The sequence below is a fragment of the Streptomyces ficellus genome (assembly GCF_009739905.1).
Classification (GTDB): domain Bacteria; phylum Actinomycetota; class Actinomycetes; order Streptomycetales; family Streptomycetaceae; genus Streptomyces; species Streptomyces ficellus_A.
Genome location: NZ_CP034279.1, coordinates 5,283,161 through 5,340,831, shown reverse-complemented (window position 1 = coordinate 5,340,831; position 57,671 = coordinate 5,283,161). Strand labels below are relative to the sequence as shown.

Genomic DNA, 57,671 nt, shown 5'->3' with positions numbered 1-57,671 from the left:
TCCTCGCCTTCCTCGCCGCCAAGGAAGCCTGGGGTTACGCCCGGGATCTGGTACCGGTCGCCGTCGAGACCCTTCTGGCCCTGCACCGGACCGGTGAGGCCGGGGCGCTGGCGGAACGCCACGCCGCCGAGACCGGCACCCGCGACGCGCCCGGCGCCGTCGCCGAACAGCACCTGTGCCGGGGCCTCCTGCTGGGCGCGGAGGACGCGGACGGGGCGAGGGACGCCTTCGACCGGGCGGCGGAGGCATGGCGGCGCATGGGCCGCCCCTACCACGCCGCCCTCGCCGAGGAACGCGCCGCCGGTACTCGTACCGACCCTGAGGACGTCGCCGCCCGGCTGGCCGCGCCGCTCGCCGCGTTCGACGCGCTGGGCGCCACGTCGGATGCCGCGCGCTGCCACAGCCTGCTGCGCCGACTCGGCCGGGAACACCCCAATCCGCACGGCCGCGCCGGCTACGGCGACCGGCTCTCCCCCCGCGAGCGGCAGATCCGCGACCTGCTCGCCTCCGGCGCCAGGAACAAGGACATCGCCGCCGCCCTGTTCCTCTCCCCGCGCACCGTCGAGAACCATGTCGCCCGGGTCCTGGCCAAACTCCACACCACCCGCGCCGACCTCGCGCGCCTGCCCGACTGAACCCGCCACGGCACCTGCGGGGGCCGCCTTACGGCGTGGGGGCCCCGCCGAGACGGAGTTCCTGACCCTCCGCGGCGGTGAGGACGCTGTCCAGGAGACCGGGCAAGAGGGCGTCCAGATCGTCCCGGCGCAGGGCGTTGAGCTTGGCGGTGCCCCGGTAGATCTGCTGGTTGACGCCGTTCTCGCGCAGCACCCGGAAGTGGTGCGTGGTCGTGGACTTGGTCACCGGGAGATCGAAGGTGGAACAGCTCAGCTCCCCCTGCTCCCGGGCCATGTCGCGCACGATCCGCAGCCGCACGGCGTCCGACAGGTCACCAGACGAGGCCGCCCAGCGGGTCGCGGAACTACTCGGAGAAGGACCCCGTCTGACGTGAGGCGGCGACCAGCGCAGCAGCCTTTCTGAAACGATCAGTCAGGGCCCCTTTGATGCCCCTGAGCGAACGCCCGGGAGCGGCCCGGACCCCGCGCCGGGTGTGAGGCGGGCGAACTCCCACGGGTCGTGCGCGCTGAAGACGGTGACCTCGTCCGCGTGGTCGCGGCGGAGGGCGCGCAGCCGGTCGCGGGTGGCGACGCGCGCCGCGGCCTCGGTCTGCGCCCCTTGCTGGACCGGGTCGAAAACGGGGTGGGAGAGGGGCGGGGTGTGCTCGATCTCGCCGTGGTACATGTACGCGTCGCCCGCGTGCAGCAGCCACCGCCCGTCGCCGTCCCGTACCGCGACGCCCGCGTGCCCCGCCGAGTGGCCGGGCAACGGCACCAGCAGCAGGTCGCACCCGAGCCCCGCCGGGCGGGCTACGCCGCGGAAGCCGAACCACTCCGCGTCCGGGTCCACGGCGGCGGGGGTGAGCACGGGAGAGTGCGCCCGGTGGGCCGGCATGAAACGGTCGAGGCTGTGCCGGTGGTGCGGCGCCGCAGCATCGGTGACGGCCCGGTACTCGTCGGGATGGACGTGCACGCGCGCGTGCGGGAAGTCCGGCAGCCCGCCCGTGTGGTCCCGGTGCAGGTGGGTCAGCACGATGTGCCGTACGTCCCGCGGCGCGTACCCGAGGCGTACGACCTGGCGCAGCGCGCTCTCCTCCGGGTCCAGCAGGGGCTGGGCGTAGGCCACCCAGTCGGCCCCCAGCGACCGGTCGGAGTGCCGTACGTCGGCGGTGCCGAGCCCGGTGTCGACCAGGACCAGCCCGTCCGCGTCCGTCTCGATGAGCAGGCAGTGGCAGACGGCTGCCGGTTCGTGGTGCGCGGCGCCTGCCGCCCGCTCGTCGCCGAGCGGCGGAATCTCGCGCAGCGAACCGCAGTTGAGGTGATGGATACGCACACGTCTCCTCGGATACGCGGGGGTGAACCGTTTCCCGACGGACGGTAGGAGGGCCCTTCGTGACTCACCAAACGGTTGGACACGCACACACACGCACACCTGCGCAGGCGGCAGGGCGGGGCGGCCCGCTGGGAGACTGCCCGGCCGACGCCCTCGTCCCACCGGGCGACGAACCGTGGTGTCCCGTCGACATCACCCTCGCCGCGCTGGGCGGCCGGTGGACGCCGCTGGTGGTCCGCGAGTTCCTGCGCCGCGGCGAGGCCACGTACTCCGAACTGTCCGCCGCCCTGCCCTCCCTTTCGGACAAGGTCCTCTCGGACCGCTTGGCCCACCTGACCCGGGCGGGCGTCGTCGAGCGCCACCGCACCCCCGGCTGGCCTCCCCGCGTCCGCTACGTCCTCACCGTCCAGGGCCGTGCCCTGGAGCCGGTGGTGCGCAGTATGTGGGAGTGGGGCACGGCGCGGCGGGGGCATGGTCTAGAAAAGGATCATGGACACGGTGATGAGTGACGGGGAGCGGATCCACTGCGTGGTGCGGGATCCGGGCGGGACGGCCGATCAGACCGGTGCGGCCGGTGTGACCGGTGTGACCGGTGTGACCGTGGTGGTGCTGCACGGGGCGGGGAACGGCAGTGCCGGGCTCCTGGTGCCGGTGCTGGACGAATTCGCCGCACGGGGCTGCCGGGTGGTGGCGCCGGACTTCTCCGGGCACGGGCGCAGCAGCGGTGATCCGGACGGGCTGAGCCTGGAGCGGCGCTTCGTCCAGGCCCGTGCGGTGATCGACCGGATCGTGCCGGACGGCGACGACCTGGTGCTGGTGGGCTTCAGCATGAGTGGCCAGACCGTCGCCGACCTGGTCGGGCACTACGGCGGGCGGGTGCGGGCGATCGGGCTGTGCGCGCCGGCCGTGTATGCGCGGGAGGCGTGGCGGGTTCCGTTCGGGCACGGCTTCACCGAGATCATCCGGCGGGAGGGCGGCTGGCGCGACACGACGGCCCTGGACACGCTGCGCGGGTACGAGGGTACGGCGGTGCTGGCCGTGCCCGGCACCGACGACGTGATCCCGCCGGACGTCACCGGGGCCGTCGAGGACGCGCTCACCGCCCGGTCCCGCTACCGGCGGCTGGACGTGCCGGGGGCGGGGCACCGGCTGGGGGTCTGGTTCGTGACGGCGGCCGAGGACCGGCGCCGGTTCGCCGACGCGGTGCTGGCCCCGCCGGGGACGCCGGCCTGGGTGGAGAAGGCGCTGCCCGGCGGCGAGCGGGTGGTGTCCGAGCGGTGGCTGACCGGGGGCTGGACGTCGCAGATGCGGCTGCTGCGGACGGAAGGGCCCGCACTGGAAGCGGGACCGGGGCCCGGACGGGAAGCGGGACCCGTACCGGGGCGAGAAGTGGGACCGGGGCCCGGACGGGAAGCGGGACCGGGGCCCGGCGGTGGCCGGGACGTCGTCCTGCGGTCGTTCGTCAAGCCATTCTACCGGAGGCACGCGCCGGGGCTGCTGGCCCGGGAGGCGGACGTCCTCGCCCTGCTGGCCGGGACCGGGATCCCGGCACCGGAGTGCCTGGCCGTCGACGCCACCGGCGAGTTCTGCGACGCGCCCTCGCTGCTGATGACCCGGCTGCCCGGCGCCGTACGGGTCGACGAGGCGGGCCTGGACGCCCGTGCCGGACTGCTGGCGCGGCAGCTGGTGCGCATCCACGCCGTGAGCGTCACCGAGGGCACGCGCCCGCGCCCCTACCAGGCGTGGACGTCGCCGGAGCGGGTCAGGGTGCCCGCGGGCACCTCCCGGCCGCGGGTGTGGGCGCGGGCGGTGGAGGTGATCGGCCGGGAGGCACCGGCGTACGAAGGGGTCTTCCTGCACCGGGACTTCCACCCGGGCAACGTCCTGTTCTCGGGCGCCGGGGCGGACCTGCGGCTCAGCGGTGTCGTCGACTGGGTGGAGACCTCCTGGGGGCCGGCCGACCTCGACGTGGCGCACTGCTCGACGGCGCTGGCCCTGCTCCACGGGGTGGAACACGGGCTCGCGTTCGCCGGGCGGTACGCCGCGCACGGCGGTGTGCTGTCCCGGGACCCGGAGGCCCGGCTGTACTGGCGGCTCCTGGACGCCCTGGCGTTCGCCCCGGACGCGGAGAAGGTCGCACGTCCCTGGCGCGAGCTGGGCCGCACGGACCTGACACCCCAGCTGCTGGCGGCACGTCTGGAGACGTACGTGGCCGAGCTGCTGGAGGGGGCCGGGGGGTGACCGCGCCGACCCGGGCGGCGCCCGACCGCCCCGGTCGGCTCCGTGCCCGCCGGCCGCCGTGGCGGGGCGGCGGGCACGGGGCGGGGCGGTCGCCCGCCGTGCCGTCGGCGACCGCTAGGTCGTGTCCGTGAAGTCTCGCCTGGCCCGTGGCCCCCGCCCTCCGGGCGGACGCCGATACTTTCCGGACACTCCCTAGCCGTCAGCGGCTGCTGTGGATCAGCGCCCGGACCATCCGGCACGTGATCTCCGACGGCGGGTGGATACCGATGCGCTCCGCCGTGCTCCGTATCGTCTCGTTGTCCGCCTTGGACGGGTGGTACACGCCCGAGTCGAGCAGGGCGATGGCCAGCCGCATGGCCTTCAGGCGGCGGTTGTGCGTCACGTACCACTCGCGGGGCCGGCCCGCCGGAAGTGGCTTCTTCTGCAACGGTTCGAAGGGTTCGAGGGGCAGTGTGGAGAGTGCGGCAACGGCCATCGGCGACCTCCTGGTACGCGGTGTGGGGACCCTCCCCCGGGCCCTCACCAACTCCTTCGATTTTACTGCCCCCCACTGACAATCGGCCCTGGCCAGCACCGCTTTGCGCGAGGGCGGGGGTACGGTGACGGGCATGGAGATCTGGATCAATCCCGCGTGTTCCAAGTGCCGTGGCGCACTGCGGCTGCTCGATGAGGAGGGCGCGGACTACACCGTCCGCCGCTACCTGGAGGACGTGCCGTCCGCGGACGAGATCCGGGACGTACTGAACCGTCTCGGGCTCGAACCGTGGGACATCACCCGCACCCAGGAGCCCGCCGCCAAGGAGCTCGGGCTGAAGGACTGGCCGCGCGAGGCCGGTTCGCGCGAGCGGTGGATCGCGGCCCTCTCGGAGCACCCGAAGCTCATCCAGCGCCCCATCATCACCGCCGACGACGGCACGGCGGTCGTGGGCCGGACGGACGACGCGGTGCGGGACGCTCTCAGCCGGTCGTGACACAAGAAGTCGGCTGAGGCGTTGGGGAGTTGAGTAAATTCCCGGGGCTACTCGTACGTAGGGGTACACACGGAACCGATCCGGCCGTCACTCCCCCGAACGGCCGGGGACAGGGAGCCCCTACGTGTCACGCAAGAAAACGCTCAGCGGGAAGAAGAAGCTCGCCCTGCTCATCGGCGCGGCCGCCATGGTCGGCGGTACGGCGATCGTGATGACCGGGACGAGCCAGGCGTCGGTGGCCTGCGACGGCTTCGCCACGGCGCTGGGCAACAACGAGAAGTTCATCGCCGGCCAGCGGGCCAACCCGGACGCCCAGTCGGAGGCCCGGATCGCGAACCGTCAGGCGGTCATCGAGCAGATCAAGCGCCAGCAGGAGGCCGCCGGGTGCGAGGTGGGCCAGGGCGGCGCCGAGGCGGGTGCCCAAGGTGGTGCCCAGGCCGGCGACCAGGCGGCCGGGAACGCGGGCGCGGGCCAGGACGCCGGCCAGGGCGCCGGGCAGGACAACGGCCAGGGCCAGGGCAACGCGCAGGGTCAGAACAATGGTCAGGGACAGGGAGCCGGACAGGGCAACGCTGATGGCGCGGGTAATGGTCAGGGCCAGGGCAACGGCAATGGCGCTGGTAATGGCGATGACCAGCAGGGCGGCGGGGCGGCCGGTGAGGTCGTCTGCGCCGGCTCGACCGTGACCCTCTCCGGCGAGGGCGGCGCCCCGGCCGCCTCCAGCAACCAGTTCCCGGTGGGAACGCAGCTCAAGGTGACCAACCTCGACAACAACAAGTCCACGACCGTCGAGGTCACCTCCACCTCCGGAAGCTGCGCCCTGCTCAACAACGCGGCGTTCGAGCAGGTCCGCGAGCCCGGCAAGTTCCTGATCCGCAAGGCCCGTATCGAGCGCGTCGGCTGACGGGCGCGGACGGACACCCAGGACAGGGGGCGCGGTTCAGTCGGCGAGCCGCGCCCCCGCCCACGCCTGCACCCCCGCCGACGCTTCCCCTCGCGCCCCTGCCCCCGCCTCCACCGACGCTTCCGCCTCCGCTTCCGCTTCCGCTTCCGCTTCCGCCAGGATCTCCGTCAGGCGCAGCCCGAACCGTGCGTCACAGGCGTGCGCCTCCCCGCCGCGTACCGCGCCGAGCAGGGCGTCGACGGCCCTCGTGAACGAACCGACCGCGTCCCCCCACGCCGGCATCACGGCCCGCCCGTGGTCGCCGAACAGCGTGACGCCCGCATCGGAGGCGCGTACCGGGGCGCTCAGGCTCAGCGTCAGGGTGCTGGCCGCGCCCGAGGCGTGCCGCAGCACCAGGTGCCGGGCGTCTCCGGGGCCCGTGACCGCCGAGGCGATCCGGGTCACGTCCCCGAGCACGGGCAGCAGTACCGACAGCACGTGCGGGCCCACGTCCCACAGGCCGCCCTTCTCCCGGCGCCAGGGCGACGCGGCGTACGCGCTCGTCGAACCGGGCGAGAACAACGCGCCCAGCCAGTGCGCCTGGGCGTGGTACCAGCCGCCGAGCACCGCCTGTTCCTCGACCCACGGGGCGGTGTCGGCGGCGAACCGGAGCGTGCAGAAGACCACGGACGCGACCCCCGCCTTGTCCGCGGCCTCGGCCACCTCCCGGGCGCCCGCCACGCTCGTCGCGACCGGCTTGTCGAGCAGCAGGTGGCAGCCCGCCGCCGCGGCCCGTGCGGCGAGCGGGGCCTGCACGTCCGGCGGCAGGGCGAACGCGACCGCGTCGCTCGCCGCCAGCAGCGCGTCGACGTCGTCGTACGCCCGCGTGCCGTGGGCGGCGGCGAGGGCGGCGGCCGCCTCGGGGCGCCTGCCCCACACCCCGCTGAAGGTGACGCCCGGGTGCGCGGCGAGCGCCGGGGCGTGGGTGCGGTCGGCCCAGGGACCGGTGCCGAGGAGTCCGATGCGGGGCTTGCTGTCCGTGCGGGGCTTGCTGTCCGTGCGGGGCTTGCTGTCCGTGCGGGGCGTGCGGGGCGTGCTGTCCATGCCCGCCAGTCTGCCCGCTGTACGAAGATCACACCGCACGAGTGTCGTGTGTCGCGTCCGTCACAATAGGCACCCGAGTAACACGGGGTTCACAAACGGGCAACGGACGGGAAATGCCCCATTGCCATGCTGCGCGGCATACCGCTGCACCCGCACAGGATGAGGCCCCCGTGACCACCATCAAGGCTGAGTACATCTGGATCGACGGCACCGAGCCGACCGCCAAGCTCCGCTCGAAGACGAAGATCCTGGTCGGCGCGGCCGCCACCGGGGTTGCCGACCTTCCCATCTGGGGCTTCGACGGGTCCAGCACCAACCAGGCCGAGGGCCACGCCTCCGACCGCGTGCTCAAGCCGGTCTACGTCTGCCCCGACCCGATCCGCGGTGGCGACGACATCCTCGTCCTGTGCGAGGTCCTGAACACGGACATGACGCCGCACGTGTCCAACACGCGCGCCGCGCTGGCCGAGGTCTCGGAGCGGTTCGCCGCGCAGGAGCCGATCTTCGGCATCGAGCAGGAGTACACCTTCTTCAAGGGCGCCCGTCCGCTCGGCTTCCCCGAGGGCGGCTTCCCGGCCGCGCAGGGCGGCTACTACTGCGGTGTCGGCTCCGACGAGATCTTCGGCCGTGACGTGGTCGAGGCGCACCTGGAGAACTGCCTCAAGGCCGGCCTCGGCATCTCGGGCATCAACGCCGAGGTCATGCCCGGCCAGTGGGAGTTCCAGGTCGGCCCGCTGGCGCCGCTGGAGGTCTCGGACCAGCTGTGGATCGCCCGCTGGCTGCTCTACCGCACGGCCGAGGACTTCGACATCTCCGCCACCCTCGACCCCAAGCCGGTCAAGGGCGACTGGAACGGCGCCGGCGCGCACACCAACTTCTCCACCAAGGCGATGCGCGAGGGCTACGACGCGATCATCACCGCCTGCGAGTCGCTGGGCGAGGGCTCCAAGCCGATGGACCACGTGAAGAACTACGGCGCCGGCATCGACGACCGTCTGACGGGTCTGCACGAGACCGCGCCCTGGAACGAGTACAGCTACGGCGTCTCGGACCGCGGTGCCTCGGTCCGCATCCCGTGGCAGGTCGAGAAGGACGGCAAGGGCTACATCGAGGACCGCCGCCCCAACGCCAACGTCGACCCGTACACGGTGACCCGCCTGCTGGTGGACACCTGCTGCGCCGCTCTGGAGAAGGCCGGCCAGGTCTGACCGCACGGCCGCACGACCGCCGCACGTCCGATCGCGCGGCCGCACACCACTGCACGTCCGGCAGGGCGCTCACCGTTCGCGGTGGGCGCCCTGCCGCGTGTCCGCCGGGGGCCGGTCGCCGGACGGCCCGTTGTCAGTGGTGTCTGCGAGGGTGGATCCATGCTCGCGATCAGGGTGAAGACGGAGAAGTACGGCGACGAGTGCGCCCGCGTCACGGCGGAGCGGCTCGGGGAGCTCGTGCGGCGCATCGGCACGGACGGGGACCGCTTCCTGGTCGTCGAGCGGATACCGGACGTGCCGGACGTGTTCGTCCAGGTGTGGCACGAGGACGGGGGCGGCTACCAGCTGGAGCACCGGGACGGGGCGCCCGAGCGGCACTTCACGGTGGAGTGCGCCGACGCCGGGCGGGTCGCCGAGGTCATGGTGCGGTGGGCCCGGCAGGAGAGCGGCTGGGACACCGGACTGGCCTGGCGGGCCCTGGAGTTGCCGGTGCCCGAGCCGGTGCCGGACCTGCCTCCGGAGGTCCGTACGGAGGTGGAGGAGTACGTCCGGGGGCTGCTCGTGTGCGGGTACGACTCGCGGGCGCGGCTCGCCGAGGCGGCCGAGGAGTGGCTGGTCAGCGGTGAGGACCGGCCCGTGTCGCCGGCGCAGGCGCGGCAGCTCGTGGACCGGCTGTGGCGGGAGCGGCTGGAGGAGCAGGCCGGGTGGGAGGGGACGACGGACCCGGAGCGCATATCGCGGGCGTTCGCGGCGCTCGACGCGCGCGGCATCGTGGCCCGGGAGCACTTCACCTGCTGCCGCACCTGCGGGACGGCGGAGATCGGCGCGGAGGCGGACGACGACGCGCGCGGGTTCGTCTACTTCCACAGCCAGTGCACGCAGGGCGCCGCGGCCGGGCAGGGGTTGTTCCTGTTGTACGGCGGGTTCGACGGCTCCGCCGGGACGACGGCCGCGGTCGGGCGCGAGGTCGTCGCGGCGCTCGGGGACGAGGGGCTGACGGTGGACTGGGACGGTTCCCCGGAGCGGGCCGTCGTCGTGACCGGTCTGGACTGGCGCAAGCGGCTGCCATGAGGCGGAGCGCGGGAGGGGCGGGAGCGGGCGGGATGTTACGGGGAAGGCGGGGTACGCCGGGGTGGCATCTGGTTGAATGGGGGCATGGCCAGCCTTCAGGACACCGCGACGGGTCGCAGCGACCTCCAGCCGTTCTGGCCGTCCCGTCAGCACCACGACTTCGACCGGGTGTGTTGCCGCGCGATGAACGCGCCGGCCCTCTAAAGCCTTTCGGCAGACCTGGTTCTCCCTGTCGGATCCGACAGGCCTTCGGCCGCCGCGCACGACGTACCTGCCGTCCGTCCCTTCGCGCGAAAGAGCTGACCTCCCATGGCGAACAGCCGTCCCCTCTCCGTCCTTTCCTCCGCTCCCGTGTCTCCCGTCTCGCCCGTGTCGTCCTCCGCCACGTCCTCCTCGGCCGTGTCGCCCTCGTCCCACGCGACGGGGTCCGCCCCGGCCCGGCACCACCTCCGGGCCGTCGGCGCCCTCGACGAGGCGGCCGTCCGTCTTCCGGGTGGCGTCGACGTCGCCGAGTTCCTGCCGCCCGGGGCGACCTGGGTGCCCGCGCCGCCGCACACCGTCCCGTCGCTGCCGGGGCAGCCGCCGATGATCGGGTACCTGGTGCTGGTACCGGCGGAGCAGCAGCCCGTACCCGGACCGGCCGCCGCAGCGGACGGCGCCCCGGACGGCGGGCCGGTCACCATCGACGGTGCCCGGCGCGTCGCCCGGGTCGACGGGAGGGAACTGGACCTGACGTACCTGGAGTTCGAGCTGCTGACGCACCTGGTGGCCCACCCCCACCGGGTGCACACCCGCGACCACCTGGTGACGACCGTGTGGGGGTACGGCCACGTGGGCGACGGGCGGACCGTCGACGTCCATGTCGCCCGGCTGCGGCGCAAGCTGGGCGCCGAGCACCGCCGCACGATCCGGACCGTGCGGCGGGTCGGCTACACCTACGCGCCCTGACGGCTAGGGAGTGTCCGGAAAGTATCGGCGTCCGCCCGGAGGGCGGGGGCCGTGGCGTCCGGTGCGTGCTGTCGCAAGGCGGAGGAGGGAGACATGGCGGAGCCATGGCGACCGACGACAACGCGGCGACAGTGCGTGCAGGGCGTCACGGGCCAGGCGAGACTTGACGGACACGACCTACGGCGTGTTGGCACGGGTCCGGGTCCGGGCCCGTACCCGTGCCCGCAGGCCCAGGGCCGCGTCGACGACCAGGAACGCCAGCAGGCTGAGGCCGAGCATGGGCACGAACCAGCCCACCAGCGCGGTCGCGGCGGCCAGCGGCAGGAGCGTGGTGACGGGCAGCTTGCGCCAGGCGCCGCGCGGCACGGGCCGGCCGGCGCTCAGCTTCCGCTCCTTCGTCGGCCGGCGCAGCCACCACATCCGGTAGCCCCAGACGACGAGGAGGATCAGGGCGACCATGAGGGCGGCGAGCGCGAGCTGGTTGGCGAGCCCGAAGAGGACGCCCATGTGGCCGTCGATGCCGTAGCGGGTCAGCTTGGCGAGTACGGGGTAGTCCGCGAACCGGAGTTCGTCGATGACGGTTCCGTCGGCGGGGTCGACCGCGACCGAGTCCAGGTGCACCGGGAACTGGGTGTCGGTCTCCTTGACGACGTACCCGTTGCCCTCGGTGGGGAGGGTCACGGCGATCTTGCCGCTCACCCCGGCGTCGTGGGCGGCCTGGACCGCCCGGTCGATACCGACGTCCGGGCCCTGGGCGGCGGGTGCGGTGCCGTGGCCGGAGCCGTGGCCCTCGTGCCCGGTGTCCCCGCCGGCCGCGGCACCGTCGAGGGTGGCGGACACGGCCGGGGTGGAGCCGCCGAGCTGCGTCTGCACGGCGTCGATGTTCTCGCCCGCGTACCGGGACCAGGTCAGACCGGTGGCGGAGAGGATGACGAGTCCCGTCACCGCCCACAGGCCGACCGAACCGTGCCAGGAGAGGGTGCGGCGGCGGGACTTGGGGCCGCGCTCGGGGAGGACGAGGGCGCGCTTGGCGGTGCGCCGGCGGCCGATCCAGAGTGCCAGGCCGCCGAGGGCGACGACCCACATCCAGCTCGCGGCCATCTCGCTGTAGTTGCGGCCGGTCTCGCCGAGCTGGAGGTCGGCGTGGAACTCGGAGATCCAGGCGCGCAGCGGGAGGGCGCCCGAGCTGCCGTAGCTGGGCAGGTCCCCGCGTACCTCGGCGGTGTACGGGTCGACGAAGACGGCGAGCGACTTGCCCTCCTCGACCGACGGGTCGGTCATGAGGACGCGGGTGGTGGCGCCGTCCTCCGGGGAGGGCCAGACGGCGGTCACGGTGCCGTCCGGGTGGGCCTCGCGGGCCGCGGCCACCTGCTCGGCCAGCGGGAGGACCCGCTCGCCGACCGGGACCCGCAGCTCGTGGCTGTAGACGATCTTCTCCGCCTGGAACGAGAGGGCGTACAGCAGCCCGCTGATGGCGGCGATCAGGAGGAGCGGGGCTATCAGGAGACCCGCGTAGAAGTGGATGCGCAGGAGGAGGGGGCGCAGGGCGCCCCAGGTCGATTTCGTCCCGCCGGCGGCGGGGGCGGATTCGGCGGCTTCGGTGCCGGGTTCGGTGCTGGGTTCGGCGGCGGGGTCCGCCGGTACGGCCGTCGTACGGTCGTCAATGGCCATGACTGTCCTAGGAGTCGGCGCTGATGCGTGTCTGAAGGGGCGGCCCCCAGGTCAGACGCGTGTCGCTCCGGGGACCGTGGCGTGGGGTACGAGGACCGCGGGCGGGCCGCGCCGCGACAGGGTGTGCGCGAGGACGACGCCGTGGTGGCGCCGGACGGCGGGGGTCCGCGGCCGCGGCGGACGCGGGGCTTCCGGGAGGCGTACGACGGCGAGCAGCAGCCGCAGCGGCGTGAAGGAGAGCACGCGCACCGCGCGGGCGAGACGGAAGAAGGCCACCTCTCCGCGGGCCAGCCACAGCGCGCAGACGGCGGCGGCGAGCAGGTGGACGGCGATCATGCCGGCGGAGGCACCGCCGGCGGCCCCCGCGAGGAGGTCGCCCGCCACGCTGGAGCCGTCCGGTGCGGCGAGCCCGTGCGGCACGGTGAGGCCGTGCGGTCCCACGGGTACGCCCGGTCCCCCGTGTCCGCCCGACGCGGAGGTCGCCGCGTGCGCCATGCCGTGTGACATGTCGGGCGACATGGCGTGCGTCATGCCGTGTGACCTGTCGTGCGCCGTGCCGGGCTGCACGCCCGGCATCAAGCCCGGGGCCGCTCCGGCCAGGGGCGCACCGCCGTGCGGTCCGGCGCCGCTCATGAAGGTCAGGTGCAGGACGCCCTGGACGGCGACGAGTCCCGTGCCGATGAAGGCGGTACCGCGTCGGCGGCCCGCGGCGAGCCAGGCCAGGCAGCCGGTGACGCCGAACGCGACGAGCAGCGAGCCGGGCGGGACACCGTGGTCAGACATGGACGAATGCCCCACAGCGGCCAATGCCACGCATACCGCCGCAAAGAGAGCGGCACGCAGCGCGCGCATCGGCGACCGGGCATCTGTCATGGTCCGCACATGCTGCCATCCCGGCGGCGGGTACGGGAATCCGCGCGTTCTCCTGGCAGCAGAACTCACACACGATCGCACCCCGGAGGAGGCAGGGTTGGATCATGAGACTTCTGGTGCTGGGCGGAACGGAATTCGCCGGACGGGCCGTGGTGACGGCGGCCCTGGACCGCGGCTGGGAGGTGACGGTCTTCCACCGGGGCAGGCACGCGCCGCCCGCCGGCGTGGTGTCCCTGCTGGGCGACCGCACCGCGCCGGACGGGCTCGCGGCGCTCGGCGGGGGCCGGTGGGACGTGGTCGTGGACACCTGGTCGTCGGACCCGGCGGCGGTGCGGGACGCCGCGCGTCTGCTCGCCGGGAGGGCCGGCCGTTACGTGTACGTCTCCAGCCGCAGCGTCTACGCGTGGCCGCCGACGCCGGGGCTGCCCGAGTACGGCAGCCGGCTGGTGGAGGCGTCGCCGGACGCCACCGGCGTGCCGTACGCGGAGGCCAAGCGGGGCGGGGAGCTGGCGGCGCTCGCGGAGTTCGGCGAGGAGCGGGTGCTGCTGGGGCGCGCCGGGCTGATCATCGGGCCGTGGGAGAACATCGGCCGGCTGCCCTGGTGGCTGACCCGGATCGCCCGCGGCGGGCCCGTACTCGCTCCCGGACCCCGGGACCTGCCCCTGCAGTACATCGACGTCCGCGACATGGCCGGATGGCTGCTCGACGCGGCGGAGGCGGGGCTGTCGGGGCCGTACAACCTGGTGAGCCCGCCCGGACACACGACCATGGGCGAGCTGCTCGACGCCTGTGTGCGCGCCACCGGCGCGGACGCCCGACTGCGGTGGACGGACCCGGAGGTGGTCCTGGGCGCGGGCATCGAGCCCTGGTCGGGCCTGCCGATCTGGGTGCCGCGCGGTGAGCTGCACGACGCGGTGCACGGCGGTGACGTGTCCAGGGCCCTGGCGGCGGGGCTGCGGTGCCGCCCGGTGGCGGAGACGGTCGCGGACACCTGGGCGTGGCTGCGGGAACTGGGCGGCGCGGCGCCGCAGCGGGCGGACCGGCCCACGGTGGGGATCACCCCGGAGCAGGAGGCGAAGGCGCTGGCGCTCGGAGGGTGAGCCGGGGCGAGGCGTAGCGGTTCGCCCGCTTTGGGGACGTAGATTTCTACGAATTGGCGCGCGTGCTGAACAGGTCCTGATGGGCGCCCGTATGGAATGGCGCGGTTCACCCCGCCCAGGATTGGAGTTCCATGCGACGCACACGAAAACGCTCGACACTGGCCAACCGGGCGATCGCCGCCTCGGCTGCCCTGATACTGGGCGGCGGCGGGTTGATCGCGGCCAACGTCTACGCCTCCGCCGGCGAGGGATGGTCGGGCTGGTCAGGTTCGGCGCCCCAGCAGAAGCCGTTGAACGCCGGGCAGCAGATGTCGACCATCGACTGTCCCGAAGTCGCCAACGGCCTTCCCGAGAGCGTGCCCCGGCAGGCGCGCGCCGAGGTCGACCGGGAACTGGCGAATATGGACACCCAGATCACCGAGGCTTACCAGCGGTTCGCCGAGGAGAAGGAAAAGATCCAACAGGACCCCTCTTTTGCCCAGAATGCCATTCTGAATCCACTGAAAGACAAACGGGGTGCGGCGATCCAGCGGATTGTGATCGCCATTGACCGCATTGCGCAGAAGCCGACCGGCCTGGAGAACATGGCTCCGTGCGAACTGCGCGCGGACGACGCCACTCAGGTGAAGGACCAGAACGGCGACGGCCAGAACGGCGGCGACCAGAACGACGGCCAGGGCGGGAACGACCAGAACGGCGACAACCAGAACGGGGGCGACCAGAACGGCGACGGTCAGAACGACGGCCAGAACCAGGGCCAGGGCGATCAGGGACAGGGTCAAGGCCAGGGTCAGGCCGGCAACGGTCCGGTCGCCGGCGACTTCGTCGACATCCAGAGCGTCCAGCCCAACGTGCAGAACCCGCAGCAGCGTCGCGGTGCCTCGCGCGGCGTGTTCTCGACCGACTGCGGTGTGAACGAGAACGGCAAGTTCAACCCGGACAACGTCATCGTGGCGCCCGGCGTCAGCAACGGCGCCCACCACATGCACGACTACGTGGGCAACCAGGCCAACGACGCCTTCGCCAGCGACGACGACCTCGCCAACGGGCAGACGACCTGCCAGAACCAGGGGGACAAGTCCACCTACTTCTGGCCGGTGCTGCGCCTCCAGAACGGCCAGAACGAGAACGACGCCAACGCGGACGGCGGCGGCAACGACCAGAACGTCGGCGAGATCCTGACCCCCACCGAGGTCACCATGGACTTCGTCGGCAGCCCGGTCTCCAAGGTGACCGCGATGCCCAAGTTCCTGCGGATCATCACCGGCGACGCCAAGGCGTTCACCAACGGTGACGCCAACGCCAACGCGTCCTGGAGCTGCACCGGGTTCGAGGACCGGCAGCTGAAGGACAAGTACCCGATCTGCCCCCAGGGCAGTCAGGTCGTCCGGTCGTTCAAGTTCCAGAGCTGCTGGGACGGCCAGAACACCGACAGCGCCAACCACCGCACCCACGTCGCCTTCGCGGACGACAACGGCAACTGCCCGGGCGGCTTCCAGGCCATTCCGCAGCTCCAGCAGCGGATCGTCTACGACGTCCCGCAGGGCACGGTGTTCGCCGTCGACTCGTTCCCCGAGCAGCTGCACAAGCCCATCACCGACCACGGAGACTTCATCAACGTCTTCGACGACGGTCTGATGCAGCAGCTGGTGAACTGCATCAACGGCGGCCGCCGATGCGCGTGACCGGGCACTGACACACCGGTCGTCGAGACGGCGGCACGGACGGAGGAGGGGCCGGACGACCACCTGGTGGTCCGGCCCCCTTCGTGTCCGTGCCGTCAGTTCCCGTGGTGCTCGGAGTGGCCGCCCGAGCCCTTCTCGCTGCCCCCGCTGCCCCCGCCGTGTTCCCCGTCGCCGTCGCCGCCTCCCGAGTGGTGCGACGTGCCGGTCTCCACCGCGCCGCCGAGCCGGTCGCGCAGGGCGCCGACCACCTTCTCCTCCCCCACGGCCACCCATTTGCGGCCGACCAGGTAGGAGCCGCCGTAGTCGTTGGCCTCGTTGATCCACTCGCGCTGTCCACGGTCCGTGGAGAAGGTGGCCAGCACGTACTTGCCGTCCTTCGTCGCGCAATTGGCCTGGCGGATCTCCTCCGCGTCCGTCTGTATGTTCGGCTTGCACGCGACCTTCGCCGCCAGCTCCTCCAGGGTGCCGGTCGCCGTCTTCGGCGCGGCGTCGGGCTCGTCCCCTCCCGCGTCGCACGCCGCCGTCACGGGCAGAGCCAGGGCCACCAGGGCGGCCGTCACCAACGCCAAACGAGTTCGCTCCGTACGCATCTGGCCATCGTGCCGGTTCGCACCCCTGTTGCGGGAGGGGACGCCGAGTAACGTGCGACACGTCCGCACCTGATGATCTGTCAGTACGTGGAGGAGCGCACCGTGGCCGACCTGTCGAGACGAACGCTGCTGGGGAGCGCCGGCGCGATCGGCGCGGGCGCCGCCCTCGCCGCGGCGGCGCAGCCGCCCGCCCCCGCGCAGGAGAACCGCATGGGCGCGGCCCGCGACGCGCTCGCACGGCTGCTGCCCGGTCACGCGGACCAGTTCCGCCTCCGTCACCTCCCCGCGGCGAGCGGCCCGGAGCGGTTCCGCGTCACGGGCGCCGCGGGCCGCGTCGAGGTCGCCGCCACCGGCCCCGGCACGGCGCTGACGGGCGTCCACTGGTACCTGAAGTACGTGTGCGGGGCGCACGTCTCCTGGGCGGGCAGCCAGCTGGACCTCCCCGGCCGGCTCCCCGCGCCCCGCGAGCCGCTCGCCCGCGAGGCCACCGTCCCGCACCGGTTCGCGCTCAACGACACGCACGACGGGTACACCGCCCCGTACGCGGACTGGGCGCGCTGGGAGCGGCTGATCGACGTCCTGGCCCTGCACGGCTGCAACGAGGTGCTGGTCACCACCGGGCAGGAGGCCGTCTACCACCGCCTCCTGATGGACTTCGGGTACACCGACGAGGAGGCCCGGGCCTGGCTGCCCGCGCCCTCCCACCAGCCCTGGTGGCTGCTGCAGAACATGAGCGGGTACGGCGGTCCGCTCAGCCCCGGGCTGCTCGAGCGCCGGGCCGCACTCGGCCGCCGCATCGCCGACCGGCTGCGCGCGCTGGGCATGCGGCCCGTGCTGCCCGGCTGGTTCGGCACCGTCCCCGACGGCTTCGCCGACCGCAACCCGGGCGCCCGCACCGTCCCGCAGGGCGTCTGGGCGGGCCTGAAGCGCCCCGACTGGCTGGACCCGCGCACGGGGACGTTCGCCCGCGCCGCCGAGTCCTTCTACCGCCACCAGGGCGACCTCTTCGGGGACGTACGGCACTTCAAGATGGACCTGCTGCACGAGGGCGGCTCGGCCGGCGACGTGCCGGTGCCGGAGGCCGCCCGCGCGGTGGAGGCCGCCCTGCGCGGGGAACGCCCGGGTGCCACCTGGGTCGTCCTCGGCTGGCAGGCCAACCCGCGCCGCGACCTGCTCGACGCCCTCGACAAGACGCGGCTCCTCGTCGTGGACGGGCTGTCCGACCTGGAGACCGTCACCGACCGCGAGCGGGACTGGGGCGGCGCCCCGTACGCCTTCGGCACCATCCCCAACTTCGGCGGCCGCACCACCATCGGCGCCAAGACCCACCTGTGGACCGAGCGCTTCACCGCCTGGCGCGACAAGCCCGGCTCGGCGCTCGTCGGCACGGCCTACATGCCGGAGGCCGCCGAACGGGACCCGGCCGCGCTGGAACTGTTCTCCGAGCTGGCCTGGCGCCGCGAACCGGTCGACCGGACCCGCTGGTTCGAGGAGTACGCCGACCTGCGCTACGGCGGCCGGGACGCACGCGCGCGTGCGGCGTTCGCGGTGCTGCGCGACACGGCCTACCGGATCTCCAGCCGCGACGGCCGCCCCCACGACTCCGTGTTCGCCGCCCGGCCGAGCCTCACCGCCCATTCGGGCGCCTACTACGCCACGCACACCCCCGCCTTCGACCCGGCGGACTTCGACGGGGCGTTCGCCGCCCTGCTGGGCGTACGGGAGCCGCTGCGCCGCTCCGACGCGTACCGGCACGACCTGACCGACCTCGGCCGGCAGGTGCTCGCCAACCGCTCCTGGCACCTGATCGGGCAGCTGAGAGCCGCGTACACCGCCAAGGACCTGGACACCTTCCGCGCGCTGTCCCGGCTGTGGCTGAGGCTGATGCGGCTGAGCGACGACATGGCGGGGTCGCACCACGCCTTCCTCCTCGGCCCGTGGCTGGCGGACGCCCGCCGCGAGGGCCTGGAGCGCACGGCACGGGTGCTGATCACCACCTGGGCCGACCGGCCCACCGCGGACGCGGGGCACCTGGCCAACTACGCCAACCGCGACTGGTCCGGCCTGATCGCCGACTTCCACCTCCCCCACTGGCAGGCCTACCTGGACGAGCTGGAGGACGCACTCGCGCAGGGCCGCGCCGCCAGGGCCTTCGACTGGTACGCGATCGAGGAGCCCTGGACGCGCGGGACGAAGACCTATCCCCTCCGCCCGCACCACGACCCGTACCGTACCGCCACGCGCGTGTACGAGACGCTCGCCCGCGCCCCCTTCCAGGGCGCCGTCACGGTCGCCGGCACCCCCGCGGCGTTCACGCCGGGCGCCGACGCCGAGGTCACCGCCACCTTCCGCAACGTCAACGGCCTGCGGGCCACCGGCCCCGTCGGCTTCACGCTCACGGGTTTCGGCGACCAGCCGCCGCTGGGCCTGCCGTCCGTCCCGGCGGCCGGCACCGGCACCGTCTCCTGGGGCGTCACGGCCCCCGCCGGCCCCCTCACCGCCCCCCTCGAAGCCCTCCCCTACGAGCTGCGCGCCACCTACGGCCCCCAGGGCGAGGCCCCCGTCACCACCGTCCACCGGGGCGAGCAGTACCGGGCGGGCCCCCTGGGCGGGCGGTGGCGTACGTACGCCAACAACGGAGCCGTCTTCGGCCGGCTCGAGGGCCGGTACGCGATCAACGGCGGTGGCCAGGACCTGTGGAAGGCCGTCGCCGAGTTCGGCACCCTCTACCAGGAGGACGTCTTCGGGGACGGCGCCGTCCTGACCGCGGGCGTGGACGCGCAGGAGGCGACGGGCGGCTGGGCGCGCGCCGGGATCGTGGTGCGCGACGCGCTGGCGGTGCCCGGCGCGCCCGGTTTCCTGAACCTGGCGGTGACCCCGGCCAACGGTGTGGTCCTGTCGTACGACTCGACCGGGGACGGCACCCTGGACACCTACCGGCGGATCGCCGGCGTCAGGGCGCCGGTCCTGCTGCGCCTGTCCCGCGCGGGGGACGGTGTCACCGGGTCCTGTTCCCAGGACGGCGGGGCCACCTGGCGTACGGTCGCCACGGTCCGGGTCCCGGGCGCGGCGGCCGTGCAGGACGCGGGGCTGTTCATGACCGCCATGAACGGGGGCGGCGGGGCGCGCGGGACGGCGGTCTTCGGCTCGCTGAGCGGCTGGGGGGACACCGGCGGCAGGTGACCATCGCCGGATTCGCTCGTTCTGCTGAACGTGAGCACCCAGGAACTCGCCACCCCGGCCCCCGTCGACGTCGACCAGGCGGAGGCGGCGCTCGTCGAGCACTACGCGCGGCTCGTGCGGATCGCCTATCTGGTGCTGCCGCCCGCCCTCGGCCGCAACCGCCGTGTGCTGACCGCGCACTCCGTCGTACAGCGCTCGCTGCCGCGCCGCCGCGCGGCGGGTGACGACGGCGGGATGCCGGGGCAGCGGCGGCCGGAGGACGCGGTCGACCCCGGGTACGCGTATGTGCGCGTCCGGGTGCTGCGCCAGGCCCTGGACGCGGGGCTTCCGCTGAAGCGGACGGCGTGGCCCAAGCGGGCGCAGCTGCCTCCGCTGCTGCCCCAGGTGTGGGGGCTCCGGCTGTTCCCGCGCGCGGGTGGCGCCGACGAACTGGGGCTCGACCAGCGTCTGTCGGCGCTGTCGGGGCCCGGCCGCGCGGCCTGTGTGCTGCGCGGTCTGGAGCGGCAGGGTGACGCAGAGGTGCGCCGGGTGCTGGCGGCGGCCGGGGTGGCGGACCCGAAGGCGGCGCTGGCCGAGGCGGACGGGGTGGAGGCGCTCTACGGGTTGCTGGAGTCGCCCGAGTTCGACCCGTGTGCGTTGCAGGCCCGCCCCACGGACCTGATGCGGCGCCGCCGGCACGGCAGGGCGGCGCTGGCGGCGCTCGCGGCCGCCGTGGTGTGCGGGGCGCTGCTCGGACTGCCGGGCGACGGCTGGGGCCCGGACGGGGCGGCCGCTCCGGCGTACGCGCGCAATCCGGTGGCGGAGGCGGCGCTGGACCCGGGCAATCTGCGGCGGGTGGCGCCGGCGGCGTGGCAGCGTTCGGCGCGTACGGACTTCTCGGTGTGGCCCGCGCGGGGCGGTCTCGTGGGCGACCGGGAGCTGCTGCGGCGGGCGCTGGCGGTGTGGGCGCGGCCGGGTGCCGCGGTGCGGGCGTCGGCGACGCCGGGCACGCCTCCGGGGCCGCCGATGGGTCCGCCGCAGCTGCTGTTCGCCGGGGAGGTGGACCAGGCGCGGGTGGTGCTGTTCCACGACGGCCTGCGGGCGGTGCGGTACGCGGAGCCGAAGGACGGTACGGAAGGGGCGGCGCTGGACTTCGCGCGGACGGACGGCGCGGACTCGGCGTCGGCGGCCGCCCTGGTCGTGGGGCGTACGCACGCCAATGTGCGGTACCTGACGGCACCTTGGGTACGGGAGGTGTCGGCGCGTGACCTGGTGGACCCGTCCGCCGGGAGCCGTCCGGTCGGGCGGGACGCGCACGGGGTGACGGTTCCGCTGCTGAGCCCGGTGGCGCCGAGCTCGTGCACGGCGTGGGACGTGCTGGAGGTGCGGGACGGTACGGCGACGCGGACGCTGACGGACCTCGGTGAGCTGGCCCCGGCCCGGCTGACGTCGGGCCCGCCGGCGGCGCCGGTGGACCTGGCGGCCGCGGGGGCCGGGGCGCGTGCCCAGTGGGCGGGGACGGCCTGCCAGTTGTCCCTGGTGCGGTCCAAGGGCGTCCGGGCGGTGAACTCCTGGCGGTTCGCCGAGCAGGAGCTGCCGGGCGCGGCGGGTACGGCGGCGTGGCTGTGCACGCGTGCGGACACCTGGCGCGGCACCGGGAGCACCGTGCTCGGGCAGTTCCACGCGCCGTCCGCGAAGACGGGCGCGGTCGTGGCGAAGGCGGAGGAGTCGCCGGCGTGCGGGGTGCGGGAGCCGCGGGTGCTGGCGGGTGCGCTGTGGCAGGCGCCGGGCGGCCGGTGGTTCATGCTGGCGGCGGGTGGCCCGGGCGTCGCGTCGGTCGCCGTGTCCGGCGGGGCGACGGGCGGTGGCGACGGCCGGCTGCTGGCGGTGGAGCTGCCGGGCAAGCCGTCCCAGCAGGTCGAGCTGACCGGCCGGCTGGAGGACGGTACGAGGATCTCGTCGCTGCGCTGAGCGTCCGGCGCCGGATATCCGGTGCACGACCCTGGTGCCGGTCACGTACCCGTCAGTACATTGACGCCATGTCTAATACGCGCGTGACGGGGGCGGCGGCGCCGGAACGGATCGAGCTGAAGGCCCGGAAGGTCTCCTTCGACTGGGAGGAGACCCCGCTCCACTGGGTTCCCGGTGATCCCTTCACCACCCACACCATCAATGTGCTGCACCTGCTGCTCCCCGCCGGGGAGCGCTGGTTCGTCCATGTGTACCGGCAGGCGCTGCCGTACGTCCGGGACGACCGGCTGCGCGAGGACGTCATCGGGTTCATCGGCCAGGAGGCGGTGCACTCGCAGGCGCACGACGACGTCCTGCCGCACCTGAAGCGGCTGGGGCTCGACCCGACCCCGTACACCGCGCAGGTCGACTGGCTCTTCGAGAAACTCCTCGGCGACCGGACGCTGCCGCCCGGCCGGGCCCGGCGGTGGTGGCTGATGGAGCGGGTCGCGCTGATCGCGGCGATCGAGCACTACACGGCGTTCCTGGGCGACTGGGTGCTGGGCGCCGAGGAGCTGGACCGGCGCGGTGCCGACCCGGTGATGCTGGACCTGCTGCGCTGGCACGGAGCGGAGGAGGTCGAGCACCGGTCGGTCGCCTTCGACCTGTTCACGCACCTCGACGGCGGCTACCGGCGGCGGGTGCGGACCTGGGCGACGGCGTTCTCGGCGCTGGTGTTCCTGTGGCAGCGCGGGGCCCGGTTCTTCATGGAGAACGACCCGTCGCTGCCGGGCGGCAAGGCGTCGGTGAGGGACTTCGTCGTCCGCGGCCGGCAGGGGGTCCTGCCGTCGACGCCGGACATGCTGCGGTCGATCCCCCGCTACCTGAGCCGGTCCTACCACCCCTCCCAGGAGGGCGACACGGAACGGGCGGTGGCCTACCTGGCCTCGTCCCCGGCAGCGGGCGGGGGGCACTGAGCCGTGCCACGCGCGCGTAGTGTCGTCCTCGCCGCCACGGCGGCCCTGCTGGTGAAGCGTGCGGTGCGCCGCCGCGTCCAGGCCGCCCCGCTGTGGCCGCTGCCCGCCCTGGAGGAGCCGATATCCGGCCGGGGGCGGCGTGCGCCGACCGTCGTCCGCCGGGTCGTCGTCACCGCACGCACCAGCCCCGCCGAGGGTGTCGTCCTCCTGCGGCTGGAGGGCACGCGCCTGCCCCCGTGGGAGCCGGGCGCTCACCTGGACCTGGTACTGCCGTCGGGGCTGGTCCGCACGTACTCGCTGTGCGGCGACCCGGCGGAGGCCGGCGTGTACACCGTCGCCGCGCGGCTCGTCGCGGACGGGCGCGGCGGCTCGCGGGAGGTGCACGAACGGCTCCGTACGGGCACGGAGATCGAGATCCGCGGACCGCGCAACCGCTTCCCGCTGGTGGACGCCCCCGCGTACGTCTTCGTCGCGGGCGGCATCGGGATCACGCCCCTGCTGCCCATGCTGCGGGCGGTACGGGCGGCGGGCGCCCGGTGGCGGCTGCTGTACTGCGGGCGCAGCCGGGCGACGATGCCGTTCCTGGACGAACTGGAGGGCGCCGGGGACGTCACCGTGGCGCCCGAGGACGAGGCGGGCCTGCCGGACCTCGCCCTCCTCGACGGCCTACCGCCGGAGACGGCCGTCTACGTCTGCGGCCCCGACGGCCTGATGGACGCGGTGGCCCAACGCCTCCCGCAGGGCCGGCCCTTGCACCTCGAACGCTTCACCCCGGCCACGCCGGCCCCCGGTGACGCCTTCGAGGCGGAACTGCGCCGCTCCGGCCGCACGGTCACGGTGGCCGCCGGCCAGTCGCTCCTCGCGGCCGTCCGCGCGGAGCTGCCCCACGTCCCGTACTCCTGCGAACAGGGCTTCTGCGGCACCTGCCGCCAGCCCGTCCTCGCGGGCGAGGTCGACCACCGCGACGAGCTGCTGACGGAGGAGGAACGGCGGGACTCGATGCTCCTGTGCGTGTCCCGCTGCCGGGGCGGGCGGCTGGTGCTGGATCTGTAGGCGGGCGTTCCCCACACGTCCTACGGCAGCAGCAGCCAGTCCGCGGCCAGGGCGGTGAGGAGGCCGGAGGCGAGGAGCCAGGTGGCCAGGCGGGTGCGGCCGTTGCGGCTGAGTTCGATGACGACGCCGCAGAGGATCATGGCCAGTCCGTAGACGCCGACGACGAGGACGGACGTGCGGCTGGCCAGCCGGAGCACCAGGACGACCGCCATCGTGACCAGGAGGACGGAAGCCGCGGCGACGCGTAAGCGGCGGGCCTGACGTGGGGTGACGCCCGTGCTCGGGGCCGGGGTCTCGGGGTCGGGGATGCTCATGCGCGGCAGCGTAGCGAACTGTGTATCGGCCACTGTTCGAAGGGCTGTCGGTGGCGGCCGTTAGGCTGTTCGCATGACGACCGGGGCGCGGCGCAGGATGGGCGTCGAGGAGCGCAGGCAGCAGTTGATCGGGGTGGCGCTGGAGCTGTTCAGCCGCCGCTCCCCCGACGACGTGTCGATCGACGAGATCGCCGCCGCCGCCGGCATCTCCCGGCCGCTGGTCTACCACTACTTCCCCGGCAAGCAGAGCCTGTACGAGGCGGCGCTGCGGCGGGCGGCGGACGAGCTGGCCGCCCGGTTCGTGGAGCCGCGCCAAGGTCCGCTGGGGGCGCGGCTGCTGCGGGTGATGCGGCGGTTCTTCGACTTCGTGGACGAGCACGGGCCGGGGTTCTCGGCGCTGATGCGCGGCGGTCCGGCGGTCGGGCCCACGACGAACGCGATGATCGACGAGGTGCGGCAGGCGGCGTACGAGCAGATCCTGGCCCATCTCGGTGTCGGCGACCCGCCCGCGCGCCTGGAGCTGGTCGTCCGCTCCTGGGTGTCGCTCGCCGAGTCGACGGCGCTGCTGTGGCTGGACGGCCGCCGGATACCGCGCGCGGAGCTGGAGTTGCAGCTGGTGCACGACTTCGCCGCGCTGGCGGCGGTGAGTGCGGCGTACGACGGCGAGATGGCGTCGCTGCTGCTGCACATGCTGGGCGACGAGCCGGCCGACGGGCCGTTCGGCGACCTGGTCGACCGGCTCGGGGCGCTGTTGCCGAAGGTGCCGGCCGGGGCGGCTCAGCCCGCCCGGTAGGAGGGGTCGAGGTCGTGCACCTCGGCCGACACGTGCAGCACCCGGCCCTCGGCGGGGGCGACGAACCGCGGGACGAGCGCGACGACGGCCTCCGTCAGCCGTGCCCTGACCTCCTCGGCGCGCCCGGCGAGCAGGTCGATGTCGACGTGGACCATGGCGTCGTCGGCCGTGCCGTCGCCGACCACGGTGTCCTCCACGCGGCGGGTGCGGGTCTTGCAGGCGGCGAGCCGGGCGCCGGCCGTCTCGACGACCAGGGGGTGCAGGGCCAGCGCGAAGCCCCGGCGGTCGAAGTCCTCGTCGAGGGAGGCGGAGTAGTCGACGGTGATCTGCGGCATGGGTATCGCTCCTGGTGGTACGGCTGTCGCGGCCACCATAGAGCGGGGCGCCACGGTCCGGCACAGGTGTCCGGACCGTGGCGCCCCGCCCGTCGTTCCTACCGCTGGGTGAACACCGCCACCGTGCGGGCCGGGACCGTGAAGGTGCCGGTGGCCGTCTCGTACGCCGACGTCTTCACCGTGGCGTCGGAGCCGTGCGCCTGGACCGGGTGCAGGGTGTGGCCGGTGCCCGCGAGGGCGGGGACGGTCTGCGCCTGCCGTTCGGGCGTGGCGTTGAAGACGACGACCAGGTCACCCAGGCGCATGGTGATCACGCCGGGGGTCTCGTCCTCGCCCGAGAGGGGGAAGGAGAGCGCGGACTGCACGGCGTCCGCCGTGGTCAGGCTGAACGCCTTCTCCGTCGTACGGAGCTTCAGCAGGTCCCGGTAGGCGGCGGAGGCGCCGGTGATCTGCGGGCAGCCGACCGTCAGGGACGGGGACGTCAGCAGCGGCTTGCCGAAGGACCACTTGTCCTTGTTGTCGGCGGCAGGCGGCAGGCCGCGCCCGAAGCCGTTGCCGGCCCGGCAGTCCCAGTTGAGGACGTTGAACCAGTCGCCGCTGTCGTAGGAGTTGCGGTCCAGCGACTTGGAGCGCAGCAGGTCGGTGCCCGCCTGGGAGAGCGCCGGGCCCTGGGAGAGGGCTGCGGTCGCCATGGCGAGGACCTGCATCCTGGCCCGGTCGTCGGGGGACGTCGCCGCCGGGAGCTTGAAGGCGAGCGCGTCATACAGGGTCTCGTTGTCGTGGGCGTCCGCGTAGGCGAGGGCGTCGCCGGGTGCGGCGGCGTAGCCGGCGGGGGCGCCGTTGTAGTCGACCTCGGAGCCCTTGACGCTCTTCCCGGAGGTGTCGGTGAAGCGGTAGGAGGCGAGGTTGCCGGTCAGGCCGACCTTGATCAGGTCCTGGTAGTGCAGCAGGCGGGCCTTCTGCTCGGCGGGGGTGCCGTTGGCCTTGGAGGTGTTGGGGTCGGTGAACAGGCCGGAGGCGAAGCCCTGGACGCCGGGGTCGGCGTCGAAGGGGCCGCCGCCGCGCACGGCGTCGCGGGCCCGGTCGGAGAAGGTCGCGATGCCGGTGCCGGCCATGTTCTTCTGGGTGGCCTGGACGAAGCGGGCGTCGTCGGCGATCTCACCGAAGTTCCAGCCCTCCCCGTACAGGATGATCTTCTTGCCGTCGACGCCGTCCTTGGCGAGGGTGAGCCCGTCGAGGGCCTCGCGCACGGCGAGCATGTTGGCCTTGGGGTGGTGGCCCATGAGGTCGAAGCGGAAGCCGTCGACCTTGTACTCCTTGGCCCAGGTGACGACCGAGTCGACGACGAGCTTGCCCATCATGGTGTTCTCGGGCGCGGTGTTGGCGCAGCAGGTGGAGGTGGCGACGGTGCCGTCGGCGAGGAGCCGCTGGTAGTAGCCGGGGACGATCTTGTCGAGGACGGACTTGTCGGCCTGCCCGCTCGCGACGGTGTGGTTGTAGACGACGTCCATGACGGTGCGCAGTCCGGCCTTGTTGAGGCCCTGGACCATCTGCCGGAACTCGACCGTGCGGCGGGTGCCGTCCGGGTCGGAGGCGTAGGAGCCCTCGGGGACGGTGTAGTGCAGCGGGTCGTAGCCCCAGTTGAAGGCGTCCTTGGCGGCGGCCTTGGAGACGCACGCCTGCTGCTGCTCGGAGTCAGGGGGGTAGGAGGCCAGGTCGCAGCCGGGGGTGGCCTGGCCGGACTTCTTCTCGGGGATCGTGCCGATGTCGAAGACGGGCAGTAGGTGGACGTAGGACGTGCCGCTGCCGGCCAGCTTCCTCAGGTGCTTCATGCCGTCGGACGCGGTGTCGGTGAAGGCGAGGTATCCGCCGGGGTGCTTGGCGGTGCGGTCCGCGACCGAGAAGTCACGGACGTGGAGCTCCTGGATCTGGGCGTCGCGCAACGGGGTGGCGGCGGGCTTCCTGAGGGTGTTCCAGCCCGCCGGGGCGAGTGCCGGGTCGGTGAGGTCGGTGACCAGGCTGTGGGTGGAGTCGGCGGTCAGGGCGGTGGAGTACGGGTCGGTGACCTTGTTGGTGACAACCTTCTGGACGCTGGGCGCCCACACCTTCACCTCGTACCGGTACGGCTTGTTCCGCCAGCTCTTGGAGCCGGTGGCGGACCAGACGCCGGTGGCCGCGTCGCGCTTCATCGCCACGCGCCGGCCGTCGAGTTCGAGGGCGACGCCCTGTGCGGTGGGCGCCCAGACGGAGAGGGTGGGCGTGCCCTTGCGGAAGACGGGGCCGAGCGACTTGGCCTGCGCCTTGGTGCCGTACAGGTCGTCGAGGACGCCCGGGATCTGGACGCCGGTGGCGGCGAGCAGGGCGCCGTTCGGGGCGCGGTGGGTGGCGACGAGCCGGCCGCGCAGGGCGTCACGCACCCGGTCGCGGTCGCGCGGGTCGAGGGTGAAGGCGGGGTACTCCTTGAGGTGCGGGTACTTCGCCTTCTGGGCGTCGGTGAGGGCGGCGGGGTTCAGGCGCAGCCAGCGGCCCTCGTCGGACAGGGCGCCGCCGGGGGCGGTGATGCCGCCGTCCCGCGCGTACACCAGCTGCTGGCTGGTGCCGGGTGCGGACTTCACCTTCCACACGACGGTGTTCGCGTCGATCCACTGGGCCTCGGCCTTGGTGAGGTCGGGGGCGGGTGCGGCGCCGGTGGTGGGCAGCAGGTAGCCGGAGTCGCCGGTGAGGAGGAAGACCTCCTTGCCGTGGGTGCCGAAGTCGAGGGACCGGTCGGCGGGAATGTCCTTCTCGTCGCCCTTGTGGACGATGTAGGACAGGGAGGTGGCTCCGGCGGCGAGCGGGACCTCGAAGGTGATCCCGAAGGCGTCCTTCTTCACCGGCTGGAGCGGCTTGGCCCAGTCGGTGGGGGTGGCGGCGCCGGTCCAGGTGTGCAGGCCCCAGCCGTCGTAGTTCCCGTCGGGCCGGTGGTAGTGGATGACCGCCTTGCCGGGGTCCTGCGGCGGATAGGCGCCGTCGGGCGCCTTGTCCGTCTGGCCGTCCGCGCCCTGCTTGACCCACACCTCGCCGGTGGCGGCGAGGTCGAGGGTGCGCCGCGGGCCGTCGGCGGTGCCGTCCTTCTCGACGGTGTACGGAACGGTCGTCGCGCCGTCCTCGACCTTGACCCAGGCGAACGCGCCGTACGCGTCACGGCCGGTGAAGGCGGCGGTGGTGTTCCCCGTCCTCAGCGTCCAGCCGTCGTAGTCGCCGTCCGGGCGCTGGTAGTGGACGACGGCGTGGTCACGGTCGACGGCGCCGGGCTCGCCGGGCTCCGGGGCCTGTCCGGCGGTGCTGGTGGCGAGGTCGCTCGCGGTACGGCCCCGGCTGTCGACGGCGACGGCCTTGTAGCGCAGGGGGGTTCCGGCGGGGGCGGTGACGGTGTGGGTGACCTTGTAGGGGGCGTGGTCGGCGGAGCCGAGCGTCTGCCACGTCCCGTTGCCGGTCTGGGCGGCGAAGACGACCCGGTTGAGGCCGCCGCCGGAGACGTCCGCGGTGAGTTCGACGGTGCCGGTGGCGCCGGCGGGCGGGGCCTTGAGCGTCAGGGTGGGGGCGGTCGCGGGGGCCGGGACGGGCCTGGCCGCCTTGAGGACCACGGAGGACAGGGCGGGGACGGTCAGCTTCAGCGTGTCGCCGCTGCTGGTGACCGTGCCGGTGCCGCCGTACAGGTGGCGGAACGCGGTGTCCGGGGAGTCGGTGCTGAGCTCCACCGTCTTGGGGGTGGTGGCGTTGTTGACGGCGACGACGTACTCGGTGCGGGACGTCGTGTCGGTACGGGAGAAGGCGTACACGCCCTGGCCGGTGTCGGCGTGCCGCTCGGTCTGGACGCCGTCGCGCAGCGCCGGGTGGGCCTTGGTGAGGCGGGAGAGGGCGGCGATGGAGCGGTAGAGGGGGTGGCGGGTGTCGTACGCGGCGGTGGCGTGGGTGCGGTCGGTGCCGAGCTGGTCGTCGTCGAGGTAGTCGGCGGTCTTCGAGGCGAACAGGGTCTGGCGGGCGTCCTTGTCGCCGCCGGCGCCGGTGAAGCCCTGTTCGTCGCCGTAGTAGACGACGGGGTTGCCGCGGCTGAGGAACATCAGCTCGTTGGCGAGCCGGTAGCGGTTCAGGAGTTCGGTGTCGTCGGCGTCCGCGTTGTCCTGCTTCAGGAAGGTGCCGAAGCGGCCCATGTCGTGGTTGCCGAGGAAGGACACCGACTCGTAGGCGTTGGCCTTGTCGGTGGTGTAGCGGTAGTCCTGCGCGAACAGCTCGGAGAGCTTTCCGGCGGGGCCTCCTTGCGAGGCGTAGCGGCGGGCGGCGTCCTGGAAGGGGAAGTCGAGGGTGGCGTCGAGCCGGCCGCGGGTGACGTAGGGGGCGGTGACGGCCGGGTCGGCGGAGTACACCTCGCCGAACATGAAGAAGTCGTCCCGGCCGCGCTTGGCGGCGTACGCGTCGAGGGCGGTGGCCCACTGCGTCCAGAACTCGGAGTTGACGTGCTTGACGGTGTCGACGCGGAAGCCGTCGATGTCGAAGTCGCGCACCCAGCGCTGGTAGATCTTCTCCATGCCGTCGACGACCTCGGGGCGCTCGGTCCACAGGTCGTCCAGGCCCGCGAAGTCGCCCTGGGTGGAGGACTCCCCGGCGAAGGTCGAGTCGCCCCGGTTGTGGTACATCTCCGGGTCGTTGAGCCAGGCGGGGACCTTGAGGTTCCTTTTGGCGTCGGGGACGACGGGGGTGCGGGGGAAGGAGTCGCGGTCGGTCTCGGGGAAGCGCCTGGTGCCGTCGGCGTAGTCGGCGTCGTCGAAGGGGACGCCGTCCTTGGTGAGGTAGGGGAAGGCGCCCTTGGAGAGGTAGCTGTAGGACTTCTCCTGGTAGTCGACGACGTCGGCGGTGTGGTTGGTGATGACGTCGAAGAAGACCTTCATGCCCTTGGAGTGGGCCTTGTCGATCAGCTTCTCTAGGTCGGCGTTGGTGCCGAAGTGGGGGTCGACCTGGGTGAAGTCGGTGATCCAGTAGCCGTGGTAGCCGGCCGAGGCGTCCTTGCCCTCGCCCTGTACGGGCTGGTTCTTGAAGATGGGCGCCATCCAGATGGCGGTGGTGCCCAGGCCCTTGATGTAGTCGAGCCTGTCGGTGAGCCCCTTGAGGTCACCGCCCTGGTAGAAGCCCTTGTCCGTGGGGTCGTGGCCGGTGGTGAGCCGGGTGCCGGTGAGTCCGCCGCGGTCGTTGCGCGGGTCGCCGTTGGCGAACCGGTCGGGCAGCACGAAGTAGAACTGCTCGCGGGTGAGGTCGTGCCGGGCGGGGGCCGCGGCCAGCGCCTTGTCGGACGGCGGGGCGGGGGGCTTCGGCGCGGCGGTCGCCGGCAGGGCCGGGACGAGCGCGGCGAGCGTCGCCGCCGCGAGGGCGGCCGCGGCCCTGCGCGGGGTGCGCGGGCCGCGCGGGGCGCGTGGCGGGGATGGGGGGCGTATCAAGGCCGTAGCTCCTCGATGAGGGTCACGCGGACGGGGGTTGCGGGCCGCCCCGGCCCGGTCGGGGGCGCGGGGCGGCGGGTGCGACGGGCGTGCGGGGGCCGGGTCGTGTCGTGTCGCCGGGCCCCCTGCCGTCAGGGGCGGAACGTGTCGTTCAGGGTGACCTTGCCGGAGGCCGGGACGGTGGCCGTGCGGTTGGCCCCCGACTCCCAGGTGACGTTCCCGGCGGCGTCCTTGCGGACGTACTTGTACGCGAAGGCCGTACCGGCCGGGAGGTTCACGTCCAGCTTCCAGACGGGGTACGCGGCCGGGTCGAGCTTCGGCGCGGCGGCGGCGTTCCAGTTGCCGAGCGCGGGGTGGTCGCCGGTGACGTGGATGTTCTGGCCGGGGACGGTGGTGGCGTTCACGGCGAAGGACGCGCCCGTGGTGGCCGGGGGCGGGGTCGTGGACCCGGCGCCGCAGGTGCGCGCCCCGGCGTGCAGCGCGACGGCGGTGCCCGCGCCGAGGGTGGCGGTGAACTGGCCGCTGCCGTTGACGGTGACCGGCCGGTTGTTCTGGACGTCGCAGTAGTCGCCGCCGGGCAGCGAGGTCTGGAAGGTGCGGGTGAGGGCGGACGTCTCGTGGTTGATCGCGACGTACGCCTTGGTGCCGCGGCCGAACGCGATCTGGTCGCCTCCGTTGTCCCACCAGTTCGTGACGCCCTGACCGCGGGCCACGTTCCGGAAGGCGACCATGGAGGCGATCTCGCGCCAGGCGTGCTGGCACTTCCAGCCGTCGCTGTAGCAGGCGCTCACGTTGCCGCCGGAGGGCGGGCCGGCGTCCTTGTCGCTCCACTCGTACCCGGAGTGGACGTCCGGGGAGCCGTAGGGCCAGGCGAGCATGAAGACGCTCGCGAGCGTGTAGGCGGAGCCGTTCTTGTAGGTGAGGGTGTCGCCGCCGCGCTCGGTGTCGTGGTTGTCGACGAAGACGCCGGACCTGCCGGACTCCATGTGGCCCCAGGCCTCGCCGAAGTTCTTGAGGTGGGCGAGGTTCTCGCCGAGGAAGACGCGCTTGAGGTCGCGGGCGTAGCGGAACTCCTGGACGTCGCCGTTGCCGAGGTACTCGCTGGGCGAGACGGCCTCACCGGCGCCGTGGATCGCCTCCTGCTTCCAGTAGACGCCCGGGTTGGTGAGCTTGGCCTTGATGGCGGCGAGGTCGGCGGCCGGCATGTGCTTGGCGGCGTCGATGCGGAAGCCGTCGACGCCGAGGGACAGCAGGTCGTTCATGTAGCCGGCGATCTTCGAGCGGACGTACTCCTCGCCGGTGTCCAGGTCGGCGAGGCCGACGAGTTCGCAGTGCTGGACGTTGACCCGGTCCTGGTAGTTGGTGATCTGCGCGGTGCAGTCGTCCATGTCGGGCGCCGAGTACAGGCCCGGGTAGCCGTACTTGGTGTACGACGAGCCGCCGGTGCCGGTTCCGTTGCCGGCCGCCATGTGGTTGATGACGGTGTCGGCGACGACCTTGACGCCCGCGCCGTGGCAGGTGTCCACCATGGATTTGAAGGCGGTGCGGTCGCCCAGCCGTCCGGCGATGCGGTAGCTGACGGGCTGGTACGAGGTCCACCACTGGCCGCCCTGGATGTGCTCCTGGGGCGGCGAGACCTGGACGTATCCGTATCCGGCGGGGCCGAGGGTGTCGGTGCACGCCTTGGCCACCGAGGCGAAGGACCACTCGAACATCACGGCGGTGACGTCCTTGCCGCCGGGCGGGGCCGCGGCGGCGGGCGTGGGGGGCGCCGTGACGGCCACGGCGGCTCCCGCCACGAGGGCGAGCGCAGCGGCCACGGTCTTCTTGGCCATGTTTCCTCCTGGGGAATGGGAGGTGCGGGGGTGTGCGACGGTGCAGCCTCGTACGGCAACGCGCCATGCCCGCAAGGCCCTGGTGAATCTTCTTGCTGCAAGAAAGCAGCAAGGGTTTTCGGTCGAGACCGTACGAGCCGCCGGGGACGCGGTCAACCCTTTGGACACACGTGGTTCACGTGACGGAAATCGGCCGGATCCAGGACTGCAAAACCTTTCGCAAGCACTTGCAGCAGTGCTACGTTCAACCACGACTCCGGTCCGGCCGGCCGAGGGTCCCGCACCCCGGGGCTCCACGCGCCGGCCGGCCGGGCCGGTCACCAGCCGGGAGGCCCGGGGCCCAAGAAGACCCCGCCGCGCCCGATCACGGGCGGGCCCCGGGCCCCTCCCCGCCGCCCGAAATCACCTGCGGCGGGCGGTGGAACCCCGTACCACCAGCTCCGGCTGGAAGACGAACTCCGTCCTCTGCACCGGATTGCCGTCGATCTCCTCCAGCAGCGCGTCCACCGCCGCCGTCGCCATCGCCTGCACCGGCTGGCGCACCGTCGTCAGCGGCGGGTCGGTGAACGCGATCAGCGGCGAGTCGTCGAAGCCGACCACCGACACGTCACCCGGCACGTCCAGGCCACGCGCCCGCACCGCCCGTATCGCGCCGAGCGCCATCAGGTCGCTGGCGCACACGATGCCCGTGCAGCCCTGGTCGAGCAGCACCCCGGCCGCCGCGTGCCCGCCCTCGACACCGAACAGGGTCTGCTGGACGCGGGACCGGGCCTCCTCGGCGCCCACCCCCAGCAGGCCGCGCAGCGCGGCCGTGAACCCCTCGGCCTTGCGCCGCGAGGGGACGTAGCGGGTGGGGCCGATCGCCAGCCCGATCCGCTCGTGGCCCAGTTCGGCCAGGTGCGTCACCGCCATCCGGGCGGCCGAGCGGTCGTCGGGCGACACGAAGTGGGCGTCGATGTGCTCGTTGAAGCCGTTGATGAGGACGAACGGCACGCCCCGGGCGGCCAGTTGGACGTACCGCGACGGGTCGGCGCTGGTGTCGGCGTGCAGCCCGGACAGGAACACGATGCCGGTGACGCCGCGCTCCTCCAGCTGCTCGACCAGCTCGTCCTCGGTGGCGCCGCCGGGCATCTGGGTGCACAGCACGGGCGTGTAGCCGTGCCCGGCCAGCACCTGCTCGATGACCTGCGCGAACGCCGGGAAGATGGGGTTGGTCAGCTCGGGGATGACCAACCCCACCAGGCCGGCGCTGCGCCGCTTGAGCCGTACGGGCCGCTCGTAGCCGAGGACGTCGAGCGCGGCCAGCACCCGGGTCCTCGTCGGCCCGGCGACGCCCGCCTTGCCGTTGAGGACCCGGCTGACCGTGGCCTCGCTGACCCCGGCCTGCGCGGCGATGTCCGCGAGCCGCGGGGCGCCCCCTCCTCCGTCGCCCCGCGGCTCGGTCCGTGCGTCGCCGCGGGGCGACACGATCGTCACACCGCCCACCAGACGGTGGTGTCGGCGGGCAGTTCGGCGGTGCCGTCGACGCTGGTGCGCACCCGGTCGCTGGCGAGCAGCATCCGGCCCGGCACCGGCACCCGGACCGCCCGGCCGGTGGTGTTGGCGTGGCAGACGAACCCCTCGCGGGCGAACGCCAGCACGCCCTCGGGCGCGTCCAGCCACCGCACGCCGTCACCCGCGCCCAGCCCAGGCTGCTCGCGGCGCACGGCCAGGGCGCTCCGGTACAGCTCCAGCGTGGAACCGGGGTCGCCGGTCTGGGCCTCGACGCTCAGGCCGGCCCAGTCCGCGGGCTGCGGGAGCCAGCTGCCGCCGCTGCCGAACCCGTACGACGAGCCGCCGACCGTCCACGGGATCGGCACCCGGCAGCCGTCGCGGAAGCCGTCCTGGCCGGTGGCCCGGAAGAACGACGGGTCCTGGCGCACCTCGTCGGGCAGGTCCGTGACGTCCGGCAGGCCGAGCTCCTCGCCCTGGTACACGTACGCGGAGCCGGGCAGCGCCAGCATCAGCAGGGTCGCCGCGCGGGCCCGGCGCAGCCCGAGCTCCCGGTCGCCGGCCGTGCGCAGCTGGGTGCCGAGGCCGGGCGGGTTGGCGAACCGGGTGGCATGCCGGGTGACGTCGTGGTTGGACAGCACCCAGGTGGTGGGGGCGCCGACGGGACGCATCGCGGCGAGCGAGGCGTCGATGACCTTGCGCAGCTCGGCGGCGTCCCAGTAGGTGCCCAGGTACTGGAAGTTGAACGCCTGGTGCATCTCGTCGGGGCGCACGTAGTTGGCGGTGCGCTCGACGGTGGGGGTCCAGGCCTCGGCGACCAGGACGCGTTCCCCGTCGTACTCGGCCAGGACGTCGCGCCAGCTGCGGTAGATCTCGTGGACGCCGTCCTGGTCGAAGAACGGCATGACGTCGTTGCCGAGCAGCTTGAGCTGGTCGTGGGCGCCGATGTCGGGCAGCCCGGCCGCCTTGACGAGGCCGTGGGCGACGTCGACGCGGAAGCCGTCGACGCCCATGTCGAGCCAGAAGCGGAGGATCGAGCGGAACTCGTCGCGGACGGCGGCGTGCTCCCAGTTGAAGTCGGGCTGCTCGGGTGCGAAGAGGTGCAGGTACCACTCACCGTCCTCGACGCGCGTCCACGCCGGGCCACCGAAGATGGACTCCCAGTCGTTGGGCGGCAGTTCGCCGTTCTCGCCCTTGCCGGGGCGGAAGTGGTAGCGCTCGCGCAGCGGCGATCCGGGGCCCTCGCGCAGTGCGCGCTGGAACCACTCGTGCTGGTCGGAGGAGTGGTTGGGCACCAGGTCGACGATGACGCGCAGGCCCAGCGCGTGCGCCTCGCGGATCAGCGCGTCGGCGTCGAGGAGGTTGCCGAACATGGGGTCGATGGCACGGTAGTCGGCGACGTCGTAGCCGGCGTCGGCCTGGGGCGACGCGTAGAAGGGGCTGAGCCAGACGGCGTCGACGCCCAGGTCCTTCAGGTACGGCAGCCGGCTGCGGACGCCTTCCAGGTCGCCCATGCCGTCACCGTTGCCGTCGGCGAAGCTGCGCGGATAGACCTGGTAGATCACCGCGTCTCTCCACCAGCCCGTGTGCGTGCCGGTGGCGGGGGCGGCGGGGGCAGCGAGGTGCTGGGTCATGTCTTCCCTGGAGTAGGAGTGGAGCGGCGACCGGCCGGCCCGGAGGCCGGACCGGCGCCGCTGACCGGGTTGCGGGTGCGGTGAGGGGCGTGCCGCCGGGCGGCACCGCCCTAACGGACGGCCGCCCGGGCGGGGGCGCGGGTCAGCGGGCACCGGTCACGACTTGGTGGCGCCGGCCGTCAGGCCGGAGACCAGGTGGCGCTGGACGAGCCCGAACACCACCGCGGCGGGCGCGGCGATCAGGACCGCGGCGGCGGTGAGCGAACCCCAGTCGGCGGTGTACTGGTTGACGAAGGTCTGGAGGCCGCCCGCGAGAGTGAGGTTCTCCTCGCCGGTCATGAACGCGGAGGCGTACGCCACCTCGCCCCAGCCGGTGATGAACGTGTAGAACGCGGTGACCGCCAGGCCGGGCTTGGCGAGCGGCATGATCAGCCGCCAGAAGGTGCCGAACGGGGTGAGGCCGTCGACGCGGCCCGCCTCGTCGATCTCGGCGGGGATGCCGTCGAAGTACCCCTTCATCATCCAGGCGCAGAACGGCACGGCGACGGTGAGGTACGTGATGACCAGGCCGACCGGCTGGTTCAGCATGCCCAGCGAGGCCAGCAGGTTGTACAGCGGCACGATCAGGACCGCGACCGGGAACATCTGGGTGATCAGCAGCAGCCACATCAGGGGCCGCAGGCCCGGGAAGCGGAAGCGGCTGACGGCGTAGCCGGTGGTGGCGGAGATGAAGACGCCGATGACGGTGGTGATGCCGACGACGACCAGCGAGTTGCCGAGCCAGGCCAGGAACTGGGTGTCGCCGAGGACGTGGCTGTAGTTGCCGAAGGTGAAGTTCTTGACGACCGAGGTGTCGAAGGCGTCGGTCTTCGGCTTGAACGACGTGATCACCAGCCACAGCGGCGGGAAGACCGCGGTGAGGGTGGCGACGAGCAGCGTCAGGTGCAGTCCCAGGGACGCCAGCGGCGAACGCTCGCCGCGGGCCCGGACCTTGGGCGCCGGAGCGCTCTGCGTGTTGGTGCTCACCACATGTCTCCCTGCTTGCGGAGCGCGCGGCGGTAGGCCACCGCGAAGAGCGACAGGAGCGCCAGGATCAGCACGCCCCAGGCCGCCGATCCCGCGAAGTCGCGCGGGCTGACGACGAAGGAAAGCTTGTAGGCGTACGTCACGAGGATCTCGGTGGCGTCGCCCGGTCCGCCCCGGGTGAGCAGGAAGATCACCGGGAACATGTTGAACGTCCAGATGGAACTGAGCAGGATCACCGTGCCGGAGACCGGCCGGAGCCCGGGCAGCGTGATGTGGCGGAACCGCTGCCAGGCGGTCGCGCCGTCCATCTCGGCGGCCTCGTACAGCTCGGCGGGGATGGACTGGAGGCCGCCCAGCATGGCGACGAGCATGAAGGGCACGCCGAGCCAGACGTTGACGGCGATGACGGAGACCTTGGCCCAGGTGGGGTCGTTCAGCCAGGAGATCGCGTCGATGCCGCCGCCGGCGAGGAGCTGGTTGAACAGGCCGCTGCGCTCGTTGAACAGCAGCCGCCAGGTGAAGACCGAGACGAAGGCCGGGACGGCCCACGGCAGGATCAGGGCCATGCGGTAGAAGGTGCGGCCCTTGAGCTTGCGGTTGAGCATGTTGGCCAGGACGAGGCCGAGGGTGAAGGAGAGGGCGACACAGCTGACCGTCCAGACCAGCGTCCAGCCGAGCCGGTCCCAGAAGACGTTGTCCGTGAGGACGGCCTTGTAGTTGTCGAGGCCGACGAACTCGTACGTCGCCGGGATGTGGTTGACGCCGATGGTGCGCTCGACGTTGGCCTCGTTGGCGTCCGTCAGCGACAGGTAGAACCCGCGCGCCAGCGGGTAGCCGATGATCACGCCGATCACGGCCACCACGGGAGCGACCATGCTCCAGGCGTACCAGTGGGTGCTCAGCGCCCTGCGCAGGCGGCCCGGACCCGTGGATCGCGGGGTGTTCTCAGTGCGGCGGCCGCGGCCGCGGGCGCTGTTGGCGCCCGCGGCCTTCGCCACCGACTGGCTGGTCTCGACAGCCATTGGTCGGTCAGCCCTTCCCACTGCTTACTTGTAGTCCTTGAGCATCTTGCGGTAGGCGTCGCCCGTCTCCTGGGCGGCCTTCTCCGGAGTGGTCTTGCCGCCCAGGACGTTGGCCATCTGGAGGCGGATCGGCTCGAAGAGGGCGTTGCCCTGCGGGATCCACGGGCGCTCGACTGCCTTGTCGACGGCCGGCTTGAAGAACTGGACCATCTCGTTGCCCGACACGGTCGGCTTCGTGTACACGGAGAGGCGGGTCGGCAGCAGGCTGAGCTTCTCGGTGGTCTCCTGCTGGACCTTGGCCGAGCTCATGTACTTGGCGAACTCGTAGGAGGCGTCCAGGTTCTTGGAGCCGGCGTAGACGGAGAGGTTCCAGCCGCCCTGCGGGGAGCCCTGACCGGCGCTGCCGGCCGGGACGGGCGCGATGCCCAGGTTCTTCGGGTCCTTGAACTCGGCGCCGGCGCGCGAGTCGGCGATGGCCCACGGGCCGTTGAGCATCATCGCGACCTTGCCGGACTTGAACGCGTTCTGCATGTTGTTCCAGCCGTCGGAGGCGTCGGTGATCGCCGCCTTCGAGTCGACCAGGTCCTTGATGGTCTTGTACGCCTTGACGCCGGACGGGTCGTCGATCGTGACCTTCTTGCCGTCGGCGTCGACCAGGTCGCCGCCCTCGCCGTAGAGGAAGGACAGGAACCAGTACGGGTCGTCGCCGCGCAGGTACAGGCCCGACTTGCCCGGCCACTTCTTGCTGATCTTCGCCGACGCGTCCTTGAGCGCGTTGAGGTTCGACGGGACGTCGACACCGGCGTCCTTGAGCATCTTCTTGTTGTAGAAGAGCGCCATGGTGTCGATGACCTGCGGGACCGCGTAGGTCTTGTCGTCGAACTTGGTGCTGGCGGCGGCCTGCGGCAGCCAGTCGCCCTGGTTCTCGATGGCGCGGGTGCCGTCCAGCGGGGCGAGGTAGCCGAGGCTGGCGAAGTCGGCGACCCAGGCGACCTCGGTGCGCATCACGTCGGGGGCGCCGGAGTTGCCGCCGGCCGCGTTCTTGAACTTGGCGTTGGCCTCGCCGAACGGGACGTTGACGTACTTGACCTTTACCTTGGGGTGCAGCTTGGTGAAGCCCTCGGCGAGCGCCTGGTAGGTCGCCTTCTCGGCCTCGTTCGAGGTGTCCCAGTAGGTGACGGTGCCGGACAGCTCACCAGAGCTGTTGGACCCGCCCTGGTCACCGCTGTCGCCTCCGCACGCCGCCGTCGTCAGACCGAGGGCCGCGACCAGCGCGGTGGCCGCTATGCCACGCCGCATGTGAACTCCTTCAACTGATCCCGGGAAGACGAAGGCGGATCACATGTCTGGATCTCGTGCCTCCTGCAGACCGCTCCCTCGCGGCGCGCCGGGTTGCCAGGAACGTAACAGGGATGAAAACGAGTCGAAAGAGCTTGCGGCAAATTTCTGCAAGGCACGCCGATCGTTACATCCGCGTGTCCCTACGGTTGCCGACGGATCGCTTGACAGACGAGGCGAGGCGGGCTTGCGCAGCCCGGCAGGGCTCTGCAAGCCTTTTCGTAAGGCCTTGCAGGACCGTTTCAAGAACGCGCTCACCTCGTCAGACACACAGCCCCGGACCGGCCGCACCGAGAGGGACACCGCACATGGCCCACGAGCTGACCTCGCCCGTCCAGGCGCCCGGGGAGCCCGCCCCGGCGCCGGACGACGCCCACCCCGCGACCCCTCCCCGCGACCGCCGGCGGTGGTGGCGGGACGCCGTCATCTACCAGGTGTACGTCCGCTCCTTCGCGGACAGCGACGGCGACGGCGTCGGGGACCTGCGCGGTGCCCGCGAGCGCCTCCCCCACCTGGCCCGGCTGGGCGCCGACGCGGTCTGGCTCACCCCCTTCTACGCCTCGCCCCAGGCGGACGGCGGCTACGACGTGGCCGACTACCGCGCCGTCGACCCGGTCTTCGGGGACCTGGCGGACGCGGACGACCTGGTGCGCACGGCCCACGAACTCGGACTGCGGGTGATCGTCGACATCGTGCCAAACCACACCTCCGACCGGCACCCGTGGTTCCGCGAGGCGCTGGCCGGCCGGGGCCGCGAGCGCTACCACTTCCGCCCCGGCCGGGGCCCGGACGGGGCGCTGCCGCCCAACGACTGGGAGTCCGTCTTCGGCGGCCCGGCATGGACGCGCACCCCGGACGGCGCCTGGTACCTGCACCTCTTCGCCCCCGAGCAGCCCGACCTGAACTGGGACCACGAGGAGGTCACGGCCGAGTTCGAGTCCGTGATGCGCTTCTGGCTCGACCTCGGGGTCGACGGTTTCCGCGTCGACGTCGCCCACGGCATGGTCAAGGCGCCCGGCATGCCCGACATCGGGCACGGCGAACAGGCGCGGCTGATCGGCACCCAGCAGCTGCCGTTCTTCGACCAGGACGGCGTCCACGAGATCCACCGCGGCTGGCGGCGGCTCCTGGACACCTACGAGGGCGAGCGCATCGCCGTCGCCGAGGCGTGGGCGCCCTCGGCCGAGCGGCTGGCGCTGTACGTGCGCCCCGACGAGCTGCACCAGGCGTTCAACTTCCAGTTCCTGAACTGCCCGTGGGACGCGGCGGCGCTGCGGCGGGTCATCGACGACTCGCTGCGGGCCACCACCTCCGTGGGCGCACCGACCACCTGGGTGCTGTCCAACCACGACGTGGTCCGCCACACCACCCGGTACGGCGAGGGCGCCACGGGGCTGCGGCGGGCGCGGGCGGCCGCGCTGCTGATGCTGGCGCTGCCCGGCTCCGCCTACGTCTACCAGGGCGAGGAGCTCGGGCTGCCCGAGGTCACGGAGCTGCCCGACGAGGTCCGCCAGGACCCGGCCTTCCTGCGCGGCGACGGCCAGGACGGGCTGCGCGACGGGTGCCGGGTGCCGATCCCGTGGACGGCGGAGGGGCCCTCGTACGGCTTCGGGCCCGGTGGCAGCTGGCTCCCGCAGCCGGCGTCGTGGCGTGACCTGTCGGTCGAGGCGCAGACCGGGGACCCCGGCTCGACGCTGGAGCTGTACCGCGCCGCGCTGGCGCTGCGCCGGGAGCACCCGGCGCTCGGAGCGGGCGACGCGGTGGAGTGGCTGCCCGCGCCCGACGGGGTGCTCGCCTTCCGCCGCCGCGCGCACGGCCCCGGCACCGGCCCCTGGCAGGGCGACCTGGTGTGCACGGTCAACCTCACCGACCGGCCGGTCGCCCTGCGTACCCCGGGCGGCCGGGTCCTGCTGACGAGCGCGCCCGCCTCCGCGGCCCCCGCCGACGCCCCGGCGCCCGTCCCGTCGCCCGGCGCCCCGGCGGACGGTCCGGCCGGCGGCGGGGCACAGGGCGACGGCGGGGCGCCCGGCGAGGACGACGGCGACGGCGCGGGTCCCGTCACGGGTCCCGTCACCGCTCACGGTGGCGCCGCGGGTGACGGGACCGGCCGTGCCGCCGGCGGCGGCGACCGCGGACCGCTCGAACCGTCCGGGGCGGCCGGGCCGACCGGGGCGGACCCGGTCCCGCCGGCCCCCGCGGCCGGGGGCAAAGTACCGCCGCCCGCACGGGAGTCGGCGGCCGGAGCGGGGCCCGGCGACGACGGCCCGACCGTCGTCCTCGCGCCCGAGTCCTGCGTCTGGTGGGCAAGCTGACGTGCGGCCGGTACAGTCGCATCCCATGACCGCGCGGCTAGCCGACATCGCAGCCCAGGCGGGGGTCAGCGAAGCCACAGTCAGCCGCGTGCTCAACGGCAAGCCCGGTGTGGCCGCGGCCACCCGCCAGTCCGTGCTGGCCGCCCTCGACGTCCTCGGCTACGAGCGCCCCGTACGACTGCGCCAGCGCAGCGCCGGACTGGTCGGGCTCATAACCCCCGAACTGGACAACCCGATCTTCCCGGCCCTGGCCCAGGTCATCGGCCAGGCCCTGACCCGCCAGGGCTACACGCCCGTCCTCGCCACCCAGACCCCGGGCGGCTCCACCGAGGACGAACTCACCGAAATGCTGGTCGAGCGGGGCGTTTCCGGCATCATCTTCGTCTCGGGCCTGCACGCCGACACCACCGCCGACATGACGCGCTACGACCAGCTGCGCGGCCAGGGCGTCCCGTACGTCCTCCTCAACGGCTTCTCCCCGAAGGTGCAGGCACCGTTCGTCTCGCCCGACGACCGCGCCGCGATGCAGCTCGCCGTCACCCACCTCGCCTCCCTCGGGCACACCCGGATCGGTCTCGCGGTGGGCCCGAAGCGGTTCGTGCCCGTGCTGCGAAAGATCGAGGGCTTCCTGCTCGGCATGCAGGCGCGGCTCGGACTGACGCCGGAGCAGTGCGAGGAGCTGGTCCAGCACTCGCTCTACACCCTGGAGGGCGGCCAGGCCGCCGCGACCGCCCTGATCGAGCGGGGCTGCACCGCCGTCGTCTGCGCCAGCGACATGATGGCCCTGGGTGCCATCCGCGCCGCCCGGCAGCGGGGCCTGCACGTCCCCCGGGACGTCTCCGTCGTCGGATTCGACGACTCCCCCCTCATAGCGTTCACGGACCCGCCCCTGACGACCATCCGCCAGCCCGTCCAGGCGATGGGCCAGGCGGCCGTCCGGGCCCTGCTGGAGGAGGTCGGCGGCACCCCCGCCCCGCACAGCGAGTTCGTCTTCATGCCCGAGCTGGTCGTCCGCGGGTCGACCGCCTCGGGGCCGCAGGGGCAGCGGTCCCCCGAAAGGCCATCCTCCCCAAGGCGTACGGATGGCGCCGAGGACCAGACTGACGGATGATCGACCGAGTAGACCTATCTGGCAGACTCTTGGCCCATGGGTGACACGACTGTGAGGACACTGGAAGGCCGCGAGGCCCCGGCACCACCGGTGGAATCACCCATCGAACAGGGTCCGGACCGTGCGACGGACCGCCGGACCCCGTGGCAGCGGATGCGCGCCCCGCGCCGCCCCCGCATCTGGTTCGAGATCCTGCTGATCGCGGTGAGTTACTGGACGTACTCGCTGATCCGCAACGCGGTGCCCGAGCAGAAGGCCGAGGCGCTGCGCAACGCCGACTGGATCTGGCGGGCCGAGCAGACGCTCGGCATCGCCGTGGAGAAGACGGTCAATCACGCCGTGGACTCGGTGACGTGGCTGATCGTGGGCATGAACTACTACTACGCCACGCTGCACTTCATCGTCACGATCGGTGTCCTGGTGTGGCTGTACCGGTGGCACCCGGGGCGGTACGCGGCGACCCGCCTCGTGCTGTTCTCCACCACCGGAATCGCCCTGCTCGGCTACTACCTGTACCCGCTGGCACCGCCGCGCCTGATGACCTCCGAGAAGTTCATCGACACCGTCCTGGTGCACCACACCTGGGGCTCGATGGCGTCGGGCGACCTGAAGAACATGTCCAACCAGTACGCCGCGATGCCGTCCATGCACATCGGGTGGTCGCTGTGGTGCGGGCTGGTCATCTTCGCCGTGGCGAAGGCGCCCTGGGCCAGGATCCTCGGCCTGCTCTACCCCACCGCCACCCTCGTCGTCATCGTCGCCACCGCCAACCACTTCTGGCTGGACGCCGTCGGCGGCATGATCTGCCTGGCCTTCGGCTACGCCCTGGCGTACGTCTGGTACGGCACCCTGCCGCACCGCCTCCCGCGCCACGTGGCACCACGCCCCGCCGCCGTCCCGCCCCCGGTCCCGGCGGAGGTCCCGGCCCCCGCCCCGGCCCCGGCCGAGGTCCCGCCGACGGCGGCCTCTCGCCCCTGACCGAGTCGTGATCTAGGGTCTCCGCTCGGACGGATCGCCCGGATCCGTCCGGGAGGGGACCTGTTCCATGGCTTTCCGTAAGTTCCTGAGCGCTCTGGGTGTCAACGCGCCCGAGGTGGAGACCGTCCTGGACGGCATGTCCGCGCGCCCGGGCGACCGCGTCGTCGCGAGGACCACCCTGCGCGGTGGCGGCGCCGACGTGGAGATCACGCACCTCAAGCTGGACGTCGTGAGCCGCTTCGAGGACCGGGAGCCCACCAGCGGCTGGACCCGGCCCGGAGTGGTCGCCGCCGGGCACCCCGTCGGCCCGTTCACCCTGCGCGCCGGGGAGACCCGCCTCTTCGAGACCGACCTGCACCTCCCCTGGGAAACACCGCTCACGCACGCCTTCGGCATGCCCGTGAACGGCGGGCGGGTGGCCGTGCGCACCGAGCTGGCCGTCGACAACGCCGTCGACCGGGGCGACTTCGACGAGTTCCGCGTGCACGCGCTGCCCGCCCAGGAGACGCTGCTGCGGATCCTGCGGGACCTGGGCTTCCGGTACGACGAGGCGGAGGTCAAGCGGGGCGTCGCCCAGGGCGGGAACCAGGCGGTGGACTTCTGGCAGGAGTTCGAGTTCTCCTGGCCGGCCGCCTACGAGCGCCCCGGCCAGCTGGAGGTCCAGTTCGTGGCCCGGGAGCACGATCTGGACCTGCACCTGGGCACGAGCGGACGGCTGACGTTCTCGTACGCCGGCATGGACGCGGAGAGCTGGCGCACCACGGTGAAGGACCACGTCCACGCCTCGTTCTAGGGCGTGTTTCGACAGTAGCGTCGTCCGCCCGGAGGGCGTCACGGCCAGGCGAGACTTCACGGACACGACCTGGACCCGGACGAAACGCCTAGCCGCCGTAGAACAGCTCCTCCACCACCGCCCGCGCGCGGCGGGTGGTGCGGCGGTAGTCCTCGACCATCTCGCCGACGTGCCCCGGGCCGTAGCCGAGGTAGCGTCCGACGGCCGCCATCTCGCGGCCGTCGGACGGGAAGGTGTCGCCGGCCCGGCCGCGCACCAGCATCACACCGTTGCGGACCCGGGTGGCCAGCACCCAGGCCTCGTCCAGGACCTGGGCGTCCTGCGCGTCGATCAGGCCAGCCTCGGCGGCGGCGGTCAGCGCGCGGCGGGTGCGGGTGGTGCGCAGCCCCGGCACGGTGTGGCCGTGGCGCATCTGCAGGAGCTGGACGGTCCACTCGACGTCCGACAGGCCGCCGCGCCCCAGCTTGGTGTGGAGCGCCGGGTCGGCGCCGCGCGGCAGGCGCTCCGTCTCCATGCGGGCCTTCAGGCGCCGGATCTCCCGTACCGCCGCGTCGTCCAGGCCCCGCTCGGGGTAGCGCAGCGGGTCGGCCAGCTCGATGAACCGGCGCCCGAGGTCCGGGTCGCCGGCCATCGGCTCGGCGCGCAGCAGCGCCTGGCTCTCCCAGCCGAGGGACCAGCGGCGGTAGTAGGCCGCGTACGACTTCAGGGTGCGCACCAGGGGGCCGCTCTTGCCCTCGGGGCGCAGGTCCGCGTCGATGAGCAGCGGCGGATCGGCGGTGGGCAGCTGGAGCAGCCGCCGCATCTCCGCCACCACCGCGTTCGCCGCCCGCGCCGCCTCCTGCTCGTCGACGCCCTCGCGGGGCTCGTGCACGAACAGCACGTCCGCGTCGGACCCGTACCCCAGCTCGTGGCCGCCGAAGCGGCCCATGCCGATCACGGCGAACCGGGTGGGCAGCGTGTCGCCCCACTGGCCGCGCACGGCGGCCCGCAGCGCGCCCGCGATGGTCGCCGCGTTCAGGTCGGTGACCGCCTGTCCGACGCGGTCGACCAGGGCGCCCGGGTCGGGCTCGGCGGGGCTGTCCTCGGTGCCGTACGAGCCGATGATGTCGGCGGCGGCGGTGCGGAACAGCTCACGGCGTCGTACGCCGCGGGCCACGGCGACCGCCAGTTCGGCGTCCTCCGCCCGGCCGACCGCGGCGAGGATCTCCGGCTCCAGATGGCTCCGGCCGCGCGGCTCCAGCCCCTCGGGCGCCCCCAGGATGGCCACCGCCTCGGGGGCGCGCAGCAGCAGGTCGGGTGCCAGCCGGCCGGCGGACAGGACCCGGGCGAGGTTCTCCGCCGCCGCGCCCTCGTCCCGCAGCAGCCGCAGGTACCAAGGGGTCTTGCCCAGCGCGTCCGAGACCTTGCGGAAGCCCAGCAGCCCGGCGTCCGGGTCCGCCGAGTCCGCGAACCACCCCAGCAGCACCGGCAGCAGCGTCCGCTGGATCGCGGCCTTCCTGGTCACCCCGGACGACAGCGCCTCCAGGTGCCGGAGCGCGGCCGCGGGGTCCGCGTACCCGAGCGCCTCCAGCCGCTGCCCGGCGGCCTTGGCGCTCAGGCGCGTCTCCCCCGGCGTGAGCTGGGCGACGGCGTCCAGCAGCGGCCGGTAGAACAGCTTCTCGTGCAGCCGCCGCACCACCGACGCGTGCCGGCGCCACTCGCGGTTCAGCCCGGCGACCGGATCGGTGCGCAGCCCCAGGGAGCGGCCCAGCCGCCGCAGGTCCTCGTCGGCCTCCGGCACCAGGTGCGTCCGCCGCAGCCGGAACAGCTGGATCCGGTGCTCCATCGCCCGCAGGAAGCGGTACGCCTCGTCCAGCTGCGCCGCGTCCGCGCGCCCCACGTAGCCGCCCGCCGCCAGGGCCGCCAGCGCCTCCAGCGTGCTGCCGCTGTGCAGGGTGGCGTCACTGCGGCCGTGTACCAGCTGCAACAGCTGCACCGCGAACTCCACGTCCCGGAGCCCGCCGGGGCCGAGCTTCAGCTCACGGTCCACCTGCGCCACGGGAATGTTGTCCACCACCCGCCGCCGCATCTTCTGCACGTCGGCGACGAAGTTCTCCCGCTCGGCGGCCTGCCACACCAGCGGTGACACCGCCTCCAGGTACGCGGCGCCCAGCTGCGCGTCCCCCGCCACCGGGCGGGCCTTCAGCAGCGCCTGGAACTCCCACGTCTTGGCCCAGCGCTGGTAGTAGGCGAGGTGGCTCGACAGGGTCCGCACCAGCGGCCCGTTCCTGCCCTCCGGCCGCAGGTTGGCGTCGACCGGCCAGATGGTCCCCTCGACCGTGGTCTCGGAGCAGATCCGCATCAGGTGGGACGCGAGCCGGGTGGCGGCCCGCACCGCCTTCTGCTCGTCGGCGCCCTCCACCGGCTCCCCGACGAAGATGACGTCCACGTCGGAGACGTAGTTCAGCTCGTGGCCGCCGCACTTGCCCATCGCGATGACCGCGAGCCGGCACAGCGCCGCGTCCTCCGGAGCCGCCGCGCTCGCGATGGCGAGGGCCCTGCGCAGGGTGGCGGTCGCGAGGTCGGCCAGCTCGGCGGCGGTCTCGGCGACGTCGGTGGTTCCGCACACGTCCCTCGCCGCTATGGCCAGCAGGCAGCGGCGGTACGCGACCCGCAGCGACACGGCATCGGTCGCCCCGGCCAGCCCGCGCTCGAAGTCCTCGACGCCCGGGTGCAGGTCCACCGACTCGTACGTGACGAGCGCCTCCCAGTCGCGGGGGTGCCGGGCCAGGTGGTCGGCGAGCGCCTCCGAGGAGCCGAGCACGCCGAGCAGCCGGTCCCGCAGCGGCTTGGCGCTCAGGACGGTGCCGAGCAGCTGCCGGCCCTCGTCCTGCTGCGCCTCGGCCAGCCGGACGAGCCCGCGCAGCGCCAGATCAGGGTCGGCGGTGGCGCCGAGCGCGTCCAGCAGGACCGGGTCGCCGCGCACGGCGGACAGCACGGGCAGCTCCAGGAGCCGCTCGGCGGCGGACGGATCGGTGAAGCCGTGCCGCAGCAGTCGGGTGAACGTGCTGCTCCTGCGCCCCGGCGAACCCATCTGCCCGTCTCCCTCCGCGAGGTCGGCTCCCACGCGGTGAGCCTATCCGCCCGCGCCGACACCGCAGCGCGGGACCGGCCACCCTCCGTCGCCGCGCCCTGCCTCCGCCCGCGGTGTTGAGGGCGACGGCGGGCGGGCGTGAGGCACGGCACACCGCGCCGGATGAACCCGCTGGCCGCGGCGGCCCTCTTCTCTGCCGGTTCGCCCCCTCCCTCGTCAAGGAAGCCCGCCGCCCATGCCCCGCCCGACCCTGCCCTCGTTCCGCCGCGCCCTGTTCGTGGCCGCGCCCCTCGCCGTGCTGGCCGGGATCACGGGCGGGACGCTGGCGCTGACCGCCGGCTCGTCGGACGCCTCCGACGTACCGAGCCGGGGCGTGCCCGAGGAGAAGGCGGTCAAGCCGGTCCGCACCCACGGCGAATCGGTTCTCCAGATCATGGCGCACCCGGACGACGACCTGTTCTTCATGAACCCGGACACCAGCCAGTCCATCGCCTCCGGGCGCAGCCTCACCTCCGTGTACCTCACGGCCGGCGAGTCCGACGGCCGCAACGCCCGCAAGCAGGACCCGAAGCCGCGCGCCGACAAGGCGGCGTACGCGGAGGCCCGGCAGAACGGGATACGCGCGGCGTACGCGGAGATGGCCACCGGCAACCGCACCAGCCCCTGGGACCGCACCTCCATCGCCACCGCGGGCGGCGGGCGGGCCGAGCTGGACACGCTGCGCGCCAAGCCGCAGATCAGCCTGGTGTGGCTGCAGCTGCGCGAGGCGGGCAGCATCACCGGCGACCGCCCGCACAGCCTGCACGGCCTGTGGGACGGCCGGGTGGAGCGCCTGGAGTCGCAGCTGGCGGCGGGTTCGCCGGTCCGGGACGACTTCTCGTACACCAGGACCGGGACCGTCGAGACGATCACCGGCGTCCTCGAACGCTTCAGGCCGACCTTCGTACGGCTGATGGACCCGACGCCGGGCCGCAACGACCAGACGGGCAAGCTCGCCGACCACCAGGACCACATGTACGGCGCCCGCTTCGCGCAGGCCGCGCTCGCCCGGTACGCCGAGAAGCCGGGGCGTCCGGCGTTCGCCGTGCAGAACTACCTCGGGTACCCGACCGGCGGCATGCCGCACGCCCTGGACCCGCGGACCACCGCGGCGAAGCTGCGCACGCTGAAGACGTACGCGTGGTGGGACCACACGGACTACTGCGAGGACCCGGCCGGCTGCGGCGACCGCAAGGTGGCGGCGCGCCCCGCCGGGCACGACTGGGCGCAGTCCATCCGCTACGCCCGCGGCGGTTCGGCCTCCTGGGTGCAGCAGGGTGCGGGTGCGGGCGAGCTGTACGCGTTCTCGGTGCTGGACGGCCGCCTGGCCGTGTGGCGCAAGGCCGGCGCCACGGCGAAGTGGACCGGTCCGATCCTGCGCGAGGGCGCGGGCCTGGACGCGGGGGTGACGTCGGTGCGGCTGCCGGACGGGCGGATCGCGGTCTTCGGTACGCGTACCGAGCTGGACGGCGAGTACCGCCGCGAGGTGGTGACGACCCTCCAGTCGGCGCCGGGCGGGGAGTTCGGCGCGTGGCGTTCGCTGGGCAGCCCGGAGCGGGACGACGCGTCGTCGACGTCCGACATCAGCCTGCCCGCGGTGCTGGTGGACCGGGCGGGCCCGATGGCGGTGTACGTGCGCGACGGCGCCCACACGCTGCGGGTGAGCGTCCAGCACGCGGACGGCGGCTGGTCCCCCTGGCGGCCGGCCGGCGGCAAGGACCTGCGGGGCGACCCGGTGGCGGCGACGGACGCGAAGGGACGCGGTTACGTGTTCGCGGCGACGCCGAAGACGGTGCTGGCCTGGACGGGACCGGCCGGGCGTCCGGTCACCGGCCCGGTGCCGACCGGGGCGCTGAGCACCTCGGCCGACGCCGCCGCCCGTCCCGCCACCGGCCCGGTGCCGACCGGGCTGCCGGCGACCACCGGGGCGCTGAGCGCCTCGGCCGACGGCGCCGACGGGGTCCGCCTCTGGTTCCGCAAGCCCGCCTCGGGTGACGTCCGCTCGGCCCGCTTCGCGGGCACCGGCCACGCCTCGCCGGTGCTCGACGTGCCGGGCACGGTCGCGGGGCACGGCGCGGTGGCCGCGTCGGACGGCCGGCTGGCCGCGCGCGGGGGCACCGGCGCGGTGTCGGCGGCCGGTCCCGGCGGGCCGTGGGTGCCCGGGCGGGGGCTGTTCGCCGGCGCCCCGGCGGCCGCGCCGACCGGCTTCGCGACGCTGGGCCTGGACGGCCGGCTGAACTGGTCGCCCTGGGGGCGGTGAGCCGGAGCGGTGAGCTGGCGCGAACGACGAGGTTCGCTGCTGCGGTGGGACCTGTCGCTCCCGACGGCCCGAACGAGGCGGCCTGCGAACTGCTGCCACGTGCAGCACCTTGTCAGCACCGTCACCATGCTTCCGCGTGCACGCGGAGCGGAGGCACAGGCAGGTTCGGGCCGCCGTCATGTCACAGCAGTGCTGCGGCTCGTCCGTCCAGTTCGGCCACGCCGGGGGCCTTGTCGTAGCGGGTGAGACGCACGCGCAGGTCGGTCAGCGCGTCGGTGATTCGCACGGACTGGACGCCTTCGGCGCAGTCTACGAAGTCGCCCCACGCGGCCAGGGCACCGTCCAGGTCGCCCTGGCGAAGGTGGACGTGGCCGAGGTCGCCGAGGACGATGGCGCGGGAGCGCCGGCGGTCCAGGCCGTGGACGTCGAGGGCGTGCTGGAGGTGTTCGCGGGCGCTGTCCAGGTCGCCGAGGCGGGCCAGGATCATGCCGGAGTGGTGGGCCCACCGGCCGGTGGAGAAGTGGGAGGCCCAGGACTCCCCCGGGGCAGCCGTTGCCCTTTCGATGGCGTTCTGGGATTTCGCCAAGGCGGTGCGGGCGAGTTGCTGGTCGCCGTCGAGGGCGGCGGCGTCCGCGAGGGTGGTCTGGTAGTAGGCGACGGCTTTCGGCTCCTCGAGCCGGTCCGCGTACTCGACGCACTTCTCCGACAGGCGCAGAGCAACGGCCCGGCCGCGCGGTCCGAGGTCGATGGCTTGGGTGGCCATCCCGCGCAGTGCGGTCGCGGCCGGTTCCGGCTCCCTGGCCTCTTCGGCGAGGGCGAAGGCGTGGGCGTAGTAGCGCTGCGCGAGGCCTTGGTGGTGGTCGTCGTTGCCTTCGTCCTGGACCATCCACCCGCACAGGTGCACCAGTTCGGACGCGGCGGCGAACAGGGCGCGGCCGGTGTTCTCGGTGTACCGGCCGTTCAGCCAGGGGCCGACGTTGTCGGCGAGGTACTGGACTGCCAGTCGGCGGGCGTGGGCGCCGCCGTATTCGGCGGCGGTGTCGCCGAGGGTACGGGTCATCTGCCGGATCGCCGCGACTTCACCGGCCCCGACCCGCAGGGCGTTGGCTGGTGCGGTGGCCACCCGGCGGGTGATGGCCTCGGCGTCGGGGAGGTTCAGCGCCGACAGCGCGAACGCGGCGGTCGCGGCCAGCATGGTGCGGCGTTCCATGTCACTCCTCCCCAGGGCAAGGACTGATCCCACGGTATCCGCGGCGGGCGGTTCAGGATCACCCCGATCGGAAACGCGGATACGGGTCAGGTCCAGATGTAAGACCTGGACGACGTACGGCAGCCACCCGTCCGGTGACGGAGTGCGCTCGCCCTTCATCCACCGGCGGGCGTACTGCCGCTCCAGGCCGTCCGGCCCGCGTCCGGCGGCCACGGCGACTTCGCGGGCCAGTTTGGTCGGGCCCCACCCGCGTTCCTCGCACGCCGTCCGGATCAGGTCCGTGATGGTCACCGTCTGCACCGCTGCCCCCCTTGGCCTACGCGGGCTTACAGAGACCTACAGGATGGCCCCTCCCCCCTCTTGGTCACAGGCCGTTGACTGATGCTCACCCGCCCGGGCCCGCCCCGGTCCACATCCGGTGGCTCGGGCGGGCCACTGCCCGGCATGAGGCGACCGTGTCCCGTGCCGGGGCCTCGTCACGAGATCCACCCCTCGTTCTGTGGAGGCATCGTGTACCACCGCTCAGACCTTGCCGTCCTCTCCGGTGCGACCGTCCTGGTGACCGGCGGCGCAGGGCTCGTCGGCTCCCGCATCACCGCCCAGCTGCGGACCCTGGGGGCCCGCCCGGTGTCGCTGTGCACCATGAACGCCTACCCCGACCACGTGTACGCCGACCTCTTCGGCGTACACGCCTCGACCCCCGACGTGGTCCTGGGCGACGTCCGGGACGCAGCCCTGGTCCGCGAGCTCGTCGGCAAGGCGGACTACGTCATCCACGCCGCCGCCCTGGCGGACGTCGCCGCGTGCACCCGCCAACCCCTCGCGGCGATCGACACCAACGTGGCCGGCACCCAGACCGTCCTGGATGCCGTGGCCGCGACGGACCGCGTACGCCGCATGGTGTTCGTCTCCTCCGCCAGCGTCTACGGCGACGGCAACCCCGAGGAAACCGACAGCCCCGACCTGCTGACCATGCGGCAGCTGATGGAGACCGTGCACGGCCGCATCCCGCCCCAGTTCCACGAGTTCACCCGCATGCGGCCCAAGTCGGTCTACGGCAACACCAAGGTGTGGGGCGAGGGGCAGACCGCACTGGTGCTCGGCCAGGTCGGCACGTCGTACGCGATCGTGCGCTACTTCTCCGTCTACGGCGAACCCCAGACCATCAAGCCGCACTCCCATTCCTGGGTCGTGGCCTGGTTCGCAGCCCGCGCCCACCTGGGCCTGCCCCTGCATCTGAACGGCGGCGGACGGCAGGTGCGGGACCTGGTCCACGTCGACGACATCGCCGAGGGCACCCTGCGCGCCCTCATCAGCCCGAGGGCCCACACCGAGATCGTGAACATCGGCACGGGCGTGCCCACCACCGTGCGGAAGGTCGCCGAACTGGTTCAAGGGCACTACCCGCACACGGTCTTCCTCGACACCCCAATGCCGGCCGGTGACCCGCTGGGCGGGTACGCGGCGATCCGCAAGATGGAGAACGTCCTCGGCTGGAAGCCGAAGGTCAGCGTCGCGGAAGGCGTCGACCGCTATGTGGATTGGCTCCGCAGCACCCCGGCTGCCGCCGACTGGCTCAGGCAAGCCACCGCGGTCTAGATGACCGGGGGCCTGCCCAGCCGGGTCAGCCGCCACACCGTCCGCCACCGCATCGGGCGGCGCGGGCCGCCGGACGTCCTGACCCCTTCGGCGAACCCGCCGAACCAGGCCCGCAGACCGGCCAAGGACCGCGTGCGCGCCACCGTCAGGCCCGCCCACACCCCGAGGTAGAGCGGAGCGAGCGGCGCCGGCAGGTGCCGCTTGGCCAGCCAGACCCGGTTGCGGGCCGTCATCCGGTAATAGACCGCGTGCCGGGCCGGGGAGGTCCTCGGATGCTGGAGCACCAGCTGCGGCTCGTACAGGACGTCCCAGCCCCGGTCGATGGCCCGCCAGGCCAGGTCGGTCTCCTCGTGGGTGAAGAAGAAGGCGTCCGGCCAGCCGCCCGTCTCTTCCAGCATCGGCATCGACAGGGCGTGCCCGCCGCCCAGGAAGGTGGTCACCAGGCCCCGCCGCATCGGGTCACCGGCACGCAGGCGGGGCACGTGGCGGCGCTGGGTGGCGCCGGTCTCGTCCGCGATCCGGAAGGAGACGATGCCGAGCCGGGCGTCCGCCTCATACAGGTCCGCGATCCGCCGGAAGACGTCCGCCTCGATGAGCAGGCCGTCGTCGTCCAGGTCCACCAGGACGTCCACGTCGCCGAACTCGCGCAGCCGGTGCCAGGCGACGTTCCGGCCGCCGGACACGCCCAGGTTCTCCTCCAGCTCCACCCCGGTCACGCTCTGGGGCAGGCCCGGCAGGGCCGTGCCGTTCCCGACGACCACGACTCGGACCGCCGGTTCGTCCTGCTTGGCCACGGAGTCCAGCAGGGCCAGCAGCTCAGGCATCCGGTCGCCCATCGTCAGCACGGCGACACCCACGCGTGGCCGGGACACAACCACCACTTCCTTCCGGGGGCCAGGTGAACGGCGAGCCTACCGCCGACGAACACCGGTCCCGAAGCCCAGAGAGAGGCCCCTGCCATGGCGCGGATCGTCCTCGGTGACTATGTCGCCGCCCCCACGCGCGGAGCGATCGCGACGACCACCTACCAGGCCTTGGAGACGTTCGAGCTGGCCGACTTCCTCGCGCAGTGGCCCGGCCTCCAGCGCGAGGCCCTGGTCCTGCTGGGGGAGGAACAGCGCATTCACCCCTCCGCCCACATCCACCCGACCTCGATCATCGGCGACGACGTGATCATCGGGCCGGACGTCAAGGTGCACGAGTTCACCACCGTCCGAAAGGGCAGCATCCTGTGCGCCGGGGCCCGGGTCGGCTTCAACTGCGAAGTCACCGCCGCCTTCGTCGGCGAGGACGCCGTCCTGGGGCACCGCATCGGCATCAACCGGACCATCCTCGGAGCCCGGACCCACCTGTCCGCTGACATCACCGTCGCCGCCATCAACATGACCACCGACATGCGCACCCCCGACCGGGAGGTCATCATGCGGACCCCCACCGGCCTGTACCGGTCGGGAACAACCCAGTTCGGCGCAGTGATCGGCGACGACACCCAGACCGGCAACAACATCAGCATCGGCCCCGGCGTCGCCATCGGCCGACGCTGCCAGATCACCAGCGGCGTCACCCTGGCCATCCGCGCCGTGCCGGACGACTGCACCGTCACCGCCCCGTACGCTGCCGAGACCAGCGTTCGCCGCCGCCGGTAGCACGAGCCATCCACCTGAGCCGGCACCTGCCGGGCCTCCTAGGTCTCGGCGGTGCTGAGGCGACAGCACCGCCGTCCCAGCACGGCGCGAGGCCCCCGTTCGCCTTCCGGACCGGCCGCCGTGAACCGCGACGCGTGTCGTCGATCAGTCGGCGGCGCGTACGGAGTTTGGGTTTGATGGACCCAGTCACCGACGGAGGAGCGCTCATGAACTGGACCCTCGAGGTCGTCCTCGTCCCGGCCACCGACCTGGACCGGGCGAAGGACTTCTACGGCACGAAGTGCGGATTCACGGTCGACCTGGACACGGAGGTGGCGCCGGGGCTCCGCATCATCCAGCTGACCCCGCCCGGCTCGCGGTGCTCGATCACCCTGCAGAGCGGTATGCCCGGGGCGCCGGGAGAGAAGTTGATGACGCCCGGTTCGCTGCACGGCCTCCAGCTGTGCGTGACCGACATCGAGGCGGCCCGCGAGCAGCTCGTCTCGCGGGGCGTGGAGGTGAGCCCCGTGCAGCACGTCGGCGAGAAGGGCTGGGAGGAGGGCAAGGGCGAGACGTGGAACTCGTTCATGTTCTTCAAGGACCCGGACGGCAACGGCTGGACGGTCCAGGAGGCGCCCTCCGAGCTGTCGGAGCGCTAGGGCGCTAGGCCGCGTCCTGGCGCCGCCCGGCCTGGGCCACGAGGACCAGGAGCAGCCCGCAGGCGGCGACCAGGAGCCAGCCGGGGCGTGACGCCCGGGCCAGCCCCGCCGGGTCGGTGCCCGCGACCAGGCCGCCGGCGACGGCGATGCCGATCGCCGAGCCGAACTGGCGCGCGGTGGAGGTGATCGCCCCGGCGACCCCGGCGCGGGCCGGGGGCAGCCCGCTCACGGCGGTGTTGGTGAGCGGTGCGTTGGCGAAGCCGAAGCCGATGCCGATGAGCGCGTACGCCGTGAGCATCAGCGGCACGCCCGTCTCCTGGTCGAGGCCGACGAGGCAGAGGCCGCCAGCCGCCATGAAGGCGCCGGCCAGGACGAGGGGCCGTCGCGGTCCGGTACGGCCGACGAGGCGGCCCGACCAGGGCGCGCACACGGTGGCGCCGGCCGCCATGGGGAGGGTCGCGAGGCCGGCGGCCAGGGGCGTCCAGCCGCGGCCGTCCTGGAGGTAGAGGGTGGTGAGCAGCAGCGTCACGTTGAGGGCGACGAAGACCGCCACGGCTCCGAGCACGGCGCCGCTGAAGGCCGGGTGGCGGTAGAGCGCCAGGTCCATGAGCGGTTCACGGCGGCGGGACTCGACCGCCGCGAAGGCGGCCGCGGCCAGGACGGCCGCCGCGTAAGCGGCCAGTGCCGGGGGTGACGTCCAGCCGATGTGCGGTCCCTCGATGAGGACGCCGACGGTCAGGGCGATGACCACGGTCAGCAGGGCCTGGCCGGGCAGGTCGAGCCGCCGGGCCCGGGCGGCGCGGGACTCCGGTACGAACACGGCGGTGAGGACGAGGGCGGCGACGACGACCGGCGCGTTGATCCAGAACAGTGCGCGCCAGTCGAGCCCGGCGAGGAGGGCACCGCCGGCGACGGGGCCGACCGCCATGCTGAGCCCGAAGACCGACGCCCAGACGCCGATCGCCCGGGCCCGCTCCTTGGGGTCGGGCATGGCGTTCACCACGATCGCGAGGGCCACCGGGCCGAGCATCGACGCGCCGACGCCCTGGGCGGCGCGCGCCGCGACCAGGACGCCCACCGAGGGCGCGAGCGCGCAGGCCAGGGAGGCGGCGCCGAACACGGCCAGCCCGGCCTGGAAGACCCGCCGGCGCCCGAACCGGTCCGCCATGGCGCCGGAAGTGATCAGCAGGCCGGCCAGGACGACGGTGTACGCGTCGACCGTCCATTCCAGGCTCCGCGTCCCGACGCCGAGGGCCCGCCCGATCTCCGGCAGCCCCACGTTCACGATGGTGGTGTCCAGGCCCACGAGGAACATGCTCAGACAGCAGACGGCCAGCACCGTCCAGCGCCGCCCGGTGCTCAACTCGGCCTGTATCGGCGGGGGTTGCATCGTCGTGGTCACGGTGTGCCTCTCACGTCCGGGGATGCGCTGCCCCGCCATGCTGGAACCGCACGCCGGCCACCGCCCAGAAACGTTGCGGGAACCGCAACTCCCGTCCTGACGCGCGCCCCGCGGCCTGGCGTGCTGCACTGGAGAGGTACGACCAGACCACGGCGGAGGTGCTCATGACCGGCCGCGTAGGCAAGACCCGGAACATCTTTCTCGTGTGGCTCGTCTGGCCACTGATCACCCTGGGGATCTACCACCTGGTCTGGTACTACAAGGTCAACCGCGAGGCGCGCGACTTCGACAATCGCATCGAGGTGCAGCCGGGTATGGCCGTGGTGGCCATCGCCCTCGGCTGGATCCTGATCGTCCCGCCGTTCATCTCGGTGTACAACACGGGCGACCGCATCGCCCGCATGCAGCGGGCGGCCGGAATGGAGCCGACCTGCAACCCGTGGATCGGCCTCATCCTGGTGTTCGTCTTCAGTCTGCACCCGCTGTACTACCAGCACGAGATGAACCAGATCTGGGCCCTCCACGGCAACCGCGAAGAGGGCGAACACGTGCCCCTGGCGGTCTGAGCACGCACGTACGCCCTGCCGACACGGTTGCGGGCCGGCGGTCGGTGACCGTCGGCCCGCGGCGTCCCGGCCCGCGGCGTTCCGCGCCCGCGTCCGCGCCTAAAGCACCGGCAGGTTCTTCCGCAGCTCGAAGGCGGTGACCTCGGAGCGGTACTCCTCCCACTCCTGCTTCTTGTTGCGGAGGAAGAAGTCGAAGACGTGCTCGCCGAGCGTCTCGGCGACCAGTTCGCTGCGCTCCATCAGGGAGATCGCCTCGCCCAGGTTCTGCGGGAGCGGCTCGATGCCCATGGCGCGGCGTTCGGCGTCGGAGAGGGCCCAGACGTCGTCGTCGGCGCCGGCGGGGAGTTCGTAGCTCTCCTCGATGCCCTTCAGGCCCGCCGCCAGCAGGACCGCGTACGTCAGGTACGGGTTGGCGCCCGCGTCGATGGAGCGGACCTCGACACGGGCGGAGCCGGTCTTGCCCGGCTTGTACATGGGGACGCGGATCAGGGCGGAGCGGTTGTTGTGGCCCCAGCAGATGTAGGAGGGGGCCTCGCCGCCCGAGCCGGCGGTGCGGGTGGAGCCGCCCCAGATGCGCTTGTAGGAGTTGACCCACTGGTTGGTGACGGCCGAGATCTCCGCCGCGTGCTTCAGGAGGCCCGCGATGAAGGAACGTCCCACCTTGGACAGCTGGTACTCGGCGCCCGACTCGTAGAAGGCGTTGCGGTCGCCCTCGAAGAGGGAGAGGTGGGTGTGCATGCCCGAGCCGGGGTATTCCGAGAACGGCTTCGGCATGAAGGTGGCCTGGACTCCCTGCTCCAGCGCGACCTGCTTCATGACCAGGCGGAACGTCATGATGTTGTCGGCGGTCGACAGGGCGTCGGCGTAGCGGAGGTCGATCTCCTGCTGGCCCGGCGCGCCCTCGTGGTGGCTGAACTCGACGGAGATGCCCATCGATTCGAGCATGGTGATCGCCTGGCGGCGGAAGTCCATGCCGACGTTCTGCGGGGTGTGGTCGAAGTAGCCGGAGTTGTCCGCCGGGGTGGGGCGGGAGCCGTCCAGGGGCTTGTCCTTCAGCAGGAAGAACTCGATCTCGGGGTGGGTGTAGAAGGTGAACCCGAGGTCGGAGGTCTTGGCCAGGATGCGCTTGAGGACGTAGCGGGGATCGGCGAAGGACGGCGAGCCGTCGGGCATCAGGATGTCGCAGAACATCCGGGCCGTCCCGGGCGCCTCCGCGCGCCACGGCAGGATCTGGAAGGTCCCGGGATCGGGCTTCGCGATCATGTCCGACTCGTACACCCGGGCGAAGCCCTCGATCGCCGAGCCGTCGAACCCGATGCCCTCGTCGAAGGCCTGTTCCAGCTCGGCGGGG

General features: G+C 72.9%; 44 protein-coding genes and 1 pseudogene (2 of these 45 running past the window's edge). 24 read left to right on the top strand and 21 right to left on the bottom strand.

Features of this window, described 5'->3' with window-relative positions; genetic code table 11:
• A protein-coding gene (locus tag EIZ62_RS23895; RefSeq protein ID WP_167536420.1) for an ATP-binding protein crosses the window boundary here: on the top strand, window positions 1–635 show its final stretch. It extends 2,299 nt beyond the left edge of the window; only the last 635 of its 2,934 coding nucleotides appear in the window; the start codon falls outside the window, past its left edge; it ends in the stop codon at window positions 633–635.
• A 28-nt stretch (window positions 636–663) separates the two neighbouring features.
• Here the strand turns inward: EIZ62_RS23895 and EIZ62_RS23890 are convergent, their stop codons facing one another.
• Both EIZ62_RS23890 and EIZ62_RS23885 read right to left on the bottom strand, forming a co-directional pair.
• Window positions 664–1,026 (bottom strand): ArsR/SmtB family transcription factor, encoded by a 363-nt coding sequence (locus tag EIZ62_RS23890; RefSeq protein WP_425281885.1) that lies wholly within the window; start codon window positions 1,024–1,026, stop codon window positions 664–666.
• Window positions 1,027–1,047: 21 nt separating this feature from the next.
• Complete coding sequence (locus EIZ62_RS23885) at window positions 1,048–1,947, bottom strand: MBL fold metallo-hydrolase (RefSeq protein WP_167536419.1); 900 nt, start codon at window positions 1,945–1,947, stop codon at window positions 1,048–1,050.
• Between the two features lie 59 nt (window positions 1,948–2,006).
• Between EIZ62_RS23885 and EIZ62_RS23880 the strand changes: the two genes are divergently transcribed.
• Window positions 2,007–2,456, top strand: a complete 450-nt coding sequence (locus EIZ62_RS23880) for a winged helix-turn-helix transcriptional regulator (protein ID WP_244375941.1) — start codon at window positions 2,007–2,009, stop codon at window positions 2,454–2,456.
• Window positions 2,437–4,188 carry an alpha/beta fold hydrolase gene (locus EIZ62_RS23875; RefSeq protein ID WP_156694742.1) on the top strand — a complete coding sequence of 584 codons (1,752 nt, stop codon included), beginning with the start codon at window positions 2,437–2,439 and terminating at the stop codon, window positions 4,186–4,188. The genes EIZ62_RS23880 and EIZ62_RS23875 overlap by 20 nt, the downstream gene beginning before the upstream one ends.
• A gap of 199 nt (window positions 4,189–4,387) precedes the next feature.
• Here EIZ62_RS23875 and EIZ62_RS23870 read toward each other — a convergent pair whose 3' ends face one another.
• On the bottom strand, window positions 4,388–4,663 hold the full coding sequence (locus EIZ62_RS23870) for a TIR domain-containing protein (protein WP_156694741.1): 276 nt from the start codon (window positions 4,661–4,663) through the stop codon (window positions 4,388–4,390).
• Window positions 4,664–4,796: 133 nt separating this feature from the next.
• Here EIZ62_RS23870 and EIZ62_RS23865 point away from each other — a divergent pair, with 133 nt between their 5' ends.
• Entirely contained in the window at window positions 4,797–5,159 is a 363-nt protein-coding gene (locus tag EIZ62_RS23865; RefSeq protein WP_156694740.1) for an arsenate reductase family protein, read from the top strand.
• 124 nt (window positions 5,160–5,283) lie between these two features.
• The gene (locus EIZ62_RS23860) at window positions 5,284–6,063 is read left to right on the top strand and encodes an RlpA-like double-psi beta-barrel domain-containing protein (RefSeq protein ID WP_156694739.1); all 780 of its coding nucleotides are present in this window, start codon (window positions 5,284–5,286) and stop codon (window positions 6,061–6,063) included.
• A 36-nt stretch (window positions 6,064–6,099) separates the two neighbouring features.
• Here EIZ62_RS23860 and EIZ62_RS23855 read toward each other — a convergent pair whose 3' ends face one another.
• A complete protein-coding gene (locus EIZ62_RS23855; RefSeq protein ID WP_156694738.1) occupies window positions 6,100–7,146 on the bottom strand; it encodes a Gfo/Idh/MocA family protein in 1,047 nt (348 codons plus the stop codon).
• 113 nt (window positions 7,147–7,259) lie between these two features.
• Between EIZ62_RS23855 and glnII the strand changes: the two genes are divergently transcribed.
• From glnII to EIZ62_RS23840, 3 genes are all read left to right on the top strand, one after another.
• Entirely contained in the window at window positions 7,260–8,354 is a 1,095-nt protein-coding gene (glnII, locus tag EIZ62_RS23850) for a glutamine synthetase (RefSeq protein WP_244375939.1), read from the top strand.
• Between the two features lie 159 nt (window positions 8,355–8,513).
• Window positions 8,514–9,425: a DUF6891 domain-containing protein gene (locus tag EIZ62_RS23845; protein WP_156694736.1), complete on the top strand. Its 912-nt coding sequence runs from the start codon at window positions 8,514–8,516 to the stop codon at window positions 9,423–9,425.
• 309 nt (window positions 9,426–9,734) lie between these two features.
• Entirely contained in the window at window positions 9,735–10,373 is a 639-nt protein-coding gene (locus EIZ62_RS23840; RefSeq protein ID WP_156694735.1) for a winged helix-turn-helix domain-containing protein, read from the top strand.
• 177 nt (window positions 10,374–10,550) lie between these two features.
• Here the strand turns inward: EIZ62_RS23840 and EIZ62_RS23835 are convergent, their stop codons facing one another.
• Both EIZ62_RS23835 and EIZ62_RS23830 read right to left on the bottom strand, forming a co-directional pair.
• Window positions 10,551–12,044 (bottom strand): PepSY-associated TM helix domain-containing protein, encoded by a 1,494-nt coding sequence (locus EIZ62_RS23835; RefSeq protein WP_156694734.1) that lies wholly within the window; start codon window positions 12,042–12,044, stop codon window positions 10,551–10,553.
• A gap of 51 nt (window positions 12,045–12,095) precedes the next feature.
• Entirely contained in the window at window positions 12,096–12,827 is a 732-nt protein-coding gene (locus tag EIZ62_RS23830; protein WP_244375937.1) for a hypothetical protein, read from the bottom strand.
• A 194-nt stretch (window positions 12,828–13,021) separates the two neighbouring features.
• Between EIZ62_RS23830 and EIZ62_RS23825 the strand changes: the two genes are divergently transcribed.
• Window positions 13,022–14,017: an NAD-dependent epimerase/dehydratase family protein gene (locus EIZ62_RS23825; protein WP_156694732.1), complete on the top strand. Its 996-nt coding sequence runs from the start codon at window positions 13,022–13,024 to the stop codon at window positions 14,015–14,017.
• Between the two features lie 131 nt (window positions 14,018–14,148).
• Window positions 14,149–15,702: a DUF1996 domain-containing protein gene (locus EIZ62_RS23820; protein WP_156694731.1), complete on the top strand. Its 1,554-nt coding sequence runs from the start codon at window positions 14,149–14,151 to the stop codon at window positions 15,700–15,702.
• 95 nt (window positions 15,703–15,797) lie between these two features.
• Here the strand turns inward: EIZ62_RS23820 and EIZ62_RS23815 are convergent, their stop codons facing one another.
• Window positions 15,798–16,292, bottom strand: coding sequence for a hypothetical protein (locus tag EIZ62_RS23815; protein ID WP_156694730.1), 495 nt, complete (start codon window positions 16,290–16,292; stop codon window positions 15,798–15,800).
• A gap of 102 nt (window positions 16,293–16,394) precedes the next feature.
• Between EIZ62_RS23815 and EIZ62_RS23810 the strand changes: the two genes are divergently transcribed.
• From EIZ62_RS23810 to EIZ62_RS23795, 4 genes are all read left to right on the top strand, one after another.
• On the top strand, window positions 16,395–19,475 hold the full coding sequence (locus EIZ62_RS23810) for an alpha-N-acetylglucosaminidase (protein ID WP_156694729.1): 3,081 nt from the start codon (window positions 16,395–16,397) through the stop codon (window positions 19,473–19,475).
• 30 nt (window positions 19,476–19,505) lie between these two features.
• Entirely contained in the window at window positions 19,506–21,425 is a 1,920-nt protein-coding gene (locus tag EIZ62_RS23805) for a hypothetical protein (protein ID WP_167536418.1), read from the top strand.
• Between the two features lie 68 nt (window positions 21,426–21,493).
• Entirely contained in the window at window positions 21,494–22,381 is an 888-nt protein-coding gene (locus EIZ62_RS23800) for a metal-dependent hydrolase (protein WP_156694727.1), read from the top strand.
• Window positions 22,382–22,384: 3 nt separating this feature from the next.
• Window positions 22,385–23,434: a PDR/VanB family oxidoreductase gene (locus tag EIZ62_RS23795; RefSeq protein WP_156694726.1), complete on the top strand. Its 1,050-nt coding sequence runs from the start codon at window positions 22,385–22,387 to the stop codon at window positions 23,432–23,434.
• A gap of 20 nt (window positions 23,435–23,454) precedes the next feature.
• On the opposite strand, the gene EIZ62_RS23790 is transcribed toward EIZ62_RS23795, so the two are convergent.
• A complete protein-coding gene (locus EIZ62_RS23790; RefSeq protein WP_156694725.1) occupies window positions 23,455–23,748 on the bottom strand; it encodes a hypothetical protein in 294 nt (97 codons plus the stop codon).
• A gap of 73 nt (window positions 23,749–23,821) precedes the next feature.
• Between EIZ62_RS23790 and EIZ62_RS23785 the strand changes: the two genes are divergently transcribed.
• Window positions 23,822–24,541: a TetR/AcrR family transcriptional regulator gene (locus EIZ62_RS23785; RefSeq protein WP_156694724.1), complete on the top strand. Its 720-nt coding sequence runs from the start codon at window positions 23,822–23,824 to the stop codon at window positions 24,539–24,541.
• On the opposite strand, the gene EIZ62_RS23780 is transcribed toward EIZ62_RS23785, so the two are convergent.
• From EIZ62_RS23780 to EIZ62_RS23745, 8 genes are all read right to left on the bottom strand, one after another.
• The gene (locus EIZ62_RS23780) at window positions 24,526–24,876 is read right to left on the bottom strand and encodes a 5-carboxymethyl-2-hydroxymuconate Delta-isomerase (RefSeq protein ID WP_156694723.1); all 351 of its coding nucleotides are present in this window, start codon (window positions 24,874–24,876) and stop codon (window positions 24,526–24,528) included. The genes EIZ62_RS23785 and EIZ62_RS23780 overlap by 16 nt on opposite strands.
• A gap of 98 nt (window positions 24,877–24,974) precedes the next feature.
• Window positions 24,975–30,344, bottom strand: a complete 5,370-nt coding sequence (pulA, locus tag EIZ62_RS23775; RefSeq protein WP_156696566.1) for a pullulanase-type alpha-1,6-glucosidase — start codon at window positions 30,342–30,344, stop codon at window positions 24,975–24,977.
• A 134-nt stretch (window positions 30,345–30,478) separates the two neighbouring features.
• The gene (locus tag EIZ62_RS23770; RefSeq protein WP_156694722.1) at window positions 30,479–32,182 is read right to left on the bottom strand and encodes a carbohydrate-binding module family 20 domain-containing protein; all 1,704 of its coding nucleotides are present in this window, start codon (window positions 32,180–32,182) and stop codon (window positions 30,479–30,481) included.
• 402 nt (window positions 32,183–32,584) lie between these two features.
• Window positions 32,585–33,670 carry a LacI family DNA-binding transcriptional regulator gene (locus EIZ62_RS23765; protein ID WP_156696565.1) on the bottom strand — a complete coding sequence of 362 codons (1,086 nt, stop codon included), beginning with the start codon at window positions 33,668–33,670 and terminating at the stop codon, window positions 32,585–32,587.
• A complete protein-coding gene (locus EIZ62_RS23760; protein WP_156694721.1) occupies window positions 33,655–35,307 on the bottom strand; it encodes a glycoside hydrolase family 13 protein in 1,653 nt (550 codons plus the stop codon). The genes EIZ62_RS23765 and EIZ62_RS23760 overlap by 16 nt, the downstream gene beginning before the upstream one ends.
• Window positions 35,308–35,463: 156 nt before the next feature.
• Entirely contained in the window at window positions 35,464–36,333 is an 870-nt protein-coding gene (locus EIZ62_RS23755; RefSeq protein ID WP_156694720.1) for a sugar ABC transporter permease, read from the bottom strand.
• Window positions 36,330–37,355 (bottom strand): carbohydrate ABC transporter permease, encoded by a 1,026-nt coding sequence (locus tag EIZ62_RS23750; protein WP_156694719.1) that lies wholly within the window; start codon window positions 37,353–37,355, stop codon window positions 36,330–36,332. The genes EIZ62_RS23755 and EIZ62_RS23750 overlap by 4 nt, the downstream gene beginning before the upstream one ends.
• Before the next feature lie 24 nt (window positions 37,356–37,379).
• Window positions 37,380–38,654: an extracellular solute-binding protein gene (locus EIZ62_RS23745; RefSeq protein ID WP_156694718.1), complete on the bottom strand. Its 1,275-nt coding sequence runs from the start codon at window positions 38,652–38,654 to the stop codon at window positions 37,380–37,382.
• Window positions 38,655–39,001: 347 nt separating this feature from the next.
• Here EIZ62_RS23745 and EIZ62_RS23740 point away from each other — a divergent pair.
• The 4 genes and pseudogenes from EIZ62_RS23740 to EIZ62_RS23725 form a co-directional block, all read left to right on the top strand.
• Window positions 39,002–40,618 (top strand): annotated as a pseudogene (locus tag EIZ62_RS23740) (glycoside hydrolase family 13 protein); the annotation flags it as partial.
• 412 nt (window positions 40,619–41,030) lie between these two features.
• On the top strand, window positions 41,031–42,116 hold the full coding sequence (locus EIZ62_RS23735) for a LacI family DNA-binding transcriptional regulator (protein ID WP_156694717.1): 1,086 nt from the start codon (window positions 41,031–41,033) through the stop codon (window positions 42,114–42,116).
• Window positions 42,117–42,152: 36 nt separating this feature from the next.
• Entirely contained in the window at window positions 42,153–43,094 is a 942-nt protein-coding gene (locus tag EIZ62_RS23730; RefSeq protein WP_156694716.1) for a phosphatase PAP2 family protein, read from the top strand.
• A 67-nt stretch (window positions 43,095–43,161) separates the two neighbouring features.
• Window positions 43,162–43,887, top strand: coding sequence for a sporulation protein (locus EIZ62_RS23725; RefSeq protein WP_156694715.1), 726 nt, complete (start codon window positions 43,162–43,164; stop codon window positions 43,885–43,887).
• Between the two features lie 88 nt (window positions 43,888–43,975).
• Here EIZ62_RS23725 and EIZ62_RS23720 read toward each other — a convergent pair whose 3' ends face one another.
• Window positions 43,976–46,960: a bifunctional [glutamine synthetase] adenylyltransferase/[glutamine synthetase]-adenylyl-L-tyrosine phosphorylase gene (locus tag EIZ62_RS23720; protein ID WP_156696564.1), complete on the bottom strand. Its 2,985-nt coding sequence runs from the start codon at window positions 46,958–46,960 to the stop codon at window positions 43,976–43,978.
• A 235-nt stretch (window positions 46,961–47,195) separates the two neighbouring features.
• On the opposite strand from EIZ62_RS23720, the gene EIZ62_RS23715 reads away from it, so the two are divergent.
• Complete coding sequence (locus EIZ62_RS23715) at window positions 47,196–49,259, top strand: PIG-L family deacetylase (RefSeq protein WP_156694714.1); 2,064 nt, start codon at window positions 47,196–47,198, stop codon at window positions 49,257–49,259.
• A gap of 181 nt (window positions 49,260–49,440) precedes the next feature.
• Here EIZ62_RS23715 and EIZ62_RS23710 read toward each other — a convergent pair whose 3' ends face one another.
• Window positions 49,441–50,760: a tetratricopeptide repeat protein gene (locus tag EIZ62_RS23710; RefSeq protein ID WP_483030216.1), complete on the bottom strand. Its 1,320-nt coding sequence runs from the start codon at window positions 50,758–50,760 to the stop codon at window positions 49,441–49,443.
• A 219-nt stretch (window positions 50,761–50,979) separates the two neighbouring features.
• Between EIZ62_RS23710 and EIZ62_RS23705 the strand changes: the two genes are divergently transcribed.
• Complete coding sequence (locus tag EIZ62_RS23705; protein ID WP_156694713.1) at window positions 50,980–52,068, top strand: NAD-dependent epimerase/dehydratase family protein; 1,089 nt, start codon at window positions 50,980–50,982, stop codon at window positions 52,066–52,068.
• Here EIZ62_RS23705 and EIZ62_RS23700 read toward each other — a convergent pair.
• Window positions 52,065–52,940, bottom strand: coding sequence for a glycosyltransferase family 2 protein (locus tag EIZ62_RS23700; RefSeq protein WP_156694712.1), 876 nt, complete (start codon window positions 52,938–52,940; stop codon window positions 52,065–52,067). The two genes, EIZ62_RS23705 and EIZ62_RS23700, sit on opposite strands and share 4 nt — an antisense overlap.
• Before the next feature lie 87 nt (window positions 52,941–53,027).
• On the opposite strand from EIZ62_RS23700, the gene EIZ62_RS23695 reads away from it, so the two are divergent.
• A complete protein-coding gene (locus EIZ62_RS23695; RefSeq protein WP_156694711.1) occupies window positions 53,028–53,714 on the top strand; it encodes an LbetaH domain-containing protein in 687 nt (228 codons plus the stop codon).
• A gap of 206 nt (window positions 53,715–53,920) precedes the next feature.
• Window positions 53,921–54,352, top strand: a complete 432-nt coding sequence (locus EIZ62_RS23690) for a VOC family protein (RefSeq protein WP_156694710.1) — start codon at window positions 53,921–53,923, stop codon at window positions 54,350–54,352.
• A 4-nt stretch (window positions 54,353–54,356) separates the two neighbouring features.
• Here EIZ62_RS23690 and EIZ62_RS23685 read toward each other — a convergent pair whose 3' ends face one another.
• Window positions 54,357–55,754, bottom strand: a complete 1,398-nt coding sequence (locus EIZ62_RS23685) for an MFS transporter (protein ID WP_244375933.1) — start codon at window positions 55,752–55,754, stop codon at window positions 54,357–54,359.
• A 164-nt stretch (window positions 55,755–55,918) separates the two neighbouring features.
• Between EIZ62_RS23685 and EIZ62_RS23680 the strand changes: the two genes are divergently transcribed.
• Window positions 55,919–56,320, top strand: a complete 402-nt coding sequence (locus EIZ62_RS23680) for a DUF4234 domain-containing protein (protein WP_156694709.1) — start codon at window positions 55,919–55,921, stop codon at window positions 56,318–56,320.
• A 99-nt stretch (window positions 56,321–56,419) separates the two neighbouring features.
• Here the strand turns inward: EIZ62_RS23680 and EIZ62_RS23675 are convergent, their stop codons facing one another.
• On the bottom strand, window positions 56,420–57,671 hold the 3' portion of the coding sequence (locus EIZ62_RS23675) for a glutamine synthetase family protein (protein WP_156694708.1). Its footprint extends 110 nt past the window's final position; 1,252 of the gene's 1,362 nt are visible here — the last part of the coding sequence; its start codon lies off the right edge, out of view — the gene reads right to left on this strand; it ends in the stop codon at window positions 56,420–56,422.

What these genes read in the sequence shown, in the direction of transcription:
- EIZ62_RS23820 (WP_156694731.1), top strand. Translation starts at nt 14,149, where the DNA reads ATGCGACGCACACGAAAACGCTCGACACTGGCCAACCGGGCGATCGCC.
- EIZ62_RS23735 (WP_156694717.1), top strand. Translation starts at nt 41,031, where the DNA reads ATGACCGCGCGGCTAGCCGACATCGCAGCCCAGGCGGGGGTCAGCGAA.
- EIZ62_RS23780 (WP_156694723.1), bottom strand. Translation starts at nt 24,876, where the DNA reads ATGCCGCAGATCACCGTCGACTACTCCGCCTCCCTCGACGAGGACTTC.
- EIZ62_RS23690 (WP_156694710.1), top strand. Translation starts at nt 53,921, where the DNA reads ATGAACTGGACCCTCGAGGTCGTCCTCGTCCCGGCCACCGACCTGGAC.
- EIZ62_RS23730 (WP_156694716.1), top strand. Translation starts at nt 42,153, where the DNA reads ATGGGTGACACGACTGTGAGGACACTGGAAGGCCGCGAGGCCCCGGCA.
- EIZ62_RS23725 (WP_156694715.1), top strand. Translation starts at nt 43,162, where the DNA reads ATGGCTTTCCGTAAGTTCCTGAGCGCTCTGGGTGTCAACGCGCCCGAG.
- EIZ62_RS23845 (WP_156694736.1), top strand. Translation starts at nt 8,514, where the DNA reads ATGCTCGCGATCAGGGTGAAGACGGAGAAGTACGGCGACGAGTGCGCC.
- EIZ62_RS23715 (WP_156694714.1), top strand. Translation starts at nt 47,196, where the DNA reads ATGCCCCGCCCGACCCTGCCCTCGTTCCGCCGCGCCCTGTTCGTGGCC.
- glnII (WP_244375939.1), top strand. Translation starts at nt 7,260, where the DNA reads ATGCCCCATTGCCATGCTGCGCGGCATACCGCTGCACCCGCACAGGAT.
- EIZ62_RS23865 (WP_156694740.1), top strand. Translation starts at nt 4,797, where the DNA reads ATGGAGATCTGGATCAATCCCGCGTGTTCCAAGTGCCGTGGCGCACTG.
- EIZ62_RS23680 (WP_156694709.1), top strand. Translation starts at nt 55,919, where the DNA reads ATGACCGGCCGCGTAGGCAAGACCCGGAACATCTTTCTCGTGTGGCTC.
- EIZ62_RS23745 (WP_156694718.1), bottom strand. Translation starts at nt 38,654, where the DNA reads ATGCGGCGTGGCATAGCGGCCACCGCGCTGGTCGCGGCCCTCGGTCTG.
- EIZ62_RS23695 (WP_156694711.1), top strand. Translation starts at nt 53,028, where the DNA reads ATGGCGCGGATCGTCCTCGGTGACTATGTCGCCGCCCCCACGCGCGGA.
- EIZ62_RS23785 (WP_156694724.1), top strand. Translation starts at nt 23,822, where the DNA reads ATGACGACCGGGGCGCGGCGCAGGATGGGCGTCGAGGAGCGCAGGCAG.
- EIZ62_RS23875 (WP_156694742.1), top strand. Translation starts at nt 2,437, where the DNA reads ATGGACACGGTGATGAGTGACGGGGAGCGGATCCACTGCGTGGTGCGG.
- EIZ62_RS23800 (WP_156694727.1), top strand. Translation starts at nt 21,494, where the DNA reads ATGTCTAATACGCGCGTGACGGGGGCGGCGGCGCCGGAACGGATCGAG.
- EIZ62_RS23770 (WP_156694722.1), bottom strand. Translation starts at nt 32,182, where the DNA reads ATGGCCAAGAAGACCGTGGCCGCTGCGCTCGCCCTCGTGGCGGGAGCC.
- EIZ62_RS23855 (WP_156694738.1), bottom strand. Translation starts at nt 7,146, where the DNA reads ATGGACAGCACGCCCCGCACGCCCCGCACGGACAGCAAGCCCCGCACG.
- EIZ62_RS23815 (WP_156694730.1), bottom strand. Translation starts at nt 16,292, where the DNA reads ATGCGTACGGAGCGAACTCGTTTGGCGTTGGTGACGGCCGCCCTGGTG.
- EIZ62_RS23835 (WP_156694734.1), bottom strand. Translation starts at nt 12,044, where the DNA reads ATGGCCATTGACGACCGTACGACGGCCGTACCGGCGGACCCCGCCGCC.
- EIZ62_RS23825 (WP_156694732.1), top strand. Translation starts at nt 13,022, where the DNA reads ATGAGACTTCTGGTGCTGGGCGGAACGGAATTCGCCGGACGGGCCGTG.
- EIZ62_RS23840 (WP_156694735.1), top strand. Translation starts at nt 9,735, where the DNA reads ATGGCGAACAGCCGTCCCCTCTCCGTCCTTTCCTCCGCTCCCGTGTCT.
- EIZ62_RS23720 (WP_156696564.1), bottom strand. Translation starts at nt 46,960, where the DNA reads ATGGGTTCGCCGGGGCGCAGGAGCAGCACGTTCACCCGACTGCTGCGG.
- EIZ62_RS23870 (WP_156694741.1), bottom strand. Translation starts at nt 4,663, where the DNA reads ATGGCCGTTGCCGCACTCTCCACACTGCCCCTCGAACCCTTCGAACCG.
- EIZ62_RS23750 (WP_156694719.1), bottom strand. Translation starts at nt 37,355, where the DNA reads ATGGCTGTCGAGACCAGCCAGTCGGTGGCGAAGGCCGCGGGCGCCAAC.
- EIZ62_RS23790 (WP_156694725.1), bottom strand. Translation starts at nt 23,748, where the DNA reads ATGAGCATCCCCGACCCCGAGACCCCGGCCCCGAGCACGGGCGTCACC.
- EIZ62_RS23760 (WP_156694721.1), bottom strand. Translation starts at nt 35,307, where the DNA reads ATGACCCAGCACCTCGCTGCCCCCGCCGCCCCCGCCACCGGCACGCAC.
- EIZ62_RS23830 (WP_244375937.1), bottom strand. Translation starts at nt 12,827, where the DNA reads ATGTCTGACCACGGTGTCCCGCCCGGCTCGCTGCTCGTCGCGTTCGGC.